The sequence below is a fragment of the Streptomyces sp. B8-7 genome (genome assembly GCF_058833805.1).
The window spans coordinates 456,266-512,351 of sequence record NZ_JBYRRL010000004.1 but is presented as its reverse complement, the minus strand read 5'-3'; the positions used below and the strand labels follow the sequence as shown (position 1 = coordinate 512,351).

Below are 56,086 nucleotides of genomic sequence, written 5' to 3'. Positions count from 1 at the left end.
CCGCAGGGCGGGCGCCGGCGCCTGACCGGCACGGTGGGACACGGCCCCGTGCGACCCCCCGCCTGACGGGACGCTGGTCCACGGCCGGTACGTGTGCTGTCGCGGCGCGCGGAACAGGTGCCCGCACGCCGGGCCTTGCCGCATGTGGCCCGACCGGTCAGGAGGGATGCCGCTGGTGTGCGAGGGCCGGTTTATGCGCGAGGGCCGGTGCCGCACGTCCGGCCGGCTCCGCGTGCGGCCGGCCACGTCGCGGGTGTGCGTGCCGGGTGGCTCGCGGGTTCAGGCGTGCTCGACGGACCGGACCCGTCGCATGGAACCGCGCAGGCGCCGGGCACACTCTGCGTGTTGTAGTCCCTTTGAGGCAAGGATGCGTCACACATGATCACGCTCACCAAGGAAGACGGCCCGGCGGACCTGGACGGTGTGACCCACCTGTCCATCGGAGTCTCCTGGGATCCCACCGCCGGCAGCAGCGGCGGAGTGCTGGGCAAGCTGCGCCGCAAGACCGGTACCGACCTCGACCTGATCGCCATCGCCATGCAGGGCGGGGACCCGGTGCGCCTCGCGGGCCTCGACTCGCTGGACCCGATGGGCAACGGCTCACTCGTCCACAGCGGCGACAACCAGACCGGGCACGGGGACGGTGACGACGAGACGGTGACCGTCGAGTTCGCCCGGATCCCGCCCCACATCACGTCGATCGTGTTCGTGGCCGCCGCGTACAAGAAGGGCAGTTCCTTCCAGAAGGCCCGCAACATCAGCTTCAAGGTCTACGACGCGACCGGGGGCAGCTCGCAGCAGGTCGCCGACATCTGGCCGAGCCTGCTCACCCAGGACAACGGCTGCGCCGTGGCCAAGGCGGTACGGGTCGGCGGGAGTTGGAAGCTCGAAGTGATCAACACGACGGGGAAGGTCAAGCAGGGGGACGAGCACGCCCTGATGCGCTTCGCCGTCAGCAAGTAACCACGTCACCGGGCCCCGGGGCACGAGGGTGGGCTCCGCCGGGCGGTCCGGCGGGGCGGGCGCCCACCGAAGGGGTCGAGGGCGGGGAGCCGTCGACGGCGGAGAGGGGGCGGTGCCGGCGACCCGCGCGACGGACACCCCCGCGTCGGCGCGGGGGCTGCGACAGCCGACCGCCCTGCTGACGAAGCCCCGCGCGGGCCGGTGCTCGCACCGGCCCGGCACCCCTGCCGGCTGCCCTCGGCGCGCTGGTCGTGCGGCCCGGACGGCTCAGCCGATGTCCCCGGGCGCGGGGCGCCGGCCTGCGCGGCGCCGTACGGAACCGCGCCGGCCGGCCGGGCGAGGCCGGTCCCGCCGAGGACGCCCAGGACGCCCAGGACGAGTGAGGCGGGCCGGCCGGGCCGGCATCGGAGGCCACCCCCGGCGGGACGACGCCCTCCGGGTCGCTGATGCGGCCTGGCCCGCCCGCCACGACCGGCCACGGCAGCCGGCGGACGCCGGAGCCGGTGGCCGGGCAGCCCCGAACACCCGCCCCGCCGCACGGCACCGGACCCACGCCGTGCGATCCGGTCGCACCGTCCTGGTCAGAGCCGGTCCGTCAGATCCTCCGCGAACACCTGCGACAGCGGCTGCGGTCCCACGTACTGCTGGCAGTTGCACTGCCCGGCCTCGTAGCGCAGGGGCTTCTTGTTCTCGTCCCAGGCCGTCGGTATCTCGACACGCTCGTGGCACCGGCCCTGCTTGTCGTGCTTGGCGAGGTGGTGCGTGCACCCGCAGACCGGCTCCGGCGGCTTGTTCGCCGCCTCCACGGCCAGACGTTCCTGCTTTCCCGCCTCCAGCAACTGCAGTTTGCGCTCATGCCGATTGCGCAGTGCGGTGCGGACGTTGTCGGCCACCCACGCGAAGCCGCCCGTCCAGAAGACGATGAGAACCCACCAGAACCAGTCCACCAGCTCCCCCTCCCCGGTCCCGCTGAACGCCAGCATAGTTGGCTCCCTCCGGGAAGCGACGGCCCCCTGAACGGGAGCGACACCTCTGACGAGCGCAGACGCCGTTCTCCGGACCGACTCTCCGGACCGACTCTCCGGACCGAACGGGCCGGTCCGACGGCACCGTTGTCGGCCGAGCCCTTCCGCACCCACGGGCACGCGGAGCGAACGGGCCTTCGGGCCGGGCCGTCGGCGCCGCTGACCGGGCGACGCGTCAGGAGCCGCCGCGTGCGGAGATCAGACGTCGAGCGGCGTCACGGCCGTGTACGCGGGTCCGCGTACGAGCGTCTGCGTACGAGCGCCTGCGCAGACCGGGGGACAGCACATCTCAGGGCACATCTCAGGCGCCCGGTACTGGAGGGGTTCTGCGGTTGCGTGGGCGTCGCCCGCGGTTCCGGCGCCTGCCCGCCCGCAGCCGGTCCCGGCTCAGCGGGTCCCGCGAGGCCAGTTCGGCGAGGGCCGGGTGCGGGTCCGTCCGGGGCGCCTCCTCGGCAAGGGGCTCGCTCCCGGCCGCCGGACGGGCCCGGCGGCCGTACCGGTCGATCCAGGCGAGCTGTGTGAGCAGGGCGAGTCCGGTGGCGGCGGCCGCCGCCCACTGGAGCGGGCCACGAGGTGCGGTGTCGAGCAGCGCGGCGACGGTGAACGCCGTCTCCCCGACGAGCAGCAACGCCCAGGCAGCGGTGAAACAGCCGCTGCCCTGCCCGGATCGGGGCAGCTCGGATCGCCAGGCCGTGTGGAACTCCTCCCTGGCCGCACGGAAGGCCGTGTCACGGAACTCGATTCTGCCGAGGGTGGCGGGCACGCCGCGGCGGCGCAGCGCGGTGAGCAGGGCGTCGGGCAGCGGGTGCCCTGCGCTGCGCGCGGGGTCCGCGCCGGATGCGGTGAGGCTCAGACTGCCGCGGTGGTCGACGGTGGCGAGCCCGTCGAGCAGCAGACGGGCAGCGGCGGCCTGTGTGTCGTCCTCGGCCCACCGGCGGTCCGCTGCCGCACGGTACGGGTCCGCGTCGAGTACGGCGGCACGGCGCCCGGCCACTGCCCGGTCACGCCGGTGGCGCAGGCCGCGCAGCGCGTACAGCAACGCGGTGAACGGCAGCACGGCGCAGGCGAGGGTGACGTGGTCCACGCACCGAGCCTAGAGTCCGCCCCCGCAGGCGGTTCCCTGGCCGGCGGACGTCAGAGGAAGGCCGACGGGACGTCACCCGGCCACGCCGCCCTCCGCGGCGCCAAGGGCACCCGACCAGGCCGCCCCCACCCGCGGGTCTTCGCCTCCCCCACCGCCCCGGCCACGCCCCGGTCCGCAACCGCCCCACCGCCCCGGCCGGACCGGTCCGCGCCTCGTGGCCTCCTGCACGCGGACCTTCCGCCGCAGCCGGACCAACTCCGCGGGTGACGAGAACCGAACTCGCGCTCTCAGCTTGGGAAGCGACGGCGCTTGCGGAGCCGGATAGCCTCTGGCCTGGGCATACGTGCTCTGGTGTGGGGTCCGGGAGGGCTGGATCGCACCGATATTGACCGTGGTCTACCGGTCTTATGGGCGCGCTATGGGCCCGCCGTCGGGTTGAGGTGCAGAGGGCCCCTCTTGGCGGCTGACGAGCGGCCGAGCTCTGAAAGCGAGCGTTCGCCGGGAGGCCGCCGTTGCGGAAGCACATGGAGGAGGGCTCAGTGGCGGCCGAACAACTCGGGGCGGAGATGGCTCGGAGCGACTCCCGCGATACGGGCTTGCTCGGGGCAATACACCTAGAAGGCTGCTGAAAATCTGGTGTTCTGGCCCCGGCTCCGTGGAGTCGGGGCCAGTCTTGTAGGCATGCAGGGGGAATGGGCCGGGGAGCCGGTCGGGCCGGATGTGTGGGAGACGTGCCGGGAGCTGATCCCGGCGGGGAGTGTGTTCGCGTTCCTGGCCGAGCACCGCGAGGTGCTGTTCCCGGCGGAGATGTTCGCGGACATGTATCCCTCGTCCAACGGCCGTCCGAGTCTGCCGCCACAGGTCCTGGCCGCGACCGTGGTGCTGCAGAGCCTGCACGGGCTGTCGGACTTCGAGGTCGTTCAGGAATTGCGGTGTGACCTGCGGTGGAAGGCCGCTTGCGGGCTCGGCCTGCACGACACCGCGTTCGATCCGTCGTTGTTGACGTACTTCCGGCGCCGCCTGCGCAACTCGGCCGATCCGACGCGGATCTTCACCAAGGTCAAGGAGGTCGTGGCCGCGACCGGGGTGCTCAAGGGCAAGCAGCGGCGGGCGCTGGACTCCACCGTCCTCGATGACGCGGTGGCCACCCAGGACACCGTCACCCAGATCATTTCCGCGATCCGGCGGGTGATCCGAGAGGTTCCCGGCGGCCAGGAGACGGCCGGCCGGTGGTGCACGGCCCACGACTACACCAACCCGGGCAAACCGAGGATCGCCTGGGACGACGAGACGGCCCGCGCCGCGCTGGTCGACGCGCTGGTCACCGACGCCCTCAACCTGCTCGGACACCTGCCCGAGCAGAACCTGGGCGAGAAGGCGGCGGACGCCGTCGGCCTGCTGGCCCTGGTCGCCGGACAGGACGTGGAACCCGCCAAGGACTCCGACGGCCGCGACGGCCGCTGGCGCATCGCCAAGCGCACAGCACCCGACCGGACGGTGTCCACCGTCGACCCCGACGCCCGGCACATCCACAAGAACCGCACCCGCCACCAGGACGGCTTCAAAGGACATGTCTCCTTCGAGCCGGAGACCGCACTGTTCACCGCCGTCGCCCTGACCGGCGGCTACGGGCCCGGCAACCACGAGGCCGCCATCGCCGCCGACCTGCTGGCCGACGAAGAAGAGGGCACGGAGTTAACCGTGCTCGGCGATTCCGCCTACGGCACCGGCGAACTGCGCGAGCGCCTTCAAGGCCAGGGCCACACCCTGGTGATCAAACCGCCGCCGATCCGGACGGCCGTCCCCGGCGGCTTCACCATCGACGACTTCCGCCTCGACCTGGCCGCCGGCACCGCGACCTGCCCGGCCGGACACACCGCCAACCTCGGGCAGGTCAAAGCAGACGGCGCCCGCACCGCCCAGTTCAAACGCCTCTGCGCCGACTGCCCCCTGCGGGAACGCTGCACCACCTCCAAGACCGGACGCACCGTGAACGTCCACCCCCAGCACGAACTGCTGGCCGCCGCCCGCCACCAGGCCGCCACCGACCCCGCCTGGCAGGACGAATACCGCCGATGGCGGCCCCCCGTCGAACGCGCCATCGCCTGGCTCGTCGGCAAAGGCAACCGCAGAGTCCCCCACCGCGGCGTGATCGCCAACAACATCTGGCTCCACCACCGCGCCGCCGCCCTCAACCTCCGCCGACTGATCAACCTCGGACTCACCCGGACCAGCACTACCTGGCACCTCACCCCCGCCACCGCATAGGGAAAGGGGCCATCCGGCCTCAGGCCGGACAGCCCCCAACAAGATTTTCAGCAGCCTTCTAGGCGATAGAGCGGGCCGACTTCGGGGAGAGGGTCCGCGAGGAGATGTCGGTCATCAGGATGAGCGAAGGCCGTGAAGTACGCCTGGGCCAGCGTGCGCTTGTTGACCTCCTCCGCTGCTTCGTGGCTCTCTTCCGGGGTGAGCCGGAGGTGCGAGGGCGGCGGCAGGGTGACTGAAGACCAGTAGGGTGCGCCGGCCCACAGGCATGACGATCTCATCGACTCCGGCCAGCCCTCGGTTCCGGGTGCTCTGGACCTGGATGAGGGTCCTGGTCTGCCGGATCTCTCGCTGTCCCTGGCGCCGACGACTCCGGGTCCGCCGACGCGCCTGCGGGATCACGGAGGCAGGTTTGTCCGATTCATCATCGAAGGTGACGATGGGCTCGTCGCAGGTGAGCAGCGCGCCATCGGTCAGCTTGATTACGGTCAGCGGTCTGCTGAGCAGGTGCTCGGAGAGAAGCTCGGCCAGCTTGCCCATAAGGCTCACATGCTCGTTGGGGTGGCTGGTGACCTCCAGAGTCCCGAAGCTGCGGAGCATGTCCCGGTAGGGCTGAGGGCGGCATTGTTGATGACGGGGTGGAAGCGCCCAGGAAGCGTGGCAGGCACCCAGGTGATCGTTGTGCCCGGATGGGGCGTGCTCGCGTATCGTCCGTGGGGTGCTTGATGCCACCGTGGCGGCCCGAAGTGACATCTCCGACAGTGCGCTCTCAGAGTTGATCGATGCCTTCGATCTCGGAGGCGTGCGGGAGCGTCGCTATCTCGCCGATGGGCTGATGAATGCGAACTGGAGGCTGGACACGCCGGCCGGGCAGTTCGCTTTGAAGCGGGTCACGGATGTCCCTCTGGAGCGGTTGCAGCGGAATCTCCGGGTGCCGGCGGCCCTCGTCGCCGACGGAGTCCCGGTGAGTGCCCCGGTACCCACGGCCTCGGGGTCGCTGGTGGCGCAGGTCGGAGGTGGCGCCTGGTGCCTGTTCCCGTGGGTGGCCGGCTCACATGTCCGAGGTGTCGACCTCAGCCCGGCCCTGGTGAGTGCGCTGGGCGCGCACCTGGGGCGCCTGCACGTGAGCCTGAGCGGGGCTTGTGGCCGAGGGCTGCTGCCAGGGGTGCCCGAGACGATCATCGCGGACATCACCTCGCCGGAGGGAGCGGTGGAGAAGGCCGAGCAGCTGTCCGCAGCCGTACGCGATAAGGGCACCGGCAGCGACTTCGACCAAGCAGCCGCTGCCGCCTTGGACCACCGGAAGGCCCTCATCTTCAAGCACGCCGATCACTGTCCGCGATCTATGAAACCTCAGGGTGACCACGGGTGGACGCATGGCGACGTGCAGTACCGCAATCTGCTCTGGGAAGACGAGGCACTTGCCGCCTTCCTGGACTGGGACCGGATCGCGGTGCGCCCGTACGCGGAAGAGGTCGTGCGGACGGCGCAGGTGCAGTTCGGAGTGGGCGGGGTGTTCGACCTCGCTCGGGTGTCTGCCTTCGTCGGCGGGTATCGGTCGGTGGTGCCGCTGGATCCGTCTGCGCTGGTGGACGGTGCTCGTCGGCTGTGGTGGAAGCGGATGACGGACTTCTGGCCGCTCGAGTTCCACTACGACCGCGGTGACTTCTCCTTCGACGACCTGTTCACCGCGGACGAGGCGTTGCTGCACTGGTGGACGGACCGGCTGGATCAGGTCGAGGCCGCGTTCGCCGCAGGGTAGATCCCGAGGCGTTTGAGGTCCGGCAGGCGGGGGCGAGTGAAGGCGGTCGCTCGTCGCCGCGCCTGCTCCCCCAGGGTGTGGTGGTCAGTGGCGCGGATGGCCTCCGCCCACTCCTCCGCGCCGGCCTCGGAGGGAAGCACGATGCCCGCGTCGCCTATGGCTTCCGGGATGCCGCCCCGGTCGCTGCCGACGCTCGGAGTCCCGTGCAGCGCGGCTTCGATGATGACGCGGGGGAAGGCGTCTTCCACCGCGGACGGCACGAGCAGGAGGCGGTGGCTGCGGTAGAGGGGACTCATGTCGTAGACCCTGGGCACATAGGTCACGTTGGGGTAGCCGGCGAACTGCTCGGCGGTGTTCCACCAGCCTTCGACCAGAGTGAAGTGCTGTTCGGGCATGCGACGGATCAGCTGGTGCAGGAGGTCGGCGCCTTTCGGCGGGATCGGGTTGACCATGAGCACAGCATCGGTTCGCCCACGCCGGTGGTGCCCCGGCTCCGGCAGTGTGAAGGGCGGGTACAGGACGGACAGCCGCGTGCCGTCGGTCGGAGGCGCTTGCCGGAGAACGAATTCGGAGACGGCCAGACTATGGTGAGGACTGCCGGAGAGGACCCCGAGTCCCGTCTTGGAAATCGAGTGCAGGATTCCTGCGACGAGGGCGGCGGGCCGGGCTTGGGCGGCGATGTCGGCCGCGCCTTCCTGTGAGGTGAACAGCACATCCGGTCGTGCCTGGGTCAGCAGGCTCCGGAGAGCTGTCGTGATCCTCTGCTGCGGTACGGCGAGGCAGTCCACTCCGTTCCAGGTGTAACGCAGCTCCTCCTGGGATTCCTCGTACGCGGTGTCGTGCTCGTCGAGGAAGGTCCGCACCTGGGCGATCCGCGGGGTCTGGTCCCAGGGTGCTTGGTGGGAGCCGAGGTAGACGGTGCGCCATCCGGCTGCCCCGAGTTCCTCGGCCAGGAGTTGCTGGGTGACCTCGGCTCCGCCGATGAGGAACGGTGGTGGGGTACGTCGCCACGCGAAGAGGGCTGTGGGCATGAGTCGGTCACCTGGTCCAGTACGTGACGAGGGCTTCCACCGCATGCGCGACCGCATCGGGATTGGTGTCGGCGGGGATGACGGTCACTTCCCGCGACACGGGTGGCTGAGCTGCGGATACGAAGTAGTTCCGAGCGTGGGTGAGGAACGCCGGCTCGTGAAGGAAGTACTCGGACTCGGCCGCCGTGCGCCTGGCCGCCTTGCGGCGCAGGGCTAGTTCTTCGGCCGGCACGTCGAGGTAGAGGGTGTGGTGGGGGCGCAGGAACGGCAGTTCCTGGAGGCGGTCGCGCAGACGGCGGTGGATGCCGTAGTCGAACAGGGCGTCGAGCGCGTGGGCGTGGGCCAGGAGGGTGTCGACCGAACGGTCCAGGAGGACGACAGGTTTGGCGCAGACGAGTGCCTTGCGCACGCGAGTGCCTTCGATGCCCATGAACGTCTCGAACGCGGCAAGCTGTTCGGCTGCGGATGCGGTGCGGGCGGGCGGGACGTCGGTGCGGCGGTCGATGTACTGGACGTAGCAGTGCGAGACGAAGGCCCGCTCCTCGATGCCGCGCGTGCGCAGGTGGCCGATGACGGTGGACTTCCCGGCGTACGAGGGGCCTTCGAGCGCGATGACCTTCATAGAGACTCCGTCTGGTAGAAGCGTTCCGCGAACATCCCCGTGCCGCTCAGGAGGTCGGCCGCCGTGGTCCATGCGTGCCGGATCGGCCGGTACATCTTCCGAGCAGGGTGCATCTGAGAGCCGTGCATGTGCAGCACCGTGACCTTGTCGAGCACGACGTCGGTGATGTCGACCAGCTCGGGTACGAGGGCGTGGCCGGTACGTGCTCGGAAGAGGTGCTGGTCGCAGCCGGCCAGGGCGTAGGTGGGCCAGAACGCGAGGTCTTCCCAGAACCAGCGGCATCCGAGTCGTACTGCTGCCGCGTGCACGAGGAGATGGTCGGGGTGGCGGGTGACGGCAGCCGGGGCGAGGAGTTCGGCGTCGGGGTGGGCTTCGACGATCTCGCGGAGCTCGTCCGTGATCCGGTCCAGGCGGACCTGGTCGAAGGGGCGGTACGGGGGTTCGGCGTCCTGATGGCCGAGGAGGATCCGGTTGGCGGCGAAGGGTGCCAGGGCAGCCGCTCCTTCCCGGCTGCGCAGGTCGGATACGACTGCCTCGGTGCCGTAGGTGTCCTCCAGGATCGGGTGGACGCTGGTGGAGCGGGTGAACACCGTGACCACGGTGAGCGGCCGGGGATGGCCCAGGAAGGTTCCGGAGGCGGACAGGGCGAAGTCGTCGTGGTGCGGTTCGATGGCGAGCACCGGTCGGCCGGCCGGGCGCCGCATCTCGATGAAGTGGCGGTGCCCGCTGTGCGGCGCCCTGAGCTCGATGATCTGGCGGTCCTGCGCGCGGTGGCGTTCGGACAGGCGTTCGGTCCACTGCTGGTGGGCGTGCATGAGGTCGTCGGGGAAGGTGTAGATCCCTTCCGCATCCGGTACGGGCAGCGTCACGGTCATGGCGGGCTCCGGGGTCATCGGACGGTGGTCTGGTACCAGTGGCGCCACATGCGCGGGGAGTCGAGCCGCAGCCGGGCGGTGACGGGGTTCTGCCACCACACCATCCGGAGGCTGGACCACTGGTCGTAACGGCGGGTGGAGGGGCGTACGCGCAGCTCGTCGAGGATCACAACCGGTGCGTTCTTGATGCGGCCGTGGGCCGTCAGACGGTGGAAGAACTCGACGTCCTCGCTCATGAACAGGTCGTCGCGGTATCCGCCGACCGCCCGGAAGGCTGCTGCGGTGGCGAACTGGGCGACGCCCTGTGCGCCGCCGTGGTTGGTGCGGTAGTGGTCCCAGTAGGCGCACAGCAGTCGTGCGCCGAGCCGCTTGGGTGTGTAGAGGGGTGGGATGGCCCCGCCGGCGGCGCCGTTGTCCATGGCGGTGGCCGCGGCGGTGATCGCCTCCATGGGCAGGGCGACGTCGGCATCCGTGAAGAACAGCTGGCGGCCTTCGGCGGCAGCCGCGCCGGCGTTGCGGACCCGGCCGATGTTGCGGACGGTTTCGCTGATCACTCGGACGCCGAAGGAGGCGGCCATATCGGCGGTGGCGTCGGTGGAGGCGTTGTCCACCACGATCACCTCTCCCCGTTCGCCGCTCGTCTCCTGCCATCGTTCGAGGGAGGCGAGGACGGTGGGGAGGTAGTGGGGCAGGTAGGTGGCTTCGTTGTGGGCTGGAATGACCACCGTCAGTCCAGGGCTGGTCATCGAGGTGTCCCTTCGCTGCGTAGCGTGCGGAAGAGGTGCGGTGTCTGACGGGTCAGGTCGGTCAGGCGGTCCGACCACAAGCGGCGGCTGGTACCGGGCGAGGCGTGGACCCAGCAGCGGGCGGTGTGAACGACCACCCAGGCCGAGAGCCGGATGTCGTCCAGGGGCGCCGCGTAGGCGTCGAGCAGCGTGCGGCGGTCCCATGGGGTGTGGGCCGCGGTCATGACGAGGGCGTGGGCGACGTCTGCCTCCCGCCGGCCCGGCGCGGCATCGGTGAAGTCGACCAGGTAGCGCGTGCCGCGCGGGCCGGAGAGGACGACGTTGTCGAAGTGGATGTCGCCGTGGCACCACACGCTGGGTGCTCGCTCCGGCGTGTCGGCGAGGACGGCGAGAGCGGGGCCGATCCGGTTCAGCAGGTCGGGTGGGCAGCGGCGGGCCAGGGAGGAGACCGAGTCGAAGAACGGGCGGCGGGGCACCGTCTGCTCGACCGGTGCTCGGTGCAGGCGAGCTAGAAGGCCACCGAGGTCTTTGAGGGCTTGGGCATGTGGGAAGTGACCGGAGTGCACGGCGGCACCCAGGGTGTGTCCGCCGAGGTCAGGGGTGATGAGAGCGGTGGCCCCCTCGCTGGAGATGGTGCCGCTGCCGAGCACCTGCGGGACAGGCACAGCGACTCCGGCCGCACGGATGGCGGCGGCCTCGGTCAGCGCGTTGCGGCGAGCAGTGTGGTCGTACAGCTTCACGATCACGCTGCGGCCGTCGCGGAGGCCGACCCGGAACACGGCCGTCCGGGAGCCCGCCGACAAGCGCTCCGCGGTCCGGGCGGGTGTTCCGAGCAGGGTGCCGCACGCGCGGGAGACCATCGCGGGCGGGGCGCTCATCGAAGCCCCGCCGGCTCGGGATGTGCGGCGCCCAGCGCGCGGACGTGCCGCAGGGCCCGCTTCAGGACAGTGCGGTACTCCCGCACGTCGTCCGTATCGGGACAGTCCGCCTGCCAAGGCTTCTCCGGGCCGACGAAGTGGATGAGGCGGGCGGCCGGATCCGGTCGCAGGGGGCGGGTGACGACGCGGCGTACCCAGTCACCGCGTTCGAGGTACCGGCCCACCTCGAACCGGTTGTACGTGGCGTCGACCGCCCGCACGCGGCCGGCGTGGAGGAGCCACAGGTTCAGGGCGTCTTGGTCGTTGTGGAGGATGTGCTGCCGATGTCTGCCCAGGGCCTGCTCGACACCGTGGCGAATACGCGGCAGATCGGCAGTGTGAGCCCACAGGAGACCGGCGTTGTAGTAAGGGCGGTCCCTCAGATGCGGCCAGCGTTCCGCGGCGCCCGGTAGAGCGGGGCAGCGGCCGACTGCCGGGTTGAACTCGTCGCGTACGGCGCCGACCTCGCCGAGGCGGAGAGCGTCGAGCGGGGCGGTCAGGTCGCCGCGGACCAGGACGTCGGCGTCCACGTAGATCAGGTACGGGCGGCGGACGAACTCGGGAGCGAACTCGAAGCGCAGATAGGTGGTGACCGTGATGTACGCGGTGTCCGCCATCCGCGCGGAGCGCGGCGGGGAGCGGCGGGCCAGGGCAAAGGAGCCGAAGCCGACCCGTTTGGCGAGGTGGGCCAGGAGCTGCACCTGGGGCGCTCCGAGGTCGAAGGTGAGGAAGCGCAGCGCTGCCGCCTTGCGGGTGCGGGGGCTGAGGCTGTCCGCCAGGGAAGCGATCGTGGCGAGGCCAGGGGTGAGGTAGTGCCGGTCGATGCAGATGCCGAATGCGTACACGGCGGGTCCGCCTTCCGGGCGTGGTCTGGGGAAGTGATCTGGTGATGAGCTGTGAGCCGTCAGCGCCTGCCCGCCCAGCGGCTGAGCCGGCAGCGAAGCGCAGGGGGCTAGAACGCCCGGTCGGCCTCGTCCGGGCTGGCGTCCGGTTGGCTGACCGTCGGCCGCTGGCTGGTGGCGAGGTCCTGATGGTCGTTGGTGATCAGCGTGCCGAGCGGGACTGCGGCAGCGAGGTGGCCGGTGAACCACACGCCGACGCAGAACCGCTCCACGGAATCAACGGCCCCGTCACGGGGCTTGTGGCGGCTGCGCATCAGGTGGTCTTCTCTCGGCTCAGGCGGTCTGCGCGCGTCTCGATGACGTCGAGGGTGCCGGGCTCGTCCGTCTCCCACTCAGTCGTGGGGCTGCCCGACTCCGGACGCAGGACCCAGTCGGTGCCCTGCCTGATGTCGGTGACGATGGCGCGACGTCCGTTAGCGTCCGAGACCAGGTCACCGACCTCCGCCCGTGCCCGGGTCACGAGGCGGCTCCCGGCACGAGGTCTCCCCACAGCCACCAGCCCGAGGAGGCTTCGAGCAAGATGCGGCGGCGTTCGTGCTGCCCCGGCGTCTGGCGGGCCGGCGGTGACGTCGCCTCGGTGAGGAAGCCGCCCCGGTCACGGATGAGGACGCCGAGTGCAGCGAACTGACCGGCGTCTTCGACGAGGTGGGTGATTTCGGCGACGACGATGCCGCGGATCGGACCGGAGGACAGTGCGCTCGTGACGGCCGCCCAAGCCGGGCGGGCGTCCAAGGGCGTGCTCGGGTCGTCATCGGACCAGGTGTCGGCCACATGCCAGTGCCGGGAGTCAGCGTAATGGCGTGCACGCCGCTCGGCCTCGCGGATAGCGGCCGACTCGGCCGCACAGCAGTAGACGGCAACCGGCACGTGTCCGATGCCGTCGGATGGGGATTTCGGCATGGAGCCAGCGTGCTGTCGGTGGTGTGCCCGGGACAGGCACGGCTCGTGGCAGCGCCACGAAGTCATGACGCGGCGGACTACCACGTCCCGTGCTGCTGCACGCTCGTCCTCCAGCAGGACTGCAACGGAGCGTGACAGTCGGGCTGGTGGCGGCCGAGGGAGCTGCTATGGGACGTGGCGGTAGGCGGTCAGTGCACGGCCAGGGGCACACCGGCCGCGTGGGCGAGCCCGCGGAGCCGCGCGACGGACACGCCAGCGAGGCGAGAGACGATCACTCCGGGCAGCATTTGGTGCCGTACCCACCCCGGAGCCATGCCGCAGACCTTTTCCAGGGTGTCGGCAGCCTGATCCCACCGACGGCACTCCACGTGCGTCAACGCCACGTCGAGGCCATAGCGGGCCCGAGTGGCGAGGGGCACCGTGTCGTTCAGTCGGATCGTGTCCATGAGTCGGAGCGCACCGCCGGTGTCGCCGAGAGCTACGGCGATGCTCATCGCCTGGGTAGCGGCGTAGAGCGGCCCGAAGGGTTGGGCATGCCGCCCACGAGCATGCTCCGCGCCGAGGCGGGCGCCGACGGCATGCGCCTGCGAGAGGTACTCCCGCGCGGTATCCGGCGAGGCGCCACCCCGGGACGCGGCTACAGCAGCGTTCGTGACGAGCTGCCCGTACACCGACAGCCGGTCCGGATCGTGCTCGGACATCTTCGGCTCGATCCGGTCGGCCTGCGCGGCGGCGAGCGCGAAGCCCTGTGCGGTCCGCCCGTCACGGAGATTCACCCACGCCGTTGTGGCGGCGAGGTGGGCATCCCGCAGATCGTCGCCGACCTGCACGGCGATCTGCCGACCGTAGGTGAGCGCCGCATAGGCCAGGTCCCGCGAACCCCACACGTTCGCGGCCATCCCGGCAGTCTGGAAGACATCGGCTAGGACGCCGGCCGCGGCCTCCCGCTCGTCGGGTTCCGCCACGTCGTATCGGGCACGGGCTTCGGGCAGCAAGACGCCGAGCAGCGCACCGAGTTCGGTGTAGCGGCCCGACCAGTAGGCCGTGTCAGCGCGCCGAACGACATCACGGAGCTCGTCGACGGTACCCGACTCGGTATCGGTGGGGATGCCGATCGCGGCATCGTGCGTGGCAGCGGACAGTACGCGCATTGCTGCGCGCTCGTCACGGTCCATGGCGCGACGGGGCGCTTGCTGGCCGAGAAGGACGGCGATGTCCGTCCCGAGGGCGGAGGCGATGGACAGAAGCGAAGGAAGGGAAGCGGTGCCGCCCCGTTCCAGCTTCCGCACGACACCCACGGAAACGTTGGCGGATTCTGCCAACTGCTCCTGTGTCATGGGGCCGCGCAGCCTCTTGATGCGTTCAGCGGTGCTGTACTCGGACCACTGCATGGCAGCAACTCCTCCCCGACCGGCCAGGCACGGACCGTACCCACTGCTTTACGACCGGCAACACCCATGGGCACCACCTGCACAGTGAGTTGGCTGGAAGTCGCCGCTAGACGGAAAGCGCGGCGCTCACGCCGAGCAGTGCCTCAAGCTCGGCCACCGTTGTGGATTCATCCGTCGCCAGGACGGTAGTGATGCCCAGGGCTTCGGCAGGTGGCAGATTCCGAGGGTGGTCATCGACGAACAGGCACGCCTGCGCAGGAAGCCCGAGACGCTCCAACGTCAGCTCATAGATGGCAGGGTCGGGCTTCGCGATGCGGGCCTCCTCGGAGATGACGTGCACATCGAACAGGTCCCAAATGCCTGCTTGCTCGTACGGGTTGAAAGGGTTCGTGCCGAAGCTGTTCGACAGGAGAGCGAGACGGTACCCCGCGTCCTTGGCAGCTCGTGCGAGCGCGGCCGTGCGCCGAGCTGGGGGCACCGCGGCCCAGGCGCGCCCCATCAGGTTGTCCGGTGCGACATGCGCACCGAGAAGAGATGCAGTGCGCCTGTTCCACTCCGCCTGATCTATCTCACCCACTTCCAGCGCCGCATACAACCGTCGGCCTTCAGGGTGGTCATTGAGAGTGGCACGCCATGCGTCTGGGGGCAGCCCTTCAGACTCGCACCAAACGCGGTGCACGGAACGCGGATCAGCGGTCAACACCCCCGCGAAGTCCAGGATGAGCCCATGCTCGGCTTGACGGTCCGCGGTACCCATGGGCTGCGGCATGCTGCGTGCTCCCTCCCCCTTGGCCTCACAGAGACGCTACCGCGCACCGAGAACGCGGAGGCCGCCAAGCCTTGCACTTCGTCCGACGACTCCGCCCCAACCGAGGCGTTCCATGGCCGTGCTCCAAGCCGGAGGGGTGTACGCACGCCACCGGCCAGAGGTCGTTCGAGTACGCCGCCACCGGTCCGGTGCGTCACTTTGCAAGCCGCTCAATCACCCTTTCGTACTTCCGGAGACGACCATCGGCGTGTCCGGTATGAGAGACCATCTGATGACATGAGTCAGAGTGAGTCGCATGGGTAAGCGCCAACGCCGTCGCCAGCGGGTACAGGCGAAGAAGAAGCTGACTGCCCCATCCCCGCTGATCATCGAGTTCCCACCTGGCGAGCCGCGCATTCGAGCCGTCTTCAAGGCCGACTGTCCCAAGCAGGCACAGAAAGTTGCCGCCCAGTGCTGGGCTTCGTGTCCGCCAATGGCGCGCTGAGCGGCTGCGGGCAACAAGTGCCAAGACAACCGTTGCCAAGGCGTACAGGCTGCTCAAAGGCATCATGGAGACGGCCGTTGATGACGATCTGATCAGCCGCAATCCGTGCCGGATCAAGGGCGCGGGGAAGGAGTCGGCGGCTGAGCGTCGGATCGCCACCGTCGCCCAGGTCGATGCGCTTGCCGACGCGATCGGCATCCGTTGGCGTCTCATGGTCTACCTGGGCGCGTACGGTCCGATGCGGCCCGAGGAACTGGCCGGCCTTCGGCGGCGAGACGTCGACCTGGACAACCTCGTGATCCGGTCCGTGTCGCCGAGCCCGAGCGCACCAACGGGAAGCGTGCTCCTGGGGCCACCAAGTCCGACGCGGGTGCTCGTCTCGTCGTTCTTCCCGCGTTCCTGGAGAAGGACGTGGAGCGTCACCTCGCCTGGTACGCGGAGAAGGGGCCTGACGGCCTCGTCTTCGTCGGCGAGAAGGGGGCTGCCTTCCGTCGTACGTCCTTCGGGCGGAAATGGCGTCGTGCCTGTGTCGCAGCGGGTCTGCCGGACGGCTTCCGCTTCTACGACCTTCGTCACACCGGACACACGCTGTCGACGCGTTCCGGCGCGACGCTCAAGGACACCATGGTCCGGGTCGGGCAGTCCTCGGAGAAGGCCGCGCTGATCTGTCGGCACTCCGACGACGAGCGGCAGCGAGAGCTGGCGGCCGGGCTCGACGTGATGGTGCGCGCCGAGCGTGCGAAGAACCACACGAGCGACTCCGCGCGCCACAAGGAGGAGCCCACCGGGACCTAGCCGAATCCCTATGGTGCGGTTGTGGTGCGCCACCCGCTCACCGGTCTGGACAACAAAGAACCCCCTGGTCTCTGACGCGTAAATAGGTGGAGGTCAGGGTGGCGTGAGGCAGATCTGAGTGCCCGGTGGCCGTGGTGGTCGCCGGGTGTCCGGGCCCTGGGCGTCAGGCTGCGTCCTCGATCGGGTTGAGGGTGACGGTGTAGCCGAGCTGGTTGAGCGCGGTGATCGCGCGGCGGGTGGCGCGTTCGGGGTCACGTTGGGCGAAGTAGGTGCCGCCGAGCTCGCGGTAGGGGACGTTGTCGGTGAGCATGTGCCAGATCGCGGTAATGATCGAGTGCTCGACGGCGACCAGGGCCTTCATCGGGCCGCGGCGGGCGGTCAGCCGCTTGTAGCGGGCCTGGAGGTAGGTGTCCTTGGTCCTCACCGCGCCGAAGGCGGCCAGGCCGAGGGCTCCTTTGAGGTACGGGTTGCCGGGGCGGACCTTGGTGTTCTTGGTGCGGCCGGCGGACTCGTGGTGGCCGGGGCAGACCCCGGCCCAGGACGCGAGGTGCCTGGCGGAGGTGAACCGGGCCATGTCGCCGCCGGTCTCCGCGATGATCACTTCGGCGACGGCCTGGTTGATGCCGGGGATGGTGTCGAGCAGGTCGAGGGCGGGACGAAAGGGGGCCATCGCCTCCTCGATCCGCTCATCGAGCTGTCCGATGGCGTCGGTGAGCTGGTCGTAGTGGTCCAGGTGCAGCCGGGTGAGGAAGGCGTGGTGGTCGCGGAAGCGGCCGGTCAGGGCCTCGGTGAGTTCGGGGATCTTGTTGCGGAGCTTGCGTTTGGCCAGGTCTGCCAGCGTCTGCGGGTCGCGTTCCCCGCCGATGAGGGCCTCCAGCATGGCCCGGCCGGAGACGCCCATGATGTCGGAGGCGACCGCGGCGAGTTTGATGCCGGTGTCCTCCAGCAGCTTCTCCAGCCGCTGGACGATCTGCCCGCGTTCGCGGGTCATCTGGGTGCGGGCCCGGGTCAGGTCCCGCAGTTCGCGCACCGGTGCGGGTGGCACGAACGAGGGGCGGACCAGGCCGTGTGCGCCGAGCTGAGCCAGCCAGGCGGCGTCGGAAACGTCCGTCTTGCGGCCGGGCAGGTTCTTGACCTGCCGGGCGTTGACCAGGATCACGTTCAGGTCCTCGGCCAGCAGGTAGTAGAACGGCTTCCAGTAGTCCGAGGTCGCTTCGATCACGACGAGGGTGACCTCGGCAGCGACCAGATGATCCCGCAGGGCGAGCACGGCGTTCGTGGTCGAGCCCCAGGTCGTGGTCTCGTTGGTGAAAGAGCCTCGCCGTTTCGTACTCGGGCTGCGGACACACGCCTTGGCGTCCTTCTTGCTGATGTCCACACCGGCGCAGCGTTCGTGCAGCACGTCCACGGCCCCGCTCCCTCCCTCACCGAACGGCCAAGCGGTACGCCGTTCCGGGAGGGCCAGGGTGGAACAGGAATTCTGACGCCCGTGCTTCGCAGCAACACTCCACGGTTCCCGTGGACGGCCCTCAGCGCCACGCTGACCTGCGAGCTCACCGGCATCACAGAGCAATCGGCTTCGGCCGGAACGAACCCCACCAGCGTCCCGGACCGGCATCAACCCCCGTCAGGGCAGACAGGAAGCACCTCGGCGCACGCCACGACATTTACCACGCCCCCGGCGCGCACCGAAGGTGCGCTGGATCGCTGACCTGCGACGGAACTTGAACCGCGTCTGAGCGGTTGCGGACTTGTTCCCCGCTGTTCCCCGTGGTTCTCCGCGAGATCTGGCACGCATCTGGCACGTCCGGCCGGTGCCTTGCCAGCATCTGGCCTGCTGCGCGAATCCCACTCGTACGCCCCTACGATGCGGGTCATGGGGACGTCTGATTCCACACCACTCATACGCGCCTGCTGGCTCTCATGGCTCGCGGTCGCGACCGTCGATCAAGCGGAGTTGGTCAAGACCCTTGGCTTGATGGATGCGCGGGAGACCACCTGGGCCGATGGCGTGGAACTCATCGACGAGGTGGCACACGAGGAGGAGCCGTTCTCCACAGTCGTCGTTACCCCGCCCATGCAGGGGTGGACCCTGGTCGTCGGACCGTACTTCGGCCTGTCCTATCCAGAGCAGACAGTGCACGTCACTGACCTGTGCCGAAAATTGAGCGCGTACTTCGGCAAAGCCCAGCTCTTCTTCCACAGCGAGCAGAACGACGGGGAGGCGTGGCTGATCGCCGAACACGGACAGATCCTCAGACGTTGGATCAGTGAGTACCCGGAGCTCGCCCTGGGTGAGCCGTTCGGAGTCGAGCGACGACTCCTCGACGCCTACGGCATCACGGGCAAGCCCGAGGATCTCGCCCCTGACAGCGACCTGGCCGGCGACTGGGCGGCGACCTGGGGGGATTGCTGGGCGACGACGGTCGCAGAGGAAAACAGCGTCGACCCCACGAAAGCCGCCGCCGATGCGGGCTCGATCAGCGGCATGCTGGTGGCAGCTGCTCCACCTTTCGAGTAAGCGCACGGCTTGCCCGCGGAACGACCACCGTCTCACACACGGCTCCGGAGGCCCCTTGGGTCCTGGGCAACGCGGCAGGGCACGGCCCTGGACGTGGGAGATCAGGTGGGACGAGTCCACGGATAGTCCACGGCTGTCGGAACACCACACGGGAAGCTCCCCCACACATCAACCCCTCGAGCTACCCATCACACTGTGGTCCCTGCCTCCCCGAGCCGAAGGCCCCGCCAGCGGCATGATGGCATCATGGCGAACCAAACCGCTGGCGAGTGGCTCGAAGTACAGAGTGCAGCACTCAAGTACATCACTGAAAACCGCAAGAAAATTGCCGCACAGGCAGAGGCCCGCTGCCCTCACGATGGACGTTTGCTTGCTGCGATCTACCCCGTAGGGGGGAAATTTTGGGAATGGCGAGTAGGGGAGCACCTGACGCGTGAGCAAGTGGTCAGGGAGCGTCTCGCCATGGCGGCGATGGAGTACGAGGCTCTAGTTGAAAGCGGCACCCACCGTGAAGAGGCCTGGGAAGGGACTCTGGGGTTGGCCAGCGCCCACAGCCTAGGGGATCGCGTGCCTACCTCACCCCCGAAGGTCACGGGACCATGCGCAGTTTCACCAAGGGAACACGACCCAGCCGACCTGGCGAGACTACGTGACGACCTCCCGAGAGGGGACTTCGCGAGCTGCGTCAAATGTCGGCGCACCTTCATGATCCAGACTCCGCTGATGATCTACGCCGCTGGATACGGCCTCATGAAGGGCACCAGAAAGCCGATCACCGTCCATCCTGGCCGGGTGAATCCCGTTCGTCCCGGTGACCGTGTTCCTGAGGGCATCCAGGTGTATGGGTTTGAACCTCCCTGGTATCCATCACCCTGGCGGATCATCGGTCTCCCGGACGAGTAGCTCATGTACCCTGGCTCCGACAATCTCAGATTCGCGCGTACGTGGCTCGTCGAACCTGTCCGTGATGTAGCGCACCCGGACCGCACCCGGAAGGGGTCGGTTTCGCGTGCCCACAGTAGCGTTTGTGGCGACTGCACTAGCTGGCGGAGTTGTTGTCGGGATCTTGGTTTTGGTCTACGCGACCGTTAGACGGATTACTCCCGAGTCATTCAAGATCAGCGCCACCATTGCCCGGTGTGCCTCGTTCTCGGTCGAGATCAAGGCGGCTAGAGGTTCACGTCGTTGAGCTATGTGGCCGGTCGGCCGGGGCGCAACCGGCCCGGAGAGGCCGCAAGCACGGCCCGGCCGACGGGCCCGCCCGTAGCAGGCGGCTTGACGGCCGGGGCCAGCACGCGGGAGTTGAGACGAGGTCGGGGCACAACAGTCCCCGGGCCGCGCTGATCTACCAGCACATGACCAGCGACCGTGACCGGGCCATCGCCGACCGGCTCGGAGCCATGATCCGCGACGGCGGCGGAGAGGTCTCCGGCGAGGGGATGTGGACTCTGCGTGGACTCTAGTGGCGGCGCATGTGGACGGCCCCAAACACGACGAAGGGCCAGCCTGGGAGGTGCCCCCTCCTGAGCTGACCCTTCCTGCAGTGGCCCCGGCAGGATTCGAACCTGCGACACCCGCTTTAGGAGTTCGGTCCATCCCCGGCAAGATGGGGCCTTCCCGCATGCGCCGGGGACGTAGGCGACCGCTGAGAGTTGCAGCTGTTCGTTGCTGTTGATGTCAGCGGTAGATGTCAGTGGAACAGCTCTGGCACCGGGCAGGCCTCCAGCGGCTCATCCGGCCGATCGGCCCAACTCCACCAGATGTGCCGCCTCGTGCACCTCCACAACGCGCGGCAGGCACGCCGGTTGTCGTCCTCCCGGCCGGAGAGCACGAAGCCACCGGACTTCATCGGCTGACTGCACTCGGGACAGGCTGGGGCGTTGCTGGTCATGCAGCGCACCCTATTTGTGAGCGGCCTCGGCCTCCATCCCAATCTGCTTACGGCAGGTAGCGCGCCCGGCCTTCGTAGAGGCGTGGGCGCAGGCTGCGTGAGAGAAACGGGCCTTGGTCATCGTGTGCTCCTTGGGTCGTCGTCGTGCTGACGCGGCTGACGCTCCCAAGAGCACGAGTGCCGTCCGCAGGGGCGAGACGACTTTCCGCGGTCAATCGTTGGCTGTTCGTAACTTACTTCTGGGGGCGCCAAGTTGAAGCCCCATCCGACCATTAGTTCTAAACCAGCAGGTCAGACCCACTACGTTGACGCAATCAAAAAATCAGACCACCATTAGGTCTCGGTTGCTCGCTTCTGGTGCGAGCGCATCCGCGAGAGGAAGTGCCGTGCCGAAGGGCCACAAGTGTCCGGTCTGTGACAGGAACACGCTTCAGCCGTACACCACCAACCAGTTGAAGTGCTCCCAGTGCCAAACGGTCGTGAAGAAGGACCGACTCCGCTGAGCTGCAAGGATCGGCTCCGCGACCGCAGCGAACCCAGTAGAGAAGCCCGGCGCTCCATACGAGCGGCCGGGCTCTCTCGTTTCTCGGGCTGGTGTGGAACAGCGGACGTGCCACACCAGCCGTCGCGTGCGGTGTTGCTAGTCCATGCTGTCTGTTTCGACGGCGGGACGCTCCTTGGTGGGCGGGCTTATCTCTTGGTAGGGCGTCTATGCCTCAGCCGACGACAGCCAGCCACGACGGCGGGCGCGCCGACCGGTCACGCACGCGTGTGTCTCGCTGCACCCCTACTGGCCTCAGCCACGCTGCCATGCCGTCGACAACAGCAGGTTGCGTCGGCAGACGCGTGACAGTGCTGCTTCCAGTGATGACCCCCGAAACAACCGGGACGGGATCACTGCCCTTGGGCCGCTGCGTGACTCACCTGTCTCGTTGGTCCGCAGACGTTCGCGCTCGTTCGCGTTGTCTCGCAGCCAATGAAGACGGTAACGGGGGGCAGTAGCGCGAGGTACCCCTGGCCGGCGGTGAGAGTTGGGGCGCCCATGACTCGTCGTCATGGTGCGCCTCAGACACGAGCACCGCTCCGGAGAAGTGCACAGGGCTGGGCGATGCAGGGTTTGACTACTTCCTGTCCTACCTAGCGCAGTGGACTGTAACCTTGAAGGAAGGCAACTATAAGGCGATGACTGCAACGACGGAGGCGATGATGCTACTAACGCCAAACTGGCGCGATTGGTATCATTTCCGCCATCAGCAAGCATGTTTTGAGTCTGGTAATGCCTTCGAAGATTACGTCTCTAAAGTGCTATCTCACTTCCATGACGACTACCTAAATCCGGCGCCGGCCGGTTCGCTTGGGGACGGCGGGTGTGATGGATTGGCTGAGTCCGGAACAATCTTCTACGCCTGTTATGGACAGAGGCCAGGTCGTGATGCTGAGCGAGAGCTAGCAAGAAAGATCGACTCGGATTTCGCTCGCGGATTGGCTGAATGGGACACGTTTAATACGTGGAAGTTCGTGACGAACGCGCCCGTTGGACCCGTGGCGTTGAAGTCCATCACTCAATTGCAGCAAGCGCACGGCCCGTCCTCCGCACGGCCGCTTACAATCCGAGTGGTAGGATCAGATCGACTCTGGACGGAAGTCGTTGGAACTCTGAGCGACTCGGTTCTGGACTCACTTTTTCCGGGCGCGCCTGGAATCGAAAATATTGAGCTTTCAGATCTGCTGCCTCTGCTCGATACTCTCGGCACTCACGATTCAACTACCGAAGTCGGTGGAAGCGTGCTGCCTGTGCCAGCCACCAAGATGGAGTTCAACGCCCTTCCTGAGGCGAGCCGTCTTGAGTTTAATGCTGGGCGACTTCTGGCTCCACGCATTGATCGCTGGTACGCCGAGTCCTCTGACCCTGATCTCTACGATGCGCAGGGGGAGCGGTTTCGAACCCTCTATAAAGAAGCTCGATCGATTACTACTGAGCCTGCGGAGATTCTTGAGCGGCTCTACGTGTCGGTAGCTGGTGGTAACTTCCGGATGGACGGGAAGCGCGCCAATGCGGCTTTCGCTGTAGTTTCTTACTTCTTTGATTCGTGTCATATTTTTGAGATGCCGCCGGTTCCGGGATCAACATCCGGGGAGGGAGTTGCCTGATGCTTTTGCCTACTAAGGGAGTATCGCCGGAACGCGCCTTGATGACAATTGGATCGGAGATCCTAGAGGAATTGAGTGACCCAATGTCGGTGTCGGGGTTGTGGGAGCGATACAACAGCCGACAGGCCACGGCAAGCAGGCTCCATCGGGTTACATTCGATTGGTTTTCACTTGCCCTGGCAACCCTCTATGCGATGAAGGTCGTGGACGTGTCGGACGGTGGCTATATCAGGACTTCCCATGTTTCTCAGTAGGCTCTCTTCATCCGATGCTAGATTCAAAACCCTAAGCTTTCACGAAGGGTTGAATATTCTTGTAGCTGATCGCACAGAGGCGTCGGCGCAGGGTGATAGCAGGAACAGCATCGGCAAAACAAGTTTCGTCAAGATTTTGCGGTACGTCCTTGGCGGCGATTTGCCTCCAGATTTCAAGGCGTCTGAGCTTGCAGACCACAAATTCATTGCATCTCTTTCGCTCCCTGCGGCAAGCGGTGATGTTGCTGAGACGGTAACTGTCACGCGTTCTGTCTCACCTACGACAAGAGTTGACGTGTCCGGCTGGTCGGCCTCTCAGGGGGCGCGAGACCTGCACGTTGACGTGTGGCGTAACTTGCTGAGTCGGCATGTGTTTCGAATCCCTCCAAACGTGAACCGGCCGACCGCCGGCCAACTTTGGGGGCAGCTAATCCGGACTTACTTCGGCAACCCCATTAAGGGGCATCAGTCTGAAGCTGACTGGGAGTCTGGGGTCAAGCTCGGTTTCATGCTGGGGTTGGCACCAGAAATTCTGGGTAAAGCTGGTGACCTGGATCGCCTTACGAAGCAGGGTAAGGCGATCCGCAAAGCAGTAAAAGACGGGGCTATCGCACACCTTTCTCTCGATGAACCAGCGCTTCGCGCTCAACTTGCGACAGCCCGTCGCCAGAGAGACCGCATGCAGGAAAACATGCGTTCTTTCAGGGTTGATGAGCAGTACGCCAGTCATCAGCAAGAGGCCGACGGTCTTAGTGGTTTGATTCAGAGGCTCAACGATGAAGCCTTGGTCTTGCAGCGCCGATCACGTGAAATTGATGAGGCGCTGCGCGGCGAAGTGGTGGCTTCTGAAAGCAATGAGCTAGCTGCGAAGCTCGCGCGTGTTTATGCCGAGATTGGGCTCGTGCTCCCAGACGTTGTCAGTAGGCGATATGGCGAGGTAGCTGCCTTTCATGAGTCCGTTGTTCGTAATAGGCGGGCATTCTTGGAGCAAGAGCTCAACGCGGTTACTTCCCGCCTCGATGCCATCGATGTAGAGCGTCGAGCGCTTGACCGTGCGCGGTCCCAAGTTATGCAGATTCTCGAAGAGACTGTCGCGCTCGACACCTTCATGAGCATGCAGCGTGATCTCGCCAAGCAAGAGGCGAACATCGTAGACTTGGAACGGCGTCTCGAAGATGCGAATTCGATTAGCGCAATTAATGACACGGTCAAGCTTCGGACTGCAGAACTAATCGCCTCTGTTCGGACTGAAATGAACGAACGGGACGAAAAAATCGATGAGTCTGTTTTACTGTTCAGTGAGCTCGGCGCGGAAATCTACACTGACCGAGAAGCCTCTCTCTTGGTGTCTTTGACACCCAAGGGAATCCTCAGTGTCGAGCCAAGGATCTCAGGCGACGCTAGTACCGGCGTCCGCAGTGTTGAGACTTTCATGCTGGACGTCGTGTGCGAGATTGCGGCAATTAAGGCTCGAAGGGCCCCGCGGGTGCTCGTTCATGACAGTCATCTCTTCGATGCCATCGACGGGCGGCAGGTTGCTTCTTGCCTGAATATCGGCGCGAGGCTCGCGGAAGAACACGGCTTCCAATACATTGTGACGCTCAACTCTGACTTTATTGCGAGTGTCGAAACTCAAAGTGATGGCGCCTTTGATGCCGCCCCGTACATTCTGGACACCAGGCTGACGGATGAAAATGATGAAGGCGGCCTCTTCGGATTCCGATTCGACTAATCCCTCACGGACTTGCAGTCGGCGACGGCGCCGCCTCTCGTCCCGGTGCCAGCCGATCCCCCGCCGGAGGCTTTGCTTCAGCCGTCGTGGCTTGCTCAAGGTGCTCGCCTTACCGGTCTCGGCTCGTTCGTCGGCGCGCGGCCCGGCCCCCGGCCGGGTTGGAGCGGGACGAAGGCAGGAGCGCAGGCCCGGCCGGGGGCCGGGCCGCGCGCGGGGAGCGGAGCGAGCCGCCTTGAACCCGTGAAGAAGGTTGTTACTCAGCAGGGGCTGTGATCCGCCACAAGGGTGCGTCGTACTTCTCCGGACGGCTGCTGACCAGCAATTGGCGCAGGTCCTCGCGTAGCGAGCCGTTGAGGTTCAGTGCCTCGGTGATGCGGCGGAACGTCGTGTGGGTGACTCCGCGGCTGCGGGCCTCGGCCTCGAACTGATCGAGTTGGGTCAGTACAGCTTCCGGGTCGAGCTTCGTCGGTGGCTGGTCCTTGAGCCATGTCGCCTTGTTGCGCTCGTAGTCGATCTCCGAGTATCCGCAGATTTCGCGGCTGTGTGCTTCTGCCTCGTCCAGGGTGGCGGTTGTCGTGATGGCACGGGCCAGTTGGTTTCGGCTCAGTGCTTCGTCCAGGTCGACTTCATGGACGGTCGGGCCTTCGTCGGTGAGAGGGACGGGAAGGCCAGCGTCTCGCATCTCGCACGTGCCGCGTACACCTCGGGCCGTAGCCGCCAGCATCCCGGTCGCCTCGGATGGGTGCCACTCCAGGACCGAGCCGACCGGCTCAACGTCCTTGGCCGTGAAGGTGTGGACGAGTGGGCCGAGCATGCTGCGCAGCGCATCGGGAGGCAGTTCGCCGTCCAGGCCGGGGCCTGCCACCAGGAGGCGGATCGGTGCGTTCACCTGACAGCACGCGGCGAGCGTGACGGCGTCGGCGAGCGGGCTCTTCAGTGTGGGCTCATCACCTCGGGCGAGGATGTCGCCGCCAACGTCCAGGAGATCGATCGACTCCGGCGACAAGTGGCTCACTACTTCTTCGAGCTGGCGAGTGATGCCCTCGACTCCGTGGCGCGGGTCGATCAGTGCAAAGGTGTGCGGGAGCTCTGTTGCGAGTCGGGGGAGTGTGGAGCCTGCTGGAGCGATCGGGCGGGCCTCGGCCGGCACTGCCCAGACTGCTGGGGTGAGGCGTTGGAGGCCAGTGAAGTTGTTCGGTCCTCGGGGGCCCGGTACCGGGTCGATTAGTAGGCGGTCCCACGCGTACGTGAGGATCACCGCCTGGTCCTCGTCGCCGTAGAGGGCGGCGTGAAGCATTGCGGCGGCGACTGCGTCGCCCCCTCCTCCTGCTGCGACGATCAACCGCTTCATGCGGTTCAGCGTACGGGGTCGAGGGTTGACCACTCACTCTATAGTGGCTACTGGCCATAGCCACTTGGGCTGGGAAGATGAGGAGGAGACATGCCTCAGATCGAAGAGGCTCAGCCGAAGTATCTCCAGATCGCGCACTACATCCGCGATCAGATCCTTCGGGGCGACCTGCGGCCGGGGGACGAGGTGCCCTCCGAGAGGCAGTTGGCTGCGAACTGGAAGGTGTCCCGTCCTACTGCCGCGCGGTCGCTGGAGGCGCTGAGCCATCAGGGGCTCGTCGAGAAGCGTCAGGGATCGGGCACGTACGTGCGCAGCCTGGAGGTCAACCGGCGGGCGCGTGAGCTGTACGGGCGGGCGCGGCAGACCGGGAAGATCTACACGCCTGGTGAGTACGCGGTGATCACCTCGGCGGGTTGGATGGAAGCCCCGGATCACGTTGTTGAGGCTCTGGGCCTGGTCAAGGATCTGCGGGCTGTGCATCGGCGGCGGGTGACGAACAACCAGGACGGGCCGATCACGCTGTCTACCTCGTGGTTCGCTCCGGACGTCGGCCACCGCGCCCCGAAGCTCCTGGAGCCGGAGCGGATCCAAGAAGGGACGCTCATGTACGTCGAGAACATGACGGGGCGCCAGGGGAGTTACGCCGAAGACCGCATGTGTGCTCGCAGTGCGACGGAGGAGGAGGCGGCAGACCTCCAGCTGCAAGCCGGGTCTGCGGTCCTGATCGTTCATCACGTCGTCTTCGACCTCCAGGACCGGCCGTTGGAGTTCGCCGAAGCCACCTACCCGCCGCATCGCTGGGCGTTCGAGCAGGGCTACCCGCTCACCTGATGGCCTGGGAGTTGCGCCGAACCGCTTGCACAGTCCAAGTGGCTAATGCCACTATCCAGGAAGTGGCTAAGGCCACTTGGACGGAAGGGGGCACGGAGTGCCGAGTCAGCGGCCGGACCAGGGCGCGCGTGCAACTTGCCGGGGATGCCGGGGGCGCGGTTGGAAGCGCGTCGGCTCCCGCACGGCACTGGCGCTCTCCACGGCCAATGACCGCCTTGGTGCCACGTCGAAACGACGCTGCCTCGACTGCGACGGCAGCGGCAAGGAGTGAGTGCGGATGGCCTACACGATCGACCGCTTTCCCTCTGCGGACTCACCACGACTCGGTGCGATGACCTTGCACCCCGTCGCGGAGTCCGTACCTCGGGCACGGCGCTGGTTCCGGAAGTTCATCGCCCCGTACAACCCGGCCTGCTCGATCGACGACTGTGTGTTGATGATCTCGGAGCTGGTGACCAACGCCATTCTCTACGGGCGGGCAGACGAGACCTGGACGGTGCGCGTTGCTTGGTATCGCGTGGAGACGTCGCTCCGGATCGAGGTGCACAACCCCGGGTTCCCGGCGAGTGTGCGCATGCGGCAACCGGAGGCCAACGACGCCCACGGGCGAGGGTTGCTCCTCGTCGACTCCATCGCCGACTCGTGGCACTCCGGTCCAAGTCGCTTCGGCGGGACAGTCGTCTCCTTCGACGTTGCCGACGCGTGGCCGTCCGATGAGGGCGCTGGGCCGGTTCTGTCCTGACGGCCCGGTTGTCGCTAGTCTGGTTGACCAGTTGACTTGGCCAATCTCGACAGGCGGCGGCGTTCATGGCGTATGAAGTGGCGGCACCTAAGTATGTGCGCCTCGCGCAGACGCTCCAGCGCCGTATTGAGGACGGCACCTATCCGGCCGGCACTCGGGTGCCCAGTGAGAATCAACTTGTGCAAGCCTTCGGGATGTCCCGACCAACCGTCGTTCGGGCACTGGACCTGCTCAAGCGTGACGGCTGGCTGGAGTCCCGACAGGGATACGGCACGATCGTCCGCGGACGTCCGGCCGTCGTGGAGCACAAGGACCGTCGGGGGAGTGAAGCGCTCGCACGTGATGAGACGCAGACGCCTGGGCGCCTGGTCGAGGTCGGTCAGGTTCCAGTTCCGGCACGCGTCGCCTCCGCGCTCGGGTTGCCGAAGCGTGCCAAGGTCCTCATGCGTCGGTTCCTAGTCGTGGAGGACGGCGAACCCGTCGAGCTGGTCTCGTCGTACTTCCCCGCCGGCCTGGTTGAAGGCACCGATCTGGAGAGTGCGCAACTGATGAGCGGCGGCACTCGTGCTCACCTTGAGGCGCGGAAGAAGGTCCGCTTCGACCACGTGACGGAACGCGTCTCGGCTCGGCTTCCTGAGCGGAACGAGGTCGAACTTCTGGAGCTGCCGAACGGCGTGCCCGTCCTCAGCGTCCTGGTGGTCGCGTGCGACGCTTCCGGGCAGGCCCTGCAAGTCTCTGACGTGCTGCTGCCCGCTGATCGTCGGGAACTCGAAGACACTTACCGGCTCACGTGAGCTGGCGGTTCGCTGCTGCTCGGCTGCGACGGTCTGTCTCAAGTGCGTCGGCTGGCGAGTCGGTAGACCACGTATGAGAAACCGAGGATGACGTCGACGGCTGCCCAGAGGCCGATGATCAGTCCTACGCCGATGGTGGTTCCCACATCGCTCGCGTCCTCGCACAGCTGCAAGGCGTCACCGGTCTGGCCTCGGCACTCTTCCGGAGTGCCACTGCCGCTCGCGGCGCCCGTGATCACCCAGATCAGAAACAGGATCTGGATGGCCAGGAAGACCCACAGAAAGATCCGACGTCGCTTCTTCGGTGGGGGTACCGTCTCGCCCTGAAAGGGGCTGCCTGGCGGGGGCCCTTGCGGTGGTGCAGACCACGCGTTCGGTGGTGGCACGGGCCCCTGTGAGTTGCGGGGACCCCACGACTGCGGCTCCTGAGCGCGGTGTTGGTCATCCATGGCGCGCCCTCCTCTACTGCCTGGGTTCATGGTGCGCTTGCGTCGTCGATCGCGCTCGTTGGTCGCCAAGAAGCCACTTGACAAGTCAACTTGGCATCTCTAACTTCTAACTTGCTAAGTCAACTTGTCAGGTGGCGAGTTGATCTACCCGAAGGGGAAATCTCTGTGCGTGTGATCCGTGTTGACGCCTCGTCCGCCACGATCCTGCTCACCGAAGCGCCGGCGCCCAAGGTGCGCGACCGGCAGACCGGTGAGATCGCCAAGGATGCTGTGACCGGTGAGGCACTGATGACGGTCGGCGTCGTCTTCATCGACGAGGGCGAGTCGTCCCTGATCCAGGTCACCATCCCCGAGAGTGGTGTGACCGACGGTCTGACGGTCGGTGCTCCCGTCTCGCTGCCGGGGCTCGTCGCCCGGCCGTGGGAGAGCGTGTTCAACGGCCAGCAGCGGCACGGCATCGCCTACCGGGCCACCGCCGTGGCTCCGGGTGCCTTCCCGATGGCGCAGGCGGGCTGATCGCCGTGACCGACTTGGTGACGCTGGCCGAGTGGGGCGCGCCACTCGCTGCGATAGGCGGCGGTGCGCTCTACGCCCGGCACGCCCACCCTGCGGCGTACTGGTCCACGGTCGGGCTGCCGGTCTCGGTGGCCCGGCTGCTGGCCTCGTACTCCTCGACCATGGACGCGTGCGGCCTGACGGTCCCGCCGTCCCGGTTGCGGGCGCTGGCCGTCAAGGCGACCACTCGGCGGGAAATCCGGCCCGTACCGCCTCGGCGGGGCATGATCCGGCCCACCTCGACCGGTCTGCGGCTCCGGCTGCGGCTGGCTCCGGGGCAGAAACCGGCGGATGTGGCGGCCTCGGCCGAACGGCTGCGGCACGCCTGGGGCGTTCACGCCGTGTACGTGCGGGACATGAAGCCTGGAGTCGTGGAACTGCGGCTCGTCGGCTTCGACGTACTGCGGAACGTGCGGATGCCTCGTCGGGCCGTCGCCGGGCCGCTTCGGGTGCCGGTGGCTCTGCGCGAGGATGCGACGGCGTTCGTACGGGACTACCGGGCCGTTCCGCATGAACTCGTCCTCGGCGCCACGTTGTCGGGCAAGTCCATGTTCCTGCGGAACCTGCTCGTCGGGCTGGCTGTCCAGTCGGTTGTCCTCGTCGGGATCGACTGCAAGCGCGGTGTGGAGCTGGCGCCGTTCGCTGCCCGGCTTTCCGCCCTGGCCACCGACCCGGTACAGGCGGCCGAGCTGCTGCCCGTGCTGGTGAAGGAAATGGAGGAGCGCTACGACCTGATCAAGGCGAGGCAGGGTATCGCCCCCGGTACTCCGGACGAGTTGATCACCTCGGACATCTGGGGCCTGCTGGACGACGAACGCCCGGCGCCCATCGTGCTGTTCATCGACGAGGTGGCGGAACTCTTCCTCGTCGCCACCAGGAAGGAGGAGGAACGGCGGGACGAGATGGTCACTCACCTCATCCGGCTCGCTCAGCTCGGTCGTGCGGCCGGCATCTATCTGGAGGTGTGCGGGCAGCGCTTCGGTGCGGAGCTGGGCAAGGGCGCGACCATGCTGCGGGCCCAGCTGACCGGCCGTGTCTGCCACCGCGTCAACGACGAAGCCTCCGCGAAGATGGCGCTCGGTGACATCGCCCCTGAGGCGGTGTACGCGGCCTGCGGCATCGCGCCCGAGCTGCCCGGCCTCGCCGTCGTCGGCGACACGTCCGGCGGCTGGTCCCGCATCCGTACGCCTCACCTCTCCCTCGCCGAAGCGGCGGCCATCTGCCGCGAGACGGCCCACCTCGCACCCGACGTGCCCGCGCTCGCACCCTTCCGCCCCTACGTCCCGCCCGCGCCCGTGGAGGCGTCCGGGCCGCCCGTAGCAACTCCTCGCCCCGTCGCCGAGTAGCCGCACCCGCTCCCACGGTCGGCGCGACCGTCCCGCGCCACGTCCCTACCCCACCCATGCCTGAAACCGGAAGGAGTCGCGCCGTGCGTGCCCTGCCCGTCCGTGTGGACGCCGTACTCGTCCAGGCGCTCATCGCCGCCGCGCTGTCCTTCGCTCATCTGCACGACCTTGCCTCCGCTGCGGGACAGGACGGCTGGAAGGCGTGGGCCTACCCGGTCTCCGTCGACCTGCTGATGGTGGCGGCCTGGCGGCGGCTCCGCTCGGGGGAGGCGAAAGCGGCCGGGTGGTGCTGGTTCCTCGTCGCGCTGATCGCCTCCCTCGGCGCCAACGTCGCCACCGCCGGACTGCTCGACCTGGACGACGCGCCCGCCTGGCTGCGCATCCTCGTCGCCGGCTGGCCCGCGGTCGCCTTCCTCGGCGGCACGCTCCTCGCCCACGGCGCACCCAAGACACCTCGCGCCATGGCCGACACCGAACCGCTCTCGACTTTCACGGACTCGGCGCCACAACAGGCCACCGCCACAGAGGTGGCCCCGCCCGTGACGGCGCCCGAGCTGCCGTCCCTCGAAGTCGGGTCGGCTCCGCCCTCGTCCGCCCCCGTACGGCCCGCTGCCGTACCTCCTGCCCTCGTCGCCCTCGCCCGGAAGGTCGCCGACGAACACCACGCCCGAACCGGCACCCCCATCGACACCTCGACCCTTCGCGCCCGGCTCGGCGTCCCGATGCCACTGGCCGAAGCCATCGCCGCTCAACTCACCTGACCTCGGAGGACTTTCCACCTTGCGACCGTCCACGCTCCGCGCACTCAAGCGTGCCGCCGAGCTGACTCGACAGAACCGCCTCACCGAAGCCGTGCTCATCGCCGAACCGGTGATCCTCGCCGCCGACAGCTACGAGGGCGACGAGATCTTGCGCTGGCTCGCCGACCACGTCACCGACTTCACCGGCGAGACCGACAACGACCAGAAGGAGAACCCCTGATGCCTGCCAACCGCCGCTTCCGCAACCTCGTCCGCATCGGTCCCGTCCAGGTCGGCACGTACTACGACGGCCGTGGCCGCGAGAAGCACACCGCCGCCTGTACGGCTCCGCGCTGCGGCTTCTCGACCGACTACGACAGCCGGGCCGCCGCCGAGCTGGCCGCGCGCACCCACCGCTGCGCCGTCCGCTGAGCCGAGACGACACCCGAGGAGATCCCGTGACCGTCTCGCTGCCGCTCGTCTTCGTCCTGGGCGTCATCGCCTGGGCCGCGATCAAGTTCCTCGGCGTCCGCCTATGGGTCGCCGTCGTGATCGCGCTGTTCGGCTTCTGGCTCTCGCACACCGTCCTCGCCCCGGTCATCGAGTCCGGCACCCGTTCCGGGGTCGACGTCGTCAACGGCACCCGCGACTGAGCCAACGACCGCACACAACCGGCAAAGGAGACCCGCCGTGTTCCGTCCCAAGCTGCCCGACACTCCGCACGTCCCGAGCATCACCACGCACATCCCGCAGAGCCACGCCCCGGTTCCGGCTCACTCCGCCGGCCGCCCGATCGCCCCGTTCGTGGGCGCCGGTGTCGGCGCGGTCGCCGCCGTGCTCGTCGTGGGCGCCGTCCTCACCGCGCTCCTGGCGGCGGTCGCCGTCTCGGCCGTCTCCGTGGCCATCGCCGCCGTCGTCCTGCGCTCCCTCGTCAAGGGCGCCGACAAGCGTTGACCGGCCGCCGGGGCGGCAACAAGCCGCCAAGCATCCCGCCGCCCCGGGGCCGTCCTTCCCAACCGCCGAAACAGCCGAAAGGAAGTCCCATCATCACCCGGCAGACTCCGCCCCCGCTGGCGGAACTCTCCATGCTCGCCTCACTCGGCACCCTGCCCGAACTGGCCCGCCAACTCTCCGGCCTGGGCGGCTGCACCCACCCCGTACGCCTCGACGGCCACCGCACCGAGTACGCCGTCGACACGACGACCGGTGAGGTCGGGCGCGTCCTGCACCACCTCGACTCGACCGCCCTCCCCGCCGGAAACCTCCTCGTTCGTTGCAACAACCGCCGTGCCACCCGCTGCGCGGCCTGCGCGGAGGTCTACCGTCGAGACACCTTCCACCTGATCACCGCCGGGCTCCGCGGCGGCAAGGGCACCCCTGAGCAGGTCGGCACGCATCCGCGCGTGTTCGCCACGTTCACCGCGCCGAGCTTCGGCCCGGTCCACAACCGCCCCTCCAGCGGACGGCCCTGCCGCTGCGGTGCCCGGCACGACGACACAGACCCGGCCCTCGGCACGCCCCTCGACCCGGACACGTACGACTACGAAGCGGCCGTGCTCTGGAACGCCCACGCCGGGGCCCTGTGGCGCCGGTTCTCCATCTACCTCCGCCGCGAGGTCGCCAAGCTGGCCGGCCTCACCCAACGCGCCTTCCGCGACCACGCCCGCATCTCCTTCGCCAAGGTCGCCGAGTACCAGAAGCGCGGAGCCGTCCACTTCCACGCGGTCATCCGCCTCGACGGCCCCGACGGCGGCGACACCTCGCCCCCGGCCTGGGCCACGGCCGAGCTGCTGAGCGACGCGATCCACGCCGCTGCCACCGTCGCTCGCGTCCACGGCCCGACCGTCGACGGCCGGGCGCACTCCTTCGTCTTCGGCCGTCAGCTCGACGTCCGCCCGATCCGCTCCGCCGACTTCGATGGCGGCCAGGAGCTGACCGAGCGGGCCGTAGCGGCGTACATCGCCAAGTACGCCACCAAGGGCGCCGAGACCGCGACCGGCACCCTTGACCGGCCGATCCGCTTCCTCGCCGAGCTGGCCGGTGCCCGGATCACCGACCACGCCCGCCGCATGATCCGAACCGCCTGGACCCTCGGCGCACGCCCCGAGCTGGCATACCTTCGTCTTCGGGCTTGGTCCCACATGTTGGGCTTCCGCGGCCACTTCTCCACCAAGTCCCGCCGCTACTCCACCACCCTCGGCGCCCTCCGCGACGCCCGCGCCGAATGGCGCCGCGCGCAAGCCGCACCGCCGGCCCCGCAGGACGGCGAAACCACGCTCGTCCTCGCCCACTGGGTGTTCGCCGGTACGGGCCTCAGCGCGGGCGAGACCTGGCTTGCCGCATCCCTCGAACCTGCCCCCGGAACGGAAGGAGAGCCGACCACATGACCGACCGCTACCTGTCCGTCGACCAGGTCGCCGAGCTGCTGGGCACGACCGCCCGCTTCCCCCGGCGGCTCATCGAGGAGCGGCGCATTCGATACGTGAAGGTCGGCCGGTACGTCCGCATCCCGGAGAGCGCCCTCCGCGAGTACCTCGCCGCTCGCATCGTAGAGCCGCTGAGGCGGCCTCGGTCCCGCTTCGGAAGGGCTGCTGCCTGATGGCCAACAACAGGGGCAGGCGGCGCCGTTTCGGCGCGATCAGACGGCTTCCCTCCGGCCGGTACCAGGCTCGCTACCCGGGCCCTGACGGCGTGATGCGTCCGGCTCCCGTCACCTTCGAGACGACCGCTGATGCCGACGACTGGCTTGCAGAACGGCAGACGGAGATCCGGCGGGGCGAGTGGCGCGACCCGGAGGCGGGCGCGGTGAGCTTCCGGGCCTACGCCGACAAGTGGGTCGACGAACGGGAACTCGCGCCGCTCACGCGCGACCTCTACCGCTACCTCCTCGACAAGCACCTGTTCGCCCTCGCCGAGCTGGACTTGGACGAGATCACCGCCCCGCGCGTCCGTGAGTGGCGGGCCGGTCGACTGCGGACCACGAACGCCAAGACGATGACGGCCAAGGCGTACCGACTCCTCAAGGCCATCATGGAAACGGCCGTGGACGACGAGCTGATCACCCGCAATCCCTGCCGGATCAAGGGCGCGGGGAAGGAGAGGGCGGCTGAGCGTCGCATTGCCACCGTCGCCCAGGTCGATGCCCTCGCCGAAGCGGTGGGGATGCGGTGGCGGCTCATGGTCTACCTCGGTGCGTACGGTCCGATGCGACCCGAGGAACTGGCCGGCCTCCGCCGCCGGGACGTCGACCTCGACAACCTTCGCGTCCGCGTCCGCCTCGCCGAGCCCGAGCGGATGAACGGGCGACGCGTCCAGGGCGACACCAAGTCTGAGGCAGGCACTCGGACTGTGATTCTTCCCGCGTTCCTCCGCCGGGAGCTCCGCTGGCACCTGGAGAGCTACGCCGAGCCGGGCCCCGACGGACTGATCTTCGTAGGGGAGAAAGGCGCTCCCTTCCGGCGCAGCACCTTCGGGCGGAAGTGGCGGAAGGCGCGTGAAGCCGTCGGGATGTCGGAGGGCTTCCGGTTCTACGACCTCCGGCACACGGGGCACACGCTCTCCACGCGCTCCGGGGCCACGCTCAAAGACACCATGGTTCGCGCCGGGCAGTCCTCGGAGAAGGCGGCGTTGATCTACCAGCACTCCGACGACGAGCGGCAAGAGGAGGTCGCCGCCGGGCTGGACGCCACCGTACGGAAGGCGCGGGCCGCTGCCAGGGAGAAAGAGCCCGACAGGCGTTCTGGCACGAATCTGGCACGCGACGAGTGATCGCAGAGGACAGCAAAACGGCCCAGGTCTTTGACCTGGGCCTTCTTCGTGGAGCGGGTGACGAGAATCGAACTCGCGCTCTCAGCTTGGGAAGCTGATGTTCTACCATTAAACTACACCCGCGTAAGACGCCGACTGGCCGGTGTCGTGATGCCCGCTCACTCTACCCCATCGCAGACCCCCGGTGCTTGAGCCGTGGGGGTCCGTGGCGGTTTCGGGGAGGGGATGCGGCTGCGGGGGGCCGGAGTTGGGGCGTACGGTGGGGCCGGGCAGGAGGTCCCCGGGTTCGGAGTGGCTCCTGGAGGGGCGTCCCTTTCATCCCGTAATGTGGCTTTCGCCGTCGCGGGAATCCAGCACGGCAACGCGCCACTTGGGGAAGGGACTCCTGGACTTGATGGAACGCACCGTCGTCCGCTGTGCCGATGGGCACGTCTTCAGCACCGCCTCGTTCCCGATGCAGCAGGCCGAGCGGCTCGGACCCGGCCGGCTCCTGCGATGTCCGCGCTGCGCCCGGCTCCGCAGCGTCGTACCGGTGAGCCTGCAGAAGCGGTAGCCGGAGCAGTCCGGCGGCCGGAGCACCTGGGACAGCCGCGGCAGCCGGTACAGCCGGTGCAGCCGGGGCACCCGGGATCGTGCCGGGCAGCGTGCCGGCACGCGGGGTCGTCGCGCGGGGTCGTCGCGCGGGGTCGTCACGATTGTGGCGGGTCCGCGCGCCTTGCGTATCCTCGGGGCGTGCTTCTCTCAGACAAGGACATCCGGGCCGAGATCGACGCCGGGCGGGTGCGGATCGATCCCTACGACGAATCCATGGTGCAGCCGTCGAGCATCGACGTACGCCTCGACCGCTACTTCCGGGTGTTCGAGAACCACCGCTACCCCCACATCGACCCCTCCATCGAGCAGGCCGACCTCACCCGGCTGGTCGAGCCGGAGGGCGACGAGCCGTTCATCCTGCACCCCGGGGAGTTCGTGCTGGCCTCCACGTACGAGGTCATCACCCTGCCCGACGACCTCGCCTCCCGGCTGGAGGGCAAGTCCTCGCTGGGGCGGCTCGGGCTGGTCACGCACTCCACGGCCGGGTTCATCGACCCCGGCTTCAGCGGGCACGTGACCCTGGAGCTGTCGAACCTCGCCACGCTCCCCATCAAGCTGTGGCCCGGCATGAAGATCGGCCAGCTGTGCATGTTCCGGCTGGCCTCGCCCGCCGAGTCCCCGTACGGCAGTGAGCGCTACGGGTCCCGCTACCAGGGGCAGCGCGGGCCGACCGCCTCCCGCTCCTTCCTCAACTTCCACCGGACGCAGGTATGAGCGACGTACGCGAGAACCTGACCTACGAGGGCTTCGGCGCGGCCGTCCGCGAACTCGCGCAGACCATCACCGACGACGGCTACGAGCCCGACATCGTGCTCTCCATCGCCCGCGGCGGCGTCTTCGTGGCCGGCGCCCTCGCCTACGCCCTGGACTGCAAGAACATCCATCTCGTGAACGTGGAGTTCTACACCGGCGTGGGGACCACCCTGGAGATGCCGGTCATGCTGGCGCCGGTCCCCAACGCCATCGACTTCTCCGACAAGAAGGTCCTGATCACCGACGACGTCGCCGACACCGGCAAGACGCTCAAGCTGGTGCACGACTTCTGCCTCGACCACGTCGCCGAGGTCCGCTCCGCCGTGATCTACGAGAAGTCCCAGTCCCTGGTGAAGTGCGAGTACGTCTGGAAGCGCACCGACGACTGGATCAACTTCCCGTGGAGCGTTCTGCCGCCCGTGGTCAGGCGTGAGGGCCAGGTGCTCGACGCCTGAGCGGCGCGCCCCGGCCCCGGCCCCGATACCCGAGCGGCGCGCCCCGGCCCCGGCCCCGATACCCGAGCGGCGCGCCCCGGCGCCCTGCCCGGCGCCTCGAACGCCGAGGGCCCCGGCTGCGCCGGGGCCCTGTGTGTCCGGGGGGTCGGGTCAGAAGGTGCCCAGCTTGACGATCGACAGCAGGGCGACCAACTGGATCGCGGAGGCGCCGAGGGCCTTCGGCCAGGGCAGGTCGTGGGAGCGGCTGACCATCAGGGTGAGCAGGGCGCCACCGGCGATCCAGGTGACCCAGCCGACCACCTGCACGAACGTCGCGTCGCCGCCGGCGAACATGGCGAGCACCAGCCGGGGCGCGTCCGTCAGCGACATGATCAGCATGGAGAGGCCGACCGTGGGCTGCCACGCGCCGTCGCCGCCGAGCTGGCGGGCCATCGTGTGCGTGACCACTCCCAGCACGAACGCGCTCAGCACCATCGCCACCGCGGTCGTCAGCACGATCGGCACGGCGTTGGACAGCGTCGCGTTGATGGCGTCCTCGCGGGCGTCGTCGAAGCCGAACACGGCGAGCAGTCCGTAGAGGAACGACACGATCAGGGCGGGGCCCCACATCGCGTAGTCGCGCATCTGGAGGAAGGTCTGGCCGGGCTCCAGGACGATGCCGCGCAGCAGCGCCTTCCAGGGCAGCCGCGGGCCGACCGGACCGGCCGGGGCGGTGGAACCCGCCTGGTACGTCTCGCCCTGGCTGTACGGGTCGTCGACCGAGAACGCCTGGGTGTGGCCCGGGTTGTTCGCCGCGTAGGGGTCCTGGCCGCCGGCCGGGCCGTACGGGTCGTGTCCCGCGCCGAAGTACTCCGGCTCGCCGTGGTTCCCCCAGTCGCCGCCCGGCCCGCCCTGCTGCCGCGCCTGCGGCTGCGGGTACGGCTGTTGCGCCGGGGGGTAGCCGTACGACGGGCCCTGCGAGGCACCGCCGTACGGCGGGCCCTGCGGCGCCTGCCGTCCGTACGGGGAGTGTTGCGGTCGCGCGTGCGGGGCGCGGTCGTCCCGGCCGCCGCGTCCGATCCTGAATCCAGCCACGCCTTCGAACGTACCTGGTCCCGGAGAGTGACGTGCCGGACCCGGCCTCCGGTGCCGGGCTTTGCTGCCGACCTGTGACATCCCTTACGGCTCACCCGTACGGGTCATGGCCACGGCCCCCGCCGTCGTCCCCTGCCACACCCAGGGCCGGGCCCCTAGGGGCCCGGCCGCTCCCGGCGCGTGGCGGCCCGGCGCTCAGCCGGCCAGGAAGGCGGCCGTGGAGAAGGACACCGCCGGCGACCGGGCGACCACCCCGTCCCGCACGCCGGGATACACCGCCACCGTGTCCTTCGTCTCGCCGGGATACGTCCGCACCACCAGGTCCGCCAGCCCGTCGCCGTCGTAGTCGGCGGCCGCCAGCACCCGCGAGGTGCCGGGCGCCGCGGGCTCGACCCGCACCAGGTCCGCCGCGGTCGGGCCCGTCGTACGTCCGTGCAGGACGCGGATGCCCGAGCCGCTGGAGACGAGTTCGCTCAGTCCGTCGCCGTCGAAGTCGGCACTGTCCAGCAGGGAGCCGCCGACGGCGAGGGTGCCGGAGGCGGCGGCCGGGAGGTCGTAGCGCAGGGAGGTCTCGCCGATGCCGCCGACCGCCGCGTCCAGGCGCGGGCCGAGGCCGAACCGCCCCAGGGCGACGTCCAGGCCCTCCGGCAGGGCGATGCCGGCCCCGGCGGGCCCGTCGGGGCCGCCGAGCACCACCGCGGACGTGGCCCGGCCTTCGGCGGCGCGTACCAGGAGGTCGTCGCGGCCGTCGCCGTCGACGTCGGCGGCGGGGCCGGTGGGCACGTTGCCCGGGACGTGCACGGGCGCGCCCGCCGCGTGCGGGGCACCGGTACGGCCGAACGGGCCGCGCAGGAAGCTCACCTGCTGGTCGGAGGCGTGCACGACCAGGTCGTCGCGGCCGTCCCCGTCGAAGTCGCCGCACACCGGCCGGTCGGGCCAGTCGTTCCCGGCCCGCGCCGCGTCGGGGATCACCAGGGGGACCGCGCGGCCGCCGAGGCCCTCGGGCGACCCGAACAGGATCTGCAGCGGCACCGGGGGGCGTCCCTGGCCGTCGTAGGGCGGGTCGGTGGACACGACCAGGTCGGTGAACCCGTCGGCGTCCAGGTCGCAGTGTGCCTCCGCGTCGAACAGGGCGGGCAGCTCGCCGCCGCTCGGGGCCGCGTTCCGGGCGGGGCTCAGCAACTGCCGCGCGGCGGGCACGAGTCCGCGGGGGCCGCCGTAGACGATGCCGATGCCGGAGTCGTCGCTGTGCGCGCGTGCCTTGACCAGGTCGTCGAGGACGAGGTCGCGGTGGCCGTCGCCGTTGAAGTCGTCCGGTACGTCGCTGCCCCCGCCGTGCGGGACCGGGAGCCGGGCGGGTGCCTGGGCGGCCTTCACGCCCGTGCTCGGCGGGGAGGCGGGCCGGCCGCCGCCGTCCGGGGTGAGCCCACAGGCGGCCGGCAGCAGGAGCAGGGCTCCGACGGACGCCGCCGCCGTCAAGCGCCTGCGGGTCGCTGCCGCCAGGGGCCTGCGGGGCGCCGATGCCGTCAGGGGCCTGCGGGGCGCGGCTGGCGCTGTGGACGTGCGGGGCGCGGCTGCCGCCGTGGACGTGCGGGCTGCCGGTGCCGCCACCGGCCTCGGTGCGGACGCGGCCCGCGGTGTTCGCACCGCCTCCGCCGTTCCGGCTGTGCTCGCCGTTCCGGCGGTACTCGTCGCTCCGGCCGTGCTCGTCGTTGCGGCTGCGTCCGGGGTTCCGGCCGTCGTGGGTGTCCGCACCGTCCGCACCGTCCGCACCGTTCTCGCCGTTTCCGCTGTCCGTCCCGCCGTCCCGACCACTGTCCGGTCCACCGTCCGCCCCGCCCGCACCACCCGCACCGACAACGACACAGCAGTGAAGCACGCGTTCGAATCGGGCGACAGACCCGTGTGCGGCCGCCGCGTCCGGGGCCCGGCGTGCGGTACGTGCCCCTGCGGGCCCGTCGGCCGTACGCGGCGACGCCCCGGCCCGGAGACGGGGCGGGGCGTCGGTACGGGCCTCGGGGGCTGCGGTGGCCGCCGGGGGCTCCGGGACCTCTGGAGGCCGCCGGAGCCGTGGGGGTCACTGCACGGGTTGGGGGGTGGGGTGGTCGGGGTGGGGGGTGTCGGTGGGGTTGGTGGGGTCGGTGGGGTTGGTGGGGGTTGTGACGGAGGTGAGGAGGAGTTGGGCGACGTCGAGGACTTGGAGGGTGTCCTTGGCGGTGCCGTCGTTCTTCTTGCCGTTGACGGAGTCGGTGAGCATGACGAGGCAGAAGGGGCAGGCGGTGGAGACGATGTCGGGGTTGAGGGAGAGGGCTTCGTCGACGCGTTCGTTGTTGATGCGTTTGCCGATGCGTTCTTCCATCCACATGCGGGCGCCGCCGGCGCCGCAGCAGAAGCCGCGTTCCTTGTGGCGGTGCATCTCTTCGTTGCGCAGGCCGGGGACGTTGGCGATGATCTCGCGTGGGGGTGTGTAGATCTTGTTGTGGCGGCCGAGGTAGCAGGGGTCGTGGTAGGTGATGATGCCTTCGACCGGGGTGAGGGGGACCAGGCGGCCTTCGTCGACGAGGTGTTGCAGCAGCTGGGTGTGGTGGATGACGTCGTAGTCGCCGCCGAGCTGGGGGTATTCGTTGGCGAGGGTGTTGAGGCAGTGGGGGCAGGTGGCGACGATCTTCTTGGCCGACTTCGGTTTCCTCGACTCGGGTGTGATGTTGCCGTCGTCGTCGGTCTCCTCGCCGAAGGCGGTGTTGAGGGCGGTGACGTTCTGCGTGCCGAGTTCCTGGAAGAGGGGTTCGTTGCCCAGGCGGCGGGCGGAGTCGCCGGTGCATTTCTCGTCGCCGCCCATGATGGCGAACGTCACGCCGGCGATGTGGAGGAGTTCGGCGAACGCCTTGGTGGTCTTCTTGGCGCGGTCTTCGAGGGCGCCGGCGCAGCCGACCCAGTAGAGGTACTCGACGTCGGTGAGGTCCTCGATGTCCTTGCCCACGACGGGGACGTCGAAGTCGAGTTCCTTGAGCCATTCCAGGCGTTGTTTCTTTGCCAGGCCCCAGGGGTTGCCCTTCTTCTCCAGGTTCTTGAGCATGGTGCCGGCTTCGGAGGGGAACGCTGATTCGATCATGACCTGGTAGCGGCGCATGTCGACGATGTGGTCGATGTGCTCGATGTCGACGGGGCACTGTTCGACGCAGGCGCCGCAGGTGGTGCAGGACCACAGGACGTCGGGGTCGATGACGCCGTTGTCCTGGGCGGTGCCGACCAGGGGGCGTTCGGCTTCGGTGAGGGCTGCGGCGGGGACGTTCTGCAGCTGCTGTGGGGTGGCTTTCTCCTCGCCTTCGGTGGTTCTGCCGCCGCCGGCGAGGAGGTAGGGGGCCTTGGCGTGGGCGTTGTCCCGCAGGGACATGATCAGCAGTTTGGGGGAGAGCGGCTTGCCGGTGTTCCAGGCGGGGCACTGCGACTGGCAGCGGCCGCACTCGGTGCAGGTGGAGAAGTCCAGCAGGCCCTTCCAGGAGAACTGCTCGACCTGGGAGACGCCGAACACGTCGTCCTCACCGGGATCGGCGAAGTCGATCGCCCTGCCGCCACTGGTCATCGGCAGCAGCGCACCCAACGCCGTACCACCCGCCGCATCCCGCTTGAACCAGATGTTCGGGAAGCCCAGGAAACGGTGCCAGGCGACGCCCATGTCGGTCTTCAGGGAGACCGTGATCATCCAGATGAAGGAGGTGGCGATCTTCAGCCCGGCGAAGAAGTAGGTGAGGTTCTGGAGGGTGGAGAGGTCCATGCCCTCCAGCCAGGAGACCACCGGGTACGAGAGGAAGAAGGAGGCCTCGTAGCCCTCCACGTGGTGCATCGCACCCTCGAGGGCGTGCAGCATGAAGATGCAGACACCGACGATGAGGATGACCGTCTCGACGAAGTACGCCTGGCCGGTGTTGGAGCCCGCGAAGCGGGACTTGCGGCCCGGCCTGTCGGGGCGGGACAGCTGCCGGACGGCGATCAGGACCAGGATGCCGAGCACCGTCATGGTGCCGATGAACTCGACGAAGACGTTGTACGGGGCCCAGTCGCCGATGACCGGGAGGATCCAGTCGGCCTGGAAGAGCTGACCGGTGGCGTTCACGATGGTCAGCAGCAGCGTGTAGAAGCCGATCGCCACGAACCAGTGCGCGAAGCCCACGATGCCCCAGCGGTTCATCCGCGTGTGGCCGAGGAACTCCTTGACCACGGTGACGGTGCGCGCCACCGGGTCGTTGGTCCGGGACCCGGCGGGCAGCGGCTGGCCGAGCATCATGAAGCGGACGATCTGCAGGACGGCCCGGCCGAACAGCGCGAAACCGACGGCCATGAGGACCATCGACACGATGATCGCGGCGAGTTGCATGGGGACTCCTCGAACCGGCGAGGGGTTCTTCGTTGAGATGGCTAACCGAGATTACTAAGCGGTAACTTATGCAGTCCGTCTGAGACTACCCGCATCCTTCGCCGCACTGTAGCCAGACGCTCGGTGATCTGCGTCGCTGAGGCGGCCCTCAGTGGTCGCGGCACCTCTTCCGGCGGCCGGATCCGTGCGCACGCCCCGCCCTTCCGCGGCCCGGCCGAGCGCTCCGCGCGGGGTGTCACCGTCCGTCCGTGTCCGGCGGCGCGCCGACTCGACGTAGTTTTCATACCAAATCATGACATTCCTCTAAATTGGCTCCGTGCTCTATGGGATCGCCGCCGCCACCGCCGCCCTGCTCCTCGCCACCCTCCTCGCAGGTCTGCTGCGGGTCCTCGCGCTGCGCCGCGGACTGCTGGACCGCCGCTGCCGGGCCCGGCCGGTACCGCTGCTCGGCGGAGTCGCCGTCGCGCTCGCCACGGTGGCGCTCGCCTCGGTCGGGGAGCTGACCGGGGTCGCCCGCCTGGGGCCCGGGACGGGTGCGCTGCTCGCCGCCGGGGCGGCGGCCGCCCTGCTCGGGCTGGCCGCCGACGTCTGGCGGCTGCGCCCCCGCTTCCTGCTCGCCGGTACGGCGGCCGCGGCCGCGTGCGTCGTGCCGTACGAGGAGACCGGCCTGGCCGGCGGAGCGCTCGCGGTGCTGTGGATCACGGCGGCCGGCGGGGCCTTCCGGGCGCTGGACCACGCCGACGGGCTGGCCGGCCTGGTCGGGGTGGTCACCGCCCTGGGGGTCGGGGTGTGCGCGGCGGTGGAGTTGATGGACGGGCTCGCGGTGCTGTTGTGCGTGCTGGCGGCGGCCCTGGCCGGGTTCCTGATGCAGGGGCGCCGGCCCGCCCGGATCTCCCTCGGTGCGTGCGGGTCGCTGTTCACCGGGTTCCTGCTGGCGGGCGCGGCCGTGCTCACGTGCGCGGGGCGCGATGTGACGGCCTCCGCCGGGGTGCTGTTCCCGCTGAGCGCCGTGGCGGCGGCGGACGCGGTGCTGGTGCTGGCGTCGCGGCGGCTGGCCGGGCGTCCGCTGCTGCGCGGCGGGCCGGACCATCTGGCGCACCGGCTGCGGCGACTCGGGTTCGCCCCGCGCGGGGTGACCGCGGTGGTCGGGGGCGGGGCCGCGGCGGCGGTGCTCGTGGGCGTGCTGGTGCACGCCGGGGTGCTGCGGCCGGCGGCGGCGCTGTGGGTGGGAGGGGTGGCCCTCGCGGTGGTCCTCGCACTGCTGCGGCGCACGCCGCGACGGCCGGCGTCGCGATCCGTGCCCCCGTCGTCGCGGTCGTCGTGGCGATCGCCATGGTCGCCGTCGCGGTCGCCATGGTCGCCGTCGTCGTCGCGGTTGCCGTCGCGGTCGCCGTCGACGGCGCTGTCGCGGTCGACGGTGCTGCCGCGACCGCCGTCGCGGCCCCCGTCGCCCCACTCGTCACCTTCGCGACCGACGCCTCCGCCGGAGTCGCTGCCGTCGCCGTCGCCGTCGCCCCGGCCGACTCCGCCGGCGCCGCGGATCGCCCGGATCACCCGGATCACCCGGATGGCGCGGATGGCGCGGATGGCGCGGATGGCGCGATCCGGGCTGGCCGGACTGGCCGGGCTGGCCGGGCTGGCCGGGCGATCCGGCAGGGCCTCGCGGACCGCACGGACCGCACGGACCGCACGGACCGCACGGACGGCGCGGATCGCGCGGATCCCCGGGCCGTCCGCAGCGGCCGGAGGGTCGTCCGTGAGGGGCGCGGTCCCGGAGTGCGGTGACGGGGTGCCGATGCCGGCCGGGGAGGCATCCGTGCAGGTCAGCGGGCCCTTGCGTGCAAGGAACGGATAAGACTTGAGTCGCTTCGGCTCAGGTCTGTTGACCCCGCGCCGGGTGTGGTGCACACTTGAGTCCGTTCCACTCAAGTCAGCTGGAGGAATCAACCATGGCACGTGCGGTCGGCATCGACCTGGGCACGACTAACTCCGTCGTCAGCGTTCTGGAGGGCGGCGAGCCCACCGTCATCACCAACGCCGAGGGTGCCCGGACCACGCCGTCCGTCGTCGCCTTCGCGAAGAACGGCGAGGTGCTGGTCGGTGAGGTCGCCAAGCGTCAGGCGGTGACCAACGTGGACCGGACCATCCGTTCCGTGAAGCGTCACATGGGCACCGACTGGAAGATCCAGCTCGACGGCAAGGACTTCAACCCGCAGCAGATCTCCGCGTTCATCCTGCAGAAGCTGAAGCGGGACGCGGAGTCCTACCTGGGCGAGAAGGTGACCGACGCGGTCATCACCGTCCCGGCGTACTTCAACGACTCCGAGCGCCAGGCGACGAAGGAGGCCGGCGAGATCGCCGGTCTGAACGTCCTGCGCATCGTCAACGAGCCGACCGCCGCCGCGCTGGCGTACGGCCTCGACAAGGACGACCAGACGATTCTCGTCTTCGACCTCGGCGGCGGCACCTTCGACGTGTCCCTGCTGGAGATCGGTGACGGCGTCGTCGAGGTGAAGGCCACCAACGGCGACAACCACCTCGGTGGTGACGACTGGGACCAGCGGGTCGTCGACTACCTGGTCAAGCAGTTCCAGTCCGGTCACGGCGTGGACCTCAGCAAGGACAAGATGGCCCTGCAGCGCCTCCGCGAGGCCGCCGAGAAGGCCAAGATCGAGCTGTCCTCGTCCACCGAGACCTCGATCAACCTGCCCTACATCACCGCCTCCGCCGAGGGCCCCCTGCACCTCGACGAGAAGCTGACCCGCGCCCAGTTCCAGCAGCTGACCGCGGACCTGCTGGAGCGCTGCAAGACCCCGTTCTTCAACGTCATGAAGGACGCCGGCGTCAGCATCGACGAGATCGACCACGTCGTCCTCGTCGGCGGCTCCACCCGGATGCCCGCCGTCGCCGAGCTCGTGAAGGAGCTGACCGGCGGCAAGGAGGCCAACAAGGGTGTGAACCCGGACGAGGTCGTCGCCATCGGCGCCTCGCTCCAGGCCGGTGTCCTCAAGGGCGAGGTCAAGGACGTCCTGCTGCTCGACGTCACCCCGCTGTCCCTCGGCATCGAGACCAAGGGCGGCATCATGACCAAGCTCATCGAGCGCAACACGACCATCCCGACCAAGCGGTCGGAGATCTTCACGACGGCCGAGGACAACCAGCCGTCCGTGCAGATCCAGGTCTACCAGGGCGAGCGCGAGATCGCGGCCTACAACAAGAAGCTCGGCATGTTCGAGCTGACCGGTCTGCCGCCGGCGCCGCGCGGCGTCCCGCAGATCGAGGTCTCCTTCGACATCGACGCCAACGGCATCATGCACGTGACCGCCAAGGACCTGGGCACGGGCAAGGAGCAGAAGATGACCGTCACCGGCGGCTCCTCGCTGCCGAAGGACGAGGTCGACCGCATGCGCCAGGAGGCCGAGAAGTACGCGGAGGAGGACCACGCCCGCCGCGAGGCCGCCGAGTCCCGCAACCAGGGCGAGCAGCTCGTCTACCAGACGGAGAAGTTCCTCAAGGACAACGAGGACAAGGTCCCCGGCGAGATCCGGACCGAGGTCGAGTCGGCCGTCGCCGAGCTGAAGGAGAAGCTCAAGGGCGAGGACACCGCCGAGATCCGCTCCGCCACGGAGAAGGTCGCCGCGGTCTCCCAGAAGCTGGGCCAGGCCATGTACGCCGACGCCCAGGCCGGGCAGGCCGCGGCGGGCGGTGCCGCCGGCGGTGCCGAGGCCGGTGACGCCCGGGCCGACGACGACGTCGTCGACGCCGAGATCATCGACGACGAGCGCAAGGACGGTGCCGCGTGACGGAGGAGACCCCGGGCTTCGAGGAGAAGCCCGACGTCCCCTCCGGCGCCACCTCCGACGACGCCGAGCCGAAGGCCGACTCCTCCCGGGCGGAGGGGGCGGCCCCGGCCGGGGACGCAAGCGCAGACGCGGGTCTGGTGGCCCAGCTGGACCAGGTGCGCACCGCGCTCGGCGAGCGCACCGCCGACCTCCAGCGCCTCCAGGCCGAGTACCAGAACTACCGCCGCCGCGTCGAGCGCGACCGGATCGCGGTCAAGGAGATCGCCATCGCGAACCTCCTGACCGAGCTCCTGCCCGTGCTCGACGACATCGGGCGGGCGCGGGAGCACGGCGAACTCGTCGGCGGCTTCAAGTCCGTCGGGGAGTCGCTGGAGACCGTGGCCGCGAAGATGGGCCTGCAGCAGTTCGGCAAGGAGGGCGAGCCCTTCGACCCGACGATCCACGAAGCCCTGATGCACTCCTACGCGCCGGACGTCACCGAGACGACCTGCGTCGCGATCCTCCAGCCGGGGTATCGCATCGGCGAGCGCACCATCCGCCCCGCGCGGGTGGCCGTCGCCGAACCGCAGCCGGGCGCGCAGACCGTCAAGGCCGACTCGCCCGAGGAGGGCGCGGCGGCACCCGACGACCAGGACAACGGCCCTGAGGAGGGCTGACGTAGACACCGGACTAGACACCGGACGGAAGGAGGGACGTCGGGGATGAGCACCAAGGACTTCATCGAGAAGGACTACTACAAGGTCCTCGGCGTCCCCAAGGACGCCACCGAGGCCGAGATCAAGAAGGCGTACCGGAAGCTCGCCCGCGAGTACCACCCGGACGCCAACAAGGGCAACGTCAAGGCCGAGGAGCGCTTCAAGGAGATCTCCGAGGCCAACGACATCCTCGGCGACGCCAAGAAGCGCAAGGAGTACGACGAGGCCCGCGCCCTGTTCGGCAACGGCGGCTTCCGCCCCGGGCCGGGTGCGGGCGGCGGCTCGTTCAACTTCGACCTGGGCGACCTCCTCGGCGGAGGCGGCGCCCAGGGCGGCGGCGGCTTCGGCGGCGGCTTCGGTGACGTTCTCGGGGGCCTGTTCAACCGGGGCGGTGCCACCGGCACCCGCACCCAGCCCAAACGCGGCCAGGACATCGAGTCCGAGGTCACGCTCAGTTTCACCGAGGCCATCGAGGGCGCGACGGTCCCGTTGCGGATGTCCTCCCAGGCCCCGTGCAAGGCCTGTTCCGGCACCGGCGACAAGAACGGCACCCCCCGGGTGTGCCCGACCTGCGTCGGCACCGGGCAGGTGGCCCGCGGCTCCGGCGGGGGCTTCTCGCTCACCGACCCGTGCCCGGACTGCAAGGGGCGCGGCCTGATCGCCGAGAACCCCTGCGACGTCTGCCGGGGCAGCGGCCGGGCCAAGTCCTCGCGCACCATGCAGGTCCGCATCCCCGCCGGGGTCCTGGACGGGCAGCGGATCCGGCTGCGCGGCAAGGGAGCGCCCGGCGAGCGCGGCGGACCGGCGGGCGACCTGTACGTCGTCGTGCACGTCGGCGAGCACCCGGTGTTCGGCCGCAAGGGCGACAACCTGACGGTGACCGTGCCGGTGACGTTCACCGAGGCCGCGCTCGGCGGCGAGGTGCGGGTGCCCACCCTGGGCGGCCCCGCCGTCACCCTCAAGCTGCCGGCGGGCACCCCCAACGGCCGCACGATGCGCGCCCGCGGCAAGGGAGCGGTCCGCAAGGACGGCTCCCGCGGTGATCTGCTGATCACGGTCGAGGTGAGTGTTCCGGCGGAGCTGTCGGGGAAGGCTCGTGACGCGCTGGAGTCGTATCGCGAGGCGACCGCGGGCGAGGACCCGCGGGCGGAGCTGTTCGAGGCCGCGAAGGGAGCATGAGCCTGATGGACGGGCGTCGACGCAACCCGTATGAACTGACCGAGGAGACCCCGGTCTACGTCATCTCGGTGGCGGCCCAGCTCTCCGGCCTGCACCCGCAGACGCTGCGCCAGTACGACCGCCTCGGCCTGGTCTCCCCGGACCGCGCGGCCGGGCGCGGCCGGCGCTACTCGGCCCGCGACATCGAACTGCTCCGCCAGGTGCAGCAGTTGTCGCAGGACGAGGGCATCAACCTGGCCGGCATCAAGCGCATCATCGAGCTGGAGAACCAGGTCGCCGCGCTCCGGTCCCGGGTCGCGGAACTGGAGGCGGCCCTCGACGGGGCCGCGGCGACCATGCGTCAGCGCGAAGCCGCCGTCCACGCCTCCTACCGGCGCGACCTGGTGCCGTACCAGGAGGTGCAGCAGACCAGCGCCCTGGTGGTCTGGCGGCCCAAGCGCCAGCAGCAGGGCGACTGACACCCGCCCGCGCACCGGCGCGGCACAGCGACACGGCCGAGGGGCCCGGAGGCCGAGAGACCTCCGGGCCCCTCGGCACATCCGCACGCCCCGCCCCGGCCCGGCGCGGGTGCGGGTGCCCACGGGCGGCGGGCGCGGCGCGCAGGGGAGAGCGCGGCGGACGCTGGGCCGGCCCCGATCCCGTGGGCCCGCGCGGTCGCCCGGCTTCGCAACCGGCGCCCCTTTCACCTCACTTCGGCGGAATGCCGTATTGGTCACCGACTGACCCGTACGGCCCCGGGCGCACGCCGGGCAGGCCGGAAGTCGTCGGTGCGAGGGCGTCGCGAGGGTGCTGCGAGCGCCGCCGCCGGGTCTCATATCGCTGCGGAAGCGGAGGACTTGGCCCCTTTCCGCGAGCGGGGACCGGTGAAAGGGCGCAGGGTCTGCGGGGATTCCGCGGTGTCCTGGCGCAGGGCACGGAAGGCGATGTTGTCATCTCGTTAAGTGATACGTCTTGACGGTGACCGGCGCCGAAGCGTTGCATTTTCAGTCACCTGGGCGTGGTTTTCGCCCATGCCCGCAACGCACTGAAGTGAGCCCCTGAATGCGTCGTATCGCCATGTCCGCGGCCGCGTCCGCGCTGACCCTCTCGCTCGCCGGCTGCGGCGTGCTCAACGCGACCGGGGAAAGCGGCGAAGCGAGCCCCACCAAGGGCAGCGACATCAAGGTGGGGCTGCTTCTGCCGGAGAAGGTCAACTCGCGGTACGAGAAGTTCGACTACCCGATCATCAAGGACAAGGTCGCCGATCTCACCGGCGGTAAGGGCCAAGTGGTCTATGCCAATGCCGAGCAGGATGCCGACAAACAGGAGGGCCAGCTCAAGAAAATGATCGCCGACGGTGTCGACGTCGTTCTGCTGGACGCCGTCGACTCGCACGCGATCGCCGGTGCCGTGCAGCGCGCCAAGGACGCCGGAGTCCCGGTCATCGCCTACGACCGCCTGGCCGAGGGCCCGATCGACGCGTACATCTCCTTCGACAACGAGCTGGTCGGCGAGGTCCAGGCGCGCACCCTGCTGGACGCGCTGGGCCCGGACGTCGACTCCGCCGACAAGATCGTCATGATGAACGGCTCGCCGACCGACCCCAACGCCAAGCAGTTCAAGAACGGCGCCCTGTCGGAGCTGAACGGCAAGGTGACGGTCGCCAAGACCTACGACACCAAGGACTGGGACCCCAAGAACGCCACGGCCAACATGACCGAGGCGATCGGCGAGATCGGTGCGGGCAACATCGTGGCCGTCTACTCGGCCAACGACGCCATGGCCGGCGGCATCATCCAGGCGCTGCAGGCGGCGGGTGTCACCGAGCTGCCGCCCATCACCGGGCAGGACGCGGAGCTCGACGCCGTGCAGCGGATCGTCACCGGCGACCAGTTCATGAGCGTGTACAAGTCCTACCCGGCCGAGGCCGAGGCCGCCGCCGAGATGGCGGTCGCCCGGGTCCAGGGCCGCGACATCCAGTTCGACGCGCTCACCCGCGACAAGGTCGACAGCCCCACCCAGCAGGACATCCCGGCCCAGCTGGTCGGCGTGGTCGCGCTGACCCGGGCCAACATCGCCGACACCGTCGTCGAGGACGGCATCTACCAGCTGTCGGAGATCTGCACGGCCGAGTTCAAGGCCGCCTGCGACGCCATCGGCCTCAAGTAGCCCGGACCGGGGACCGCGCGGGAGCCCGGACCGGGGACCGTGCGGGGGCCAGGACCGGGGACCGTACGGGGGCCAGGGGCCGGCCGGACCCGGGCCCGCCACAGCACGTGGGCGGCCTGGATCCGGTTGCGCACCATCAGTTTGGTGTAGATCGCGCGGACGTGGTCCTTGACGGTGTGGCCGCTGATGCCGAGCCGGGCGGCCACCGCCGCGTTGGACGCGCCCTCGCCGAGCAGTTCCAGGATCTCCCGTTCGCGGACGCTGAGCACGTCCAGCAGCCGGCGCGCCTCGGCCGCCTCCTCGGCCGGCCGGCCCGGCTGCACGAACGGCTCCACCACATAGCCGGCGGCACCCGGCGCGAGCGCGAGGCTCCCCGCGGCGGCGGCCCGTACCGCCCAGGTCAGATGCGCCGCCGTGTCGGCGCGCAGCAGCACACCGCGCACGCCCTGCCGCAGCAGCAGACGCGTCGCGTGCTCCGACAGCCGGCCCAGCACCACGATCCGCGCCGGTCCGGGCGCCGGGTCGGCCCGCAGCGCGCCCAGCGCGTCCTCGGGGCCGCCGTGCCCGGACACCAGCACCTGCGGGCGCAGCGCGCGCACCAGATGCGCGGCCTGGTCGGGGCGGCCCTCGCCGGCCACCCGCACCCCGCGGTCCCCGTCCAGGGCGCGGCGCAGCTGGGAGCGCTCCGGCGGCGTACGGCCGAGGATGCCCACGCGTATCACGTTCGCTGTTCCTCTCCGTTCGGACTCTGCCGGGGTCTGGGGCCCGCCGGGGCGCTCCCGTGGGCGTCCTCGGCGGGGCCGGGCGGGTGGCGCGGAGACGGCGGCGGCATCCCGGGCGGCGGGTGGTTCCGGCGCGCCCAGGATGCCCAGGGCGTCAACACCGCCGCTACCTTCAGCTTGTTGCACGCGGGTGTTCATGGGGCCGGTGGAAAGCGGTGGATACCGGTTGTTTCCCGGGCCGATCGCGAGGGGAGCCGTGTTGCGGGAGCCGGTCCGGGCCGCGCATAGTTGCGCTGCGAGACGCGGGAGTCGGGGGTGGGACGGGCGATGGCCGGGCACGCGACGGAGGAGCACCCGCACGGTGCCGACCGGCTGTGTGCTGCCGGGGACCGCGTGTACTCCCGGGCCGTACGGCGCGGCCGGGTGCCCCGTTCCGACGCCGAGCAGGTGCCCTGTCTGCTGGACCTGGCCCTGCTGCACCCGGACCCCGACGACATGGACTGGCTGGTGCCGACCGCGCCCCAGGAGGTCATGACGCGGCTGCTGCGCGGGGTCTACGACGAGGTCAGCGCGAGCCAGCGCCGGGTGGGCGCGGCGGTGGCCGCCGCCGAGCGGTACGCCGGGCTGGGCGGCGGCAAGCGGCGCTCCGGTCCCGGGGAGGGCGCCGCGCTGCGGGTCCTGGACGGGCCGGCCCGTATCCAGGCGGCCCTGGACCAGGCGACCGACGCCTGCACGGGCGAGGTCCTCACGGTGCAGCCGGGCGGCATCCGGCGCGAGCACGAGCTGACCGAGGGCCTGCACCGGGCGCTCGCCCTGCGTGCGCGGGGGGTGCGCATGCGCGACCTGTACAACCACGTCGCCCGGCACGGGCAGGGGCTGCTGCACTATCTGGAGCTCATGGGCGACGCCGTGGAGGCGCGCACGCTCGACGAGGTCGTCGACCGGCTGATCCTGTTCGACCGCACGGTGGCGTTCATCCCGGCCAACCCGGAGCGGACGGTGGCGCTGGAGCTGCGCCACCCCGGTCTGGTGGCCTACCTCGCGACGGTGTTCGAACGGCTGTGGCGGGCGGCGGTGCCGCTGACGACCGCCATTCCCGAGCCCGGCATCGAGGGGGTCTCGCACCGGGAGCAGTCGATCGCGGCGCTGCTCGCGGAGGGGCACCAGGACGCGGTGATCGCCGAGCGGCTGGGGATCAGTGTGCGGACCTGCCGGGCGCACATCGCGCGGCTGGCGGAGACGCTGGGCGCGGCCAGCCGTACGCAGCTGGGCGTGCGGATCGCGCAGGCGGGCCTGGACGGGGCGCCGCCGGACGCGGCGCCGGCCGGGCTCACGCTTCCCGATCCAGGATCGCCGAGCGTGCGATGAGGTAGCCGAGCTGGGCGCGGCTGTCGCTGCCGAGGGTGGCGGCGAGTTTGGCGATGTGGACGCGGGCGGTGCGGACGTTCATGCCCAGCCGGTCGGCGATGACGGCGTCGGTGTGGCCCTCCACGAGCAGGGCGGCGATGGCCCGCTGCCGTGGTGTGACGCCGTCGAGGGTGGGCTGCTGGACGGCCTGCGGGTACATGGGCGTGGCCAGCCGCCACAGGCGGTCGAAGGCGGTGGCGAGGTACTCCACGAGGGCGGGTACGCGGACCTCCAGGGCGAGGCTGCCGTCCCGGTCGCCGGGGACGAAGGCGACGGTGCGGTCGACCACGATGAGCCGGTCGGTGATCTCGTCGAGGGTGCGGGCCTCGGCGTCGCCGCGCAGCTGCTCGTAGCGGGCGGCGACGAGCGGCAGATGGCGCTGGGTGTGCTGGTAGAGCGTGCGGATGCGCAGCCCGCGGTCGAGCAGGGCCTGGTCCCGGTCGAGGGCGACGGCCTGCGCCCGTTCTCCGCGGCTGCCGCCGCTGCGGTTGCTGTTCGGCTGCACGCACAGCACCTCGGCGGTGGCCTCCTCCATCGCCTCGGAGATGGCCCGGTTGATCCGTTCGGTGCCGCTGAGCACGGTGACGGCCGGCAGTTCCTCCGGCTCCGCGGCGGGCCCGTCCAGGCGCATCAGCGGGGCGAAGGCCTCGGCGAGGCGGGTCTCGCGGTTCCGCTGGTCGGCGATGGCCTGTGCGGAGCTGTGCAGCAGGCGGTGCAGGGCGAGGGCGGGGGCGACCGGTTCGAGGCGGGCGGGGTCGGTGACGGTCGGCTGGAGCAGCCCGTGGTCGAGGAGGCAGGGCGCGCCGCGGAGGTCCGCGGCGGTCACGCCCCCGTCGCGCAGGGCGCGTTCGTAGAGCCGGGTCGCGGCAGGGCACAACGCGTCGGCGCTGTGGTCGGGGTGCGGCGGCGGGGCGCTCACTCGTGTGCTCCCTCCTGGTCGAGGATGCCGGACCGCGCGATGAGGTAGCCGAGTTGGGCGCGGCTGTCGCTGCCGAGGGTGGCGGCGAGCTTGGCGATGTGGACGCGGGCGGTGCGGACGTTCATGCCGAGGCGGTTGGCTATCACGGTGTCGGTGTGCCCTTCGACCAGGAGCGCGGCGATGGCGCGCTGGCGGGCGGTGATGCCGTCGAGGACGGGCTGGTGGACGGTCTGCGGGTGCATGGGCGTGGCGAGCCGCCAGAGCCGGTCGAAGGCGGTGGCGAGATGGTCGACCAGGGCGGGGACGCGGACTTCCAGGGCGAGGCTGCGGTCGGGGCTGGCGGGCAGGAAGGCGACGGTGCGGTCGACGAGGACGAGGCGTTCGGGGATCTCGTCGAGGGTGCGGGCCTGGGCGTCGCCGCGGAGCTGTTCGTAGCGGGCGGCGATGAGGGAGCGGTAGCGGCCGGTGTGCTGGTAGAGGGCGCGGATCCGGCCGCCGCGGTCGAGGAAGTCCTGGTCGCGGCCGAGGGCGACGGCGGAGTAGGCGGCGAGGAGCTGCCCGCTGTGCGGCTGCACCGACAGCAGTTCCTCCGCGGCGGTACTCAGCGCCTCGGTGATCGACTGGTTGATCAGGGCCTTGCCGCTGAGCAGCCGGATGCCGGGCGGGACGGATCCGGACCGGCCGTCGATGCGCATGAGCGGGGCGAACGCCTCGGCCAGGTGCGCCTGCCGGTGCCGCTGTTCGGCGACGGCCCGCGCGGTGGCGCTCAGCAGCCGGTGCAGCGCGAGGGCGGGCGCGACGGGTTCGAGGCGCTCGGTGGGGCCGGGTCGGCCGGGGTGGCCCTGACGGCCGGGATGGCCGGGGTGGCCGGGGTGGCTCTGACGGCCGGGGTAGCTCTGACGGCCGGGCTGGACGTGGTGCCCGTGGTGCCCTTGGGACCCGTGGTGTCCACCATGGGATGCATGGGTCGCATGGGTCACTTGGGACCCATGCGGCTCGTGCGACCCGTGCGACTCGTGGTGCCCGTGGCGGGCCGTGCGGCCGGGGGCGTCGAGGAGGGTGCCGCCTTCGCCGCCTTCGCCGCCGTCGCCGGGTCCGTCGGGTCCGTCGGGTCCGCCGGGTCCGTCGGGTCCGTCGGGTCCGTCGGTGTCGCGGCCGCCGGGTCCGCCGACTTCGTCCGGGCCGCCGGGCTCACCGTGCTCGTCCGGGCCGCCGGGCTCACCGTGCTCGTCCGGGCCGCCGGGCTCACCGTGCTCGTCCGGGCCGCCGCGGTCGCCGGGGCCACCGCGGTCGCCGTGGTCGGGGAGGCCGGGGCGGCCGCCGCCGGCGGGCAGGCCGTGGCCGCCGCTCCCGGCGCGGCGGAGCAGCCCGAGGTCGAGCAGACAGGGGGCGGCTTCGGCGTCCCGCCCGGTGACCGAACCGTCCCGCAGGGCGCGTGCGTACAGCTCCCGGCCGGGCTCACACAGCTCGTCGGCGTGATGCGGGCGGTGCGGACGGTGGGGGTGCCTCTCGGCCGCCATTCACTGTTCCCGATCCAGGATGCCCGACTGGGCGATGAGGAAGCCGAGTTGTGCGCGGCTTCCGCTGCCGAGGGCGGTGGCCAGCTTGGCGATGTGCGCGCGGCAGGTGCGCACGTTCATGCCGAGGCGGCGGGCGATGGCCTCGTCGACGTGGCCCTCCACGAGGAGTTTGGCGATGGAGTACTGGATGTCGGTGATGCCGTCGGGGTCGGTCTCGTAGGGAGTGCCGGCGCGCAGGGGGACGGCGCGGCCCCACATGAACTCGAAGACCTTGATGAGGTAGCGGACCAGTCCGGGGTGGCGCAGTTCCAGGGCGATCTGCCGGTCGTCGCTGATCGGGATGAAGGCCACGGCCTCGTCGCAGATGATGAGCCGCTCGACGAGTTCGTCGATGGTGCGGTACTCCACCTTGGCAGTGGCGAACTGGTCGACGTACGCCAGGCGTTCCGGACTGTAGCGGGCGGTGTGCTGGTAAAGGGTGCGGATCCGGACGCCGCGCTCGATGAGCGGACGGTCGCGCTCCAGGCCCTCGATGAGGCGGCGTTCGGGGCGGTGGCCGCTCGGCTGGACCGTCAGCATCTCGTTCTGGCACTGGGTGGTGGCCAGCGTGAGCGCGGCGTTGATGCGGTCCAGGCCCTCCAGGACGGTCATGGAGTCGGTCGGGGCGGTGGCCTGGGCGCTGAGGGCCATGAAGGGCTCGAAGACCTCGGCGAGGTCGATGGAGAGCCGGCGGCGGTCGGTTATCTCCTGCTCGATGGGGTGGAGACGCTGGGCGAGAGCGACGGC

53 protein-coding genes, 1 tRNA gene and 4 pseudogenes (2 of these 58 cut by a window edge) are annotated in these 56,086 nt (G+C 69.5%); 34 read left to right on the top strand and 24 right to left on the bottom strand.

Annotated features, from left to right (window positions below; translation table 11 throughout):
• A protein-coding gene (locus AC5K6T_RS22205) for a peptidase (protein WP_493211551.1) crosses the window boundary here: on the top strand, positions 1–25 show its 3' end. 1,268 nt of this gene lie to the left of the window's left edge; only the last 25 of its 1,293 coding nucleotides appear in the window; the start codon falls outside the window, past its left edge; its stop codon occupies positions 23–25.
• A 353-nt stretch (positions 26–378) separates the two neighbouring features.
• Positions 379–963: a TerD family protein gene (locus AC5K6T_RS22200; RefSeq protein WP_493211549.1), complete on the top strand. Its 585-nt coding sequence runs from the start codon at positions 379–381 to the stop codon at positions 961–963.
• Between the two features lie 581 nt (positions 964–1,544).
• Here AC5K6T_RS22200 and AC5K6T_RS22195 read toward each other — a convergent pair.
• Positions 1,545–1,910 carry a hypothetical protein gene (locus AC5K6T_RS22195; protein ID WP_493212174.1) on the bottom strand — a complete coding sequence of 122 codons (366 nt, stop codon included), beginning with the start codon at positions 1,908–1,910 and terminating at the stop codon, positions 1,545–1,547.
• Positions 1,911–2,289: 379 nt separating this feature from the next.
• A complete protein-coding gene (locus AC5K6T_RS22190) occupies positions 2,290–3,072 on the bottom strand; it encodes a hypothetical protein (RefSeq protein ID WP_493211548.1) in 783 nt (260 codons plus the stop codon).
• A 681-nt stretch (positions 3,073–3,753) separates the two neighbouring features.
• Between AC5K6T_RS22190 and AC5K6T_RS22185 the strand changes: the two genes are divergently transcribed.
• Positions 3,754–5,340: an IS1182 family transposase gene (locus tag AC5K6T_RS22185; RefSeq protein ID WP_493204868.1), complete on the top strand. Its 1,587-nt coding sequence runs from the start codon at positions 3,754–3,756 to the stop codon at positions 5,338–5,340.
• 715 nt (positions 5,341–6,055) lie between these two features.
• Positions 6,056–7,099 (top strand): phosphotransferase, encoded by a 1,044-nt coding sequence (locus AC5K6T_RS22180; RefSeq protein WP_493211546.1) that lies wholly within the window; start codon positions 6,056–6,058, stop codon positions 7,097–7,099.
• On the opposite strand, the gene AC5K6T_RS22175 is transcribed toward AC5K6T_RS22180, so the two are convergent.
• The 11 genes from AC5K6T_RS22175 to AC5K6T_RS22125 form a co-directional block, all read right to left on the bottom strand.
• Positions 7,069–8,130, bottom strand: a complete 1,062-nt coding sequence (locus AC5K6T_RS22175) for a glycosyltransferase (protein ID WP_493211544.1) — start codon at positions 8,128–8,130, stop codon at positions 7,069–7,071. The genes AC5K6T_RS22180 and AC5K6T_RS22175 overlap by 31 nt on opposite strands.
• A gap of 7 nt (positions 8,131–8,137) precedes the next feature.
• The gene (locus tag AC5K6T_RS22170) at positions 8,138–8,752 is read right to left on the bottom strand and encodes a hypothetical protein (RefSeq protein ID WP_493211542.1); all 615 of its coding nucleotides are present in this window, start codon (positions 8,750–8,752) and stop codon (positions 8,138–8,140) included.
• Complete coding sequence (locus AC5K6T_RS22165; RefSeq protein ID WP_493211540.1) at positions 8,749–9,645, bottom strand: PIG-L deacetylase family protein; 897 nt, start codon at positions 9,643–9,645, stop codon at positions 8,749–8,751. Before AC5K6T_RS22165 ends, AC5K6T_RS22170 begins: the two co-directional genes overlap by 4 nt.
• Positions 9,642–10,373, bottom strand: coding sequence for a glycosyltransferase (locus AC5K6T_RS22160; RefSeq protein ID WP_493211538.1), 732 nt, complete (start codon positions 10,371–10,373; stop codon positions 9,642–9,644). Before AC5K6T_RS22160 ends, AC5K6T_RS22165 begins: the two co-directional genes overlap by 4 nt.
• Complete coding sequence (locus AC5K6T_RS22155) at positions 10,370–11,251, bottom strand: phosphotransferase family protein (RefSeq protein ID WP_493211536.1); 882 nt, start codon at positions 11,249–11,251, stop codon at positions 10,370–10,372. The genes AC5K6T_RS22160 and AC5K6T_RS22155 overlap by 4 nt, the downstream gene beginning before the upstream one ends.
• Positions 11,248–12,135, bottom strand: coding sequence for a glycosyltransferase family 8 protein (locus AC5K6T_RS22150; protein WP_493211534.1), 888 nt, complete (start codon positions 12,133–12,135; stop codon positions 11,248–11,250). The genes AC5K6T_RS22155 and AC5K6T_RS22150 overlap by 4 nt, the downstream gene beginning before the upstream one ends.
• 107 nt (positions 12,136–12,242) lie before the next feature.
• Positions 12,243–12,446 carry a hypothetical protein gene (locus tag AC5K6T_RS22145; protein ID WP_493211532.1) on the bottom strand — a complete coding sequence of 68 codons (204 nt, stop codon included), beginning with the start codon at positions 12,444–12,446 and terminating at the stop codon, positions 12,243–12,245.
• Complete coding sequence (locus AC5K6T_RS22140; RefSeq protein WP_493211530.1) at positions 12,446–12,652, bottom strand: hypothetical protein; 207 nt, start codon at positions 12,650–12,652, stop codon at positions 12,446–12,448. The genes AC5K6T_RS22145 and AC5K6T_RS22140 overlap by 1 nt, the downstream gene beginning before the upstream one ends.
• On the bottom strand, positions 12,649–13,092 hold the full coding sequence (locus AC5K6T_RS22135) for a recombinase family protein (RefSeq protein ID WP_493211528.1): 444 nt from the start codon (positions 13,090–13,092) through the stop codon (positions 12,649–12,651). The genes AC5K6T_RS22140 and AC5K6T_RS22135 overlap by 4 nt, the downstream gene beginning before the upstream one ends.
• 188 nt (positions 13,093–13,280) lie before the next feature.
• Entirely contained in the window at positions 13,281–14,483 is a 1,203-nt protein-coding gene (locus AC5K6T_RS22130) for a helix-turn-helix domain-containing protein (RefSeq protein ID WP_493211527.1), read from the bottom strand.
• Positions 14,484–14,589: 106 nt separating this feature from the next.
• Positions 14,590–15,252 (bottom strand): HAD-IA family hydrolase, encoded by a 663-nt coding sequence (locus AC5K6T_RS22125; RefSeq protein WP_493211525.1) that lies wholly within the window; start codon positions 15,250–15,252, stop codon positions 14,590–14,592.
• A gap of 461 nt (positions 15,253–15,713) precedes the next feature.
• On the opposite strand from AC5K6T_RS22125, the pseudogene AC5K6T_RS22120 reads away from it, so the two are divergent.
• Positions 15,714–16,531 (top strand): annotated as a pseudogene (locus tag AC5K6T_RS22120) (tyrosine-type recombinase/integrase); the annotation flags it as partial.
• A 163-nt stretch (positions 16,532–16,694) separates the two neighbouring features.
• Here the strand turns inward: AC5K6T_RS22120 and AC5K6T_RS22115 are convergent.
• Positions 16,695–17,939 (bottom strand): IS110 family RNA-guided transposase, encoded by a 1,245-nt coding sequence (locus tag AC5K6T_RS22115; RefSeq protein WP_493208129.1) that lies wholly within the window; start codon positions 17,937–17,939, stop codon positions 16,695–16,697.
• Between the two features lie 468 nt (positions 17,940–18,407).
• On the opposite strand from AC5K6T_RS22115, the gene AC5K6T_RS22110 reads away from it, so the two are divergent.
• The 6 genes and pseudogenes from AC5K6T_RS22110 (at position 18,408) to AC5K6T_RS22085 (ending at position 25,080) form a co-directional block, all read left to right on the top strand.
• Positions 18,408–19,052 (top strand): hypothetical protein, encoded by a 645-nt coding sequence (locus AC5K6T_RS22110; protein WP_493211523.1) that lies wholly within the window; start codon positions 18,408–18,410, stop codon positions 19,050–19,052.
• A gap of 246 nt (positions 19,053–19,298) precedes the next feature.
• On the top strand, positions 19,299–19,955 hold the full coding sequence (locus AC5K6T_RS22105; RefSeq protein ID WP_493211521.1) for a hypothetical protein: 657 nt from the start codon (positions 19,299–19,301) through the stop codon (positions 19,953–19,955).
• 342 nt (positions 19,956–20,297) lie between these two features.
• Positions 20,298–20,515: pseudogene (locus tag AC5K6T_RS22100) on the top strand (hypothetical protein); the annotation flags it as partial.
• Between the two features lie 1,586 nt (positions 20,516–22,101).
• Positions 22,102–23,094: an ABC-three component system protein gene (locus AC5K6T_RS22095; protein ID WP_493211519.1), complete on the top strand. Its 993-nt coding sequence runs from the start codon at positions 22,102–22,104 to the stop codon at positions 23,092–23,094.
• Positions 23,094–23,348 (top strand): ABC-three component system middle component 6, encoded by a 255-nt coding sequence (locus AC5K6T_RS22090; protein ID WP_493211517.1) that lies wholly within the window; start codon positions 23,094–23,096, stop codon positions 23,346–23,348. The genes AC5K6T_RS22095 and AC5K6T_RS22090 overlap by 1 nt, the downstream gene beginning before the upstream one ends.
• A complete protein-coding gene (locus tag AC5K6T_RS22085) occupies positions 23,335–25,080 on the top strand; it encodes an ABC-three component system protein (RefSeq protein WP_493211515.1) in 1,746 nt (581 codons plus the stop codon). The genes AC5K6T_RS22090 and AC5K6T_RS22085 overlap by 14 nt, the downstream gene beginning before the upstream one ends.
• Positions 25,081–25,333: 253 nt before the next feature.
• Here AC5K6T_RS22085 and AC5K6T_RS22080 read toward each other — a convergent pair whose 3' ends face one another.
• A complete protein-coding gene (locus tag AC5K6T_RS22080) occupies positions 25,334–26,377 on the bottom strand; it encodes a DUF1152 domain-containing protein (RefSeq protein WP_493212172.1) in 1,044 nt (347 codons plus the stop codon).
• Between the two features lie 144 nt (positions 26,378–26,521).
• Between AC5K6T_RS22080 and AC5K6T_RS22075 the strand changes: the two genes are divergently transcribed.
• The 3 genes from AC5K6T_RS22075 (at position 26,522) to AC5K6T_RS22065 (ending at position 28,798) form a co-directional block, all read left to right on the top strand.
• Complete coding sequence (locus AC5K6T_RS22075; RefSeq protein ID WP_200309260.1) at positions 26,522–27,262, top strand: GntR family transcriptional regulator; 741 nt, start codon at positions 26,522–26,524, stop codon at positions 27,260–27,262.
• A 277-nt stretch (positions 27,263–27,539) separates the two neighbouring features.
• Complete coding sequence (locus AC5K6T_RS22070) at positions 27,540–28,004, top strand: ATP-binding protein (RefSeq protein ID WP_493211513.1); 465 nt, start codon at positions 27,540–27,542, stop codon at positions 28,002–28,004.
• 65 nt (positions 28,005–28,069) lie between these two features.
• Entirely contained in the window at positions 28,070–28,798 is a 729-nt protein-coding gene (locus AC5K6T_RS22065) for a GntR family transcriptional regulator (RefSeq protein WP_493211511.1), read from the top strand.
• Between the two features lie 38 nt (positions 28,799–28,836).
• Here the strand turns inward: AC5K6T_RS22065 and AC5K6T_RS22060 are convergent, their stop codons facing one another.
• Positions 28,837–29,247 (bottom strand): hypothetical protein, encoded by a 411-nt coding sequence (locus AC5K6T_RS22060; protein ID WP_493211509.1) that lies wholly within the window; start codon positions 29,245–29,247, stop codon positions 28,837–28,839.
• Between the two features lie 165 nt (positions 29,248–29,412).
• Here AC5K6T_RS22060 and AC5K6T_RS22055 point away from each other — a divergent pair, with 165 nt between their 5' ends.
• The 10 genes from AC5K6T_RS22055 to AC5K6T_RS22010 all read left to right on the top strand — a co-directional run bounded on the left by AC5K6T_RS22055 (position 29,413) and on the right by AC5K6T_RS22010 (position 35,656).
• Positions 29,413–29,763 carry an SCO3933 family regulatory protein gene (locus AC5K6T_RS22055; RefSeq protein ID WP_493211507.1) on the top strand — a complete coding sequence of 117 codons (351 nt, stop codon included), beginning with the start codon at positions 29,413–29,415 and terminating at the stop codon, positions 29,761–29,763.
• Positions 29,764–29,768: 5 nt separating this feature from the next.
• On the top strand, positions 29,769–31,148 hold the full coding sequence (locus AC5K6T_RS22050) for an FtsK/SpoIIIE domain-containing protein (RefSeq protein ID WP_493211506.1): 1,380 nt from the start codon (positions 29,769–29,771) through the stop codon (positions 31,146–31,148).
• A gap of 83 nt (positions 31,149–31,231) precedes the next feature.
• On the top strand, positions 31,232–31,909 hold the full coding sequence (locus AC5K6T_RS22045; RefSeq protein ID WP_493211504.1) for a DUF2637 domain-containing protein: 678 nt from the start codon (positions 31,232–31,234) through the stop codon (positions 31,907–31,909).
• Between the two features lie 19 nt (positions 31,910–31,928).
• Entirely contained in the window at positions 31,929–32,129 is a 201-nt protein-coding gene (locus tag AC5K6T_RS22040; RefSeq protein ID WP_493211502.1) for an RING finger protein, read from the top strand.
• Positions 32,129–32,320, top strand: a complete 192-nt coding sequence (locus AC5K6T_RS22035) for a mobile element transfer protein (RefSeq protein WP_033530338.1) — start codon at positions 32,129–32,131, stop codon at positions 32,318–32,320. Before AC5K6T_RS22040 ends, AC5K6T_RS22035 begins: the two co-directional genes overlap by 1 nt.
• A gap of 26 nt (positions 32,321–32,346) precedes the next feature.
• Complete coding sequence (locus AC5K6T_RS22030; RefSeq protein WP_327727805.1) at positions 32,347–32,541, top strand: hypothetical protein; 195 nt, start codon at positions 32,347–32,349, stop codon at positions 32,539–32,541.
• A 37-nt stretch (positions 32,542–32,578) separates the two neighbouring features.
• On the top strand, positions 32,579–32,842 hold the full coding sequence (locus AC5K6T_RS22025) for a SpdD protein (RefSeq protein WP_493211500.1): 264 nt from the start codon (positions 32,579–32,581) through the stop codon (positions 32,840–32,842).
• Positions 32,843–32,973: 131 nt separating this feature from the next.
• Positions 32,974–34,275, top strand: coding sequence for a replication initiator (locus AC5K6T_RS22020; protein ID WP_493211498.1), 1,302 nt, complete (start codon positions 32,974–32,976; stop codon positions 34,273–34,275).
• Positions 34,272–34,487 carry an excisionase family DNA-binding protein gene (locus AC5K6T_RS22015; RefSeq protein ID WP_493211496.1) on the top strand — a complete coding sequence of 72 codons (216 nt, stop codon included), beginning with the start codon at positions 34,272–34,274 and terminating at the stop codon, positions 34,485–34,487. The genes AC5K6T_RS22020 and AC5K6T_RS22015 overlap by 4 nt, the downstream gene beginning before the upstream one ends.
• Entirely contained in the window at positions 34,487–35,656 is a 1,170-nt protein-coding gene (locus tag AC5K6T_RS22010; RefSeq protein ID WP_493211494.1) for a tyrosine-type recombinase/integrase, read from the top strand. The genes AC5K6T_RS22015 and AC5K6T_RS22010 overlap by 1 nt, the downstream gene beginning before the upstream one ends.
• Positions 35,657–35,705: 49 nt before the next feature.
• Here AC5K6T_RS22010 and AC5K6T_RS22005 read toward each other — a convergent pair.
• Positions 35,706–35,779 (bottom strand) — tRNA-Gly (locus AC5K6T_RS22005).
• 271 nt (positions 35,780–36,050) lie between these two features.
• Between AC5K6T_RS22005 and AC5K6T_RS22000 the strand changes: the two genes are divergently transcribed.
• The 3 genes from AC5K6T_RS22000 to AC5K6T_RS21990 all read left to right on the top strand — a co-directional run bounded on the left by AC5K6T_RS22000 (position 36,051) and on the right by AC5K6T_RS21990 (position 37,458).
• A complete protein-coding gene (locus AC5K6T_RS22000; RefSeq protein WP_493211492.1) occupies positions 36,051–36,209 on the top strand; it encodes a hypothetical protein in 159 nt (52 codons plus the stop codon).
• Between the two features lie 179 nt (positions 36,210–36,388).
• Complete coding sequence (gene dcd, locus AC5K6T_RS21995) at positions 36,389–36,964, top strand: dCTP deaminase (protein WP_493211490.1); 576 nt, start codon at positions 36,389–36,391, stop codon at positions 36,962–36,964.
• Complete coding sequence (locus AC5K6T_RS21990) at positions 36,961–37,458, top strand: phosphoribosyltransferase (RefSeq protein ID WP_493211488.1); 498 nt, start codon at positions 36,961–36,963, stop codon at positions 37,456–37,458. The genes dcd and AC5K6T_RS21990 overlap by 4 nt, the downstream gene beginning before the upstream one ends.
• Positions 37,459–37,608: 150 nt before the next feature.
• Here the strand turns inward: AC5K6T_RS21990 and AC5K6T_RS21985 are convergent, their stop codons facing one another.
• From AC5K6T_RS21985 to AC5K6T_RS21975, 3 genes are all read right to left on the bottom strand, one after another.
• The gene (locus AC5K6T_RS21985; RefSeq protein ID WP_493211486.1) at positions 37,609–38,613 is read right to left on the bottom strand and encodes a Yip1 family protein; all 1,005 of its coding nucleotides are present in this window, start codon (positions 38,611–38,613) and stop codon (positions 37,609–37,611) included.
• Positions 38,614–38,727: 114 nt separating this feature from the next.
• The gene (locus tag AC5K6T_RS21980; protein ID WP_493211484.1) at positions 38,728–40,011 is read right to left on the bottom strand and encodes an FG-GAP repeat domain-containing protein; all 1,284 of its coding nucleotides are present in this window, start codon (positions 40,009–40,011) and stop codon (positions 38,728–38,730) included.
• Between the two features lie 598 nt (positions 40,012–40,609).
• A complete protein-coding gene (locus AC5K6T_RS21975; RefSeq protein ID WP_493211483.1) occupies positions 40,610–42,907 on the bottom strand; it encodes a heterodisulfide reductase-related iron-sulfur binding cluster in 2,298 nt (765 codons plus the stop codon).
• Between the two features lie 316 nt (positions 42,908–43,223).
• On the opposite strand from AC5K6T_RS21975, the pseudogene AC5K6T_RS21970 reads away from it, so the two are divergent.
• From AC5K6T_RS21970 to AC5K6T_RS21945, 6 genes and pseudogenes are all read left to right on the top strand, one after another.
• Positions 43,224–44,207 (top strand): annotated as a pseudogene (locus AC5K6T_RS21970) (MraY family glycosyltransferase); the annotation flags it as partial.
• Positions 44,208–44,856: 649 nt separating this feature from the next.
• Entirely contained in the window at positions 44,857–46,710 is a 1,854-nt protein-coding gene (dnaK, locus tag AC5K6T_RS21965; protein ID WP_493211482.1) for a molecular chaperone DnaK, read from the top strand.
• Positions 46,707–47,366 carry a nucleotide exchange factor GrpE gene (grpE, locus tag AC5K6T_RS21960; RefSeq protein WP_493211480.1) on the top strand — a complete coding sequence of 220 codons (660 nt, stop codon included), beginning with the start codon at positions 46,707–46,709 and terminating at the stop codon, positions 47,364–47,366. The genes dnaK and grpE overlap by 4 nt, the downstream gene beginning before the upstream one ends.
• A gap of 45 nt (positions 47,367–47,411) precedes the next feature.
• On the top strand, positions 47,412–48,584 hold the full coding sequence (gene dnaJ / locus AC5K6T_RS21955) for a molecular chaperone DnaJ (protein ID WP_493211478.1): 1,173 nt from the start codon (positions 47,412–47,414) through the stop codon (positions 48,582–48,584).
• A 5-nt stretch (positions 48,585–48,589) separates the two neighbouring features.
• Complete coding sequence (locus AC5K6T_RS21950; protein WP_493211477.1) at positions 48,590–49,042, top strand: heat shock protein transcriptional repressor HspR; 453 nt, start codon at positions 48,590–48,592, stop codon at positions 49,040–49,042.
• A 583-nt stretch (positions 49,043–49,625) separates the two neighbouring features.
• Positions 49,626–50,732 (top strand): sugar ABC transporter substrate-binding protein, encoded by a 1,107-nt coding sequence (locus AC5K6T_RS21945; RefSeq protein WP_493211475.1) that lies wholly within the window; start codon positions 49,626–49,628, stop codon positions 50,730–50,732.
• Here the strand turns inward: AC5K6T_RS21945 and AC5K6T_RS21940 are convergent.
• A complete protein-coding gene (locus AC5K6T_RS21940) occupies positions 50,666–51,454 on the bottom strand; it encodes a helix-turn-helix transcriptional regulator (RefSeq protein ID WP_493211474.1) in 789 nt (262 codons plus the stop codon). The two genes, AC5K6T_RS21945 and AC5K6T_RS21940, sit on opposite strands and share 67 nt — an antisense overlap.
• Positions 51,455–51,781: 327 nt before the next feature.
• Here AC5K6T_RS21940 and AC5K6T_RS21935 point away from each other — a divergent pair, with 327 nt between their 5' ends.
• The gene (locus tag AC5K6T_RS21935; protein ID WP_493211473.1) at positions 51,782–52,822 is read left to right on the top strand and encodes a helix-turn-helix transcriptional regulator; all 1,041 of its coding nucleotides are present in this window, start codon (positions 51,782–51,784) and stop codon (positions 52,820–52,822) included.
• Here the strand turns inward: AC5K6T_RS21935 and AC5K6T_RS21930 are convergent.
• From AC5K6T_RS21930 to AC5K6T_RS21920, 3 genes and pseudogenes are all read right to left on the bottom strand, one after another.
• Positions 52,785–53,780, bottom strand: a complete 996-nt coding sequence (locus AC5K6T_RS21930; protein ID WP_493211472.1) for a helix-turn-helix transcriptional regulator — start codon at positions 53,778–53,780, stop codon at positions 52,785–52,787. The genes AC5K6T_RS21935 and AC5K6T_RS21930 overlap by 38 nt on opposite strands.
• Positions 53,777–54,619, bottom strand: a pseudogene (locus tag AC5K6T_RS21925) (helix-turn-helix transcriptional regulator); the annotation flags it as partial. The gene AC5K6T_RS21930 and the pseudogene AC5K6T_RS21925, both read right to left, overlap by 4 nt.
• Positions 54,620–55,300: 681 nt before the next feature.
• Positions 55,301–56,086, bottom strand: the 3' portion of a protein-coding gene (locus AC5K6T_RS21920) for a helix-turn-helix transcriptional regulator (RefSeq protein WP_493211470.1). It continues 192 nt past the right edge of the window; only the last 786 of its 978 coding nucleotides appear in the window; the start codon falls outside the window, past its right edge; it ends in the stop codon at positions 55,301–55,303.

Coding starts and splice junctions, on each gene's coding strand:
- AC5K6T_RS22200 (WP_493211549.1), top strand. CDS start 379: ATGATCACGCTCACCAAGGAAGACGGCCCGGCGGACCTGGACGGTGTG.
- AC5K6T_RS22185 (WP_493204868.1), top strand. CDS start 3,754: ATGCAGGGGGAATGGGCCGGGGAGCCGGTCGGGCCGGATGTGTGGGAG.
- AC5K6T_RS22175 (WP_493211544.1), bottom strand. CDS start 8,130: ATGCCCACAGCCCTCTTCGCGTGGCGACGTACCCCACCACCGTTCCTC.
- AC5K6T_RS22170 (WP_493211542.1), bottom strand. CDS start 8,752: ATGAAGGTCATCGCGCTCGAAGGCCCCTCGTACGCCGGGAAGTCCACC.
- AC5K6T_RS22165 (WP_493211540.1), bottom strand. CDS start 9,645: ATGACCCCGGAGCCCGCCATGACCGTGACGCTGCCCGTACCGGATGCG.
- AC5K6T_RS22160 (WP_493211538.1), bottom strand. CDS start 10,373: ATGACCAGCCCTGGACTGACGGTGGTCATTCCAGCCCACAACGAAGCC.
- AC5K6T_RS22155 (WP_493211536.1), bottom strand. CDS start 11,251: ATGAGCGCCCCGCCCGCGATGGTCTCCCGCGCGTGCGGCACCCTGCTC.
- AC5K6T_RS22145 (WP_493211532.1), bottom strand. CDS start 12,446: ATGCGCAGCCGCCACAAGCCCCGTGACGGGGCCGTTGATTCCGTGGAG.
- AC5K6T_RS22135 (WP_493211528.1), bottom strand. CDS start 13,092: ATGCCGAAATCCCCATCCGACGGCATCGGACACGTGCCGGTTGCCGTC.
- AC5K6T_RS22130 (WP_493211527.1), bottom strand. CDS start 14,483: ATGCAGTGGTCCGAGTACAGCACCGCTGAACGCATCAAGAGGCTGCGC.
- AC5K6T_RS22125 (WP_493211525.1), bottom strand. CDS start 15,252: ATGCCGCAGCCCATGGGTACCGCGGACCGTCAAGCCGAGCATGGGCTC.
- AC5K6T_RS22110 (WP_493211523.1), top strand. CDS start 18,408: ATGGGGACGTCTGATTCCACACCACTCATACGCGCCTGCTGGCTCTCA.
- AC5K6T_RS22105 (WP_493211521.1), top strand. CDS start 19,299: ATGGCGAACCAAACCGCTGGCGAGTGGCTCGAAGTACAGAGTGCAGCA.
- AC5K6T_RS22090 (WP_493211517.1), top strand. CDS start 23,094: ATGCTTTTGCCTACTAAGGGAGTATCGCCGGAACGCGCCTTGATGACA.
- AC5K6T_RS22085 (WP_493211515.1), top strand. CDS start 23,335: ATGTTTCTCAGTAGGCTCTCTTCATCCGATGCTAGATTCAAAACCCTA.
- AC5K6T_RS22080 (WP_493212172.1), bottom strand. CDS start 26,377: ATGCTTCACGCCGCCCTCTACGGCGACGAGGACCAGGCGGTGATCCTC.
- AC5K6T_RS22075 (WP_200309260.1), top strand. CDS start 26,522: ATGCCTCAGATCGAAGAGGCTCAGCCGAAGTATCTCCAGATCGCGCAC.
- AC5K6T_RS22070 (WP_493211513.1), top strand. CDS start 27,540: ATGGCCTACACGATCGACCGCTTTCCCTCTGCGGACTCACCACGACTC.
- AC5K6T_RS22065 (WP_493211511.1), top strand. CDS start 28,070: ATGGCGTATGAAGTGGCGGCACCTAAGTATGTGCGCCTCGCGCAGACG.
- AC5K6T_RS22060 (WP_493211509.1), bottom strand. CDS start 29,247: ATGGATGACCAACACCGCGCTCAGGAGCCGCAGTCGTGGGGTCCCCGC.
- AC5K6T_RS22035 (WP_033530338.1), top strand. CDS start 32,129: ATGCCTGCCAACCGCCGCTTCCGCAACCTCGTCCGCATCGGTCCCGTC.
- AC5K6T_RS22020 (WP_493211498.1), top strand. CDS start 32,974: ATGCTCGCCTCACTCGGCACCCTGCCCGAACTGGCCCGCCAACTCTCC.
- AC5K6T_RS22015 (WP_493211496.1), top strand. CDS start 34,272: ATGACCGACCGCTACCTGTCCGTCGACCAGGTCGCCGAGCTGCTGGGC.
- AC5K6T_RS22010 (WP_493211494.1), top strand. CDS start 34,487: ATGGCCAACAACAGGGGCAGGCGGCGCCGTTTCGGCGCGATCAGACGG.
- AC5K6T_RS22000 (WP_493211492.1), top strand. CDS start 36,051: ATGGAACGCACCGTCGTCCGCTGTGCCGATGGGCACGTCTTCAGCACC.
- AC5K6T_RS21990 (WP_493211488.1), top strand. CDS start 36,961: ATGAGCGACGTACGCGAGAACCTGACCTACGAGGGCTTCGGCGCGGCC.
- AC5K6T_RS21985 (WP_493211486.1), bottom strand. CDS start 38,613: ATGTCACAGGTCGGCAGCAAAGCCCGGCACCGGAGGCCGGGTCCGGCA.
- AC5K6T_RS21975 (WP_493211483.1), bottom strand. CDS start 42,907: ATGCAACTCGCCGCGATCATCGTGTCGATGGTCCTCATGGCCGTCGGT.
- dnaK (WP_493211482.1), top strand. CDS start 44,857: ATGGCACGTGCGGTCGGCATCGACCTGGGCACGACTAACTCCGTCGTC.
- dnaJ (WP_493211478.1), top strand. CDS start 47,412: ATGAGCACCAAGGACTTCATCGAGAAGGACTACTACAAGGTCCTCGGC.
- AC5K6T_RS21950 (WP_493211477.1), top strand. CDS start 48,590: ATGGACGGGCGTCGACGCAACCCGTATGAACTGACCGAGGAGACCCCG.
- AC5K6T_RS21945 (WP_493211475.1), top strand. CDS start 49,626: ATGCGTCGTATCGCCATGTCCGCGGCCGCGTCCGCGCTGACCCTCTCG.
- AC5K6T_RS21935 (WP_493211473.1), top strand. CDS start 51,782: ATGGCCGGGCACGCGACGGAGGAGCACCCGCACGGTGCCGACCGGCTG.